The following is a 57,671-nucleotide window of genomic DNA, read 5'->3' on the forward strand; positions in this document are numbered from 1 at the left end:
GTACCATTCTAATAAATGGACAGCTGACAGCCTTGATTATGACTTTATCTCAGTAAATAAAAACCCATACCGCGCAGCTATGGAATTATTTTTATTAATGAAGGATGCGGAAAACAACAATGAAACAAGTTCAAGCAATAACGACGCTGGTATTAATTGATGGTATTACGTATCAAATAGCATTACCAAAACAATATGTACATCTTCAGGCAAAGCAAGCGCTGATGTTCGCTCAAGAGTTCGGTGGTTTAATTATTCCATGTAAGTTTACTGACATAAAGCCAATGGAAGCCGATGGATTGCCTTTTAATATTAGTGATAGCAAGGATGAAGGCTGACTACGGAGGTAGCCATACACCAAAGGAATTGCGTGATAGATGGCAAACTCCCCTACCTTTATTTACAGCATTGGACGCTGAATTCGGTTTCTATTTAGATGCCGCAGCCGATAAAAATAACCATCTTTGTGCTCATTACCTAACCGAAAAAGACGACTCGCTAAATTGTGATTGGGAAAGTTATGGGGCTATATTCTGCAATCCCCCTTATAGTGAAATTCAGCCTTGGATTAATAAAGCCGCTGAGCAATGTAAAAAGCAATTACAGCCTGTCGTGATGTTAATTCCTTCAGATACATCTGTAGGTTGGTTTAATTCTGCACTAGAAACAGTTGATGAGGTGAGGTTAATTACAGGAGGACGAATATCATTTATCAATGCCGGTACAAACAAACCAGTTAACGGAAATAATAAAGGGTCAATGCTTTTAATATGGCGACCGTATATTAAACCACGAAAGATAATTAGCACTGTCGATAGATATGAATTAATAAATATCGGCAATAAAATATTAAATGAATGGAAAATAGCGTAAGTGAATTATGCTAGAACTAGTTAGAAATATTCTTATTGACTCAAAATAGTACATTACCAAAAGAGAATAACATAATGCATTGGTTAGTTTAATTTATCAAGTTAATTATGTATCTAATATCCATCAGCATTTAATTGAGCCACTTAGCGACGATATCTAATTTTTAAATCTATATGCGATAGATAATGAGAGTATATATGAATACAGTATTTTTATTAATGGCTGAATTTGAAACTTCACAAATTCCATTGGCGACAATAGCAGAGAAATATTTAAAAATGAGCTCAACAACTGCGGAAAGAAAAGCTAATGCTGGAGAGTTGCCTATTCCTACATATAGATTAAATGACAGCCAAAAGTCACCAAGAATAATCCATGTTAACGATTTAGCGGAGTACATCGACCGCCAAAGAAATGATGCAGTAGCAGAATTTAAGCGAACTAAATAGTAAGGGGCTGGATATTCCAGCACCCCTATAGCACCCCTAAGAACGCTAACCTACTGTTTTAATGAATCACTCCATCCACTCAGTGTGGAAAACGCCTTCTTTATCAGTACGTTTATAAGTATGAGCACCAAAGTAGTCACGCTGCGCTTGAATCAAGTTCGCAGGCAGTACCGCTGAACGGTAGCTATCGTAGTAAGAAATAGCCGCTGAGAATGTTGGTGTTGGGATACCGTTTTGTACGCCGTAGCAGACAACATCACGCAGAGCTTGTTGGTACTCATCTGCGATTTGTTTGAAGTAAGGTGCTAACAGTAAGTTTGCAATCTGCGCGTTGTCATTGTAAGCATCAGTGATTTTTTGCAGGAACTGCGCACGGATGATACAGCCAGCACGGAAGATTTTCGCGATTTCGCCGTAGTTCAGATCCCAGTTGTATTCATCTGACGCCGCTTTTAATTGCTGGAAACCTTGAGCGTAAGAAACGATTTTACCTAAGTAAAGCGCACGACGGACTTTCTCGATAAAGGCTTTTTTATCACCTTCAACGGTTTTCAGTGCAGGACCCGTTAATACTTTAGATGCAGCAACACGTTGATCTTTCAGGAAAGAAAGATAACGAGCAAAGACAGACTCAGTGATCAAGGTCAGTGGGATGCCAAGATCTAAAGCACTTTGGCTAGTCCATTTACCTGTCCCTTTGTTAGCTGCTTCATCTAAAATCACATCAACCAGATACTTACCATCTTCATCTTTTTTCTTGAAGATATCTGCCGTAATTTCAATCAGGTAGCTGCTTAGTTCGCCTTGGTTCCACTCAGAGAAAATGTCCGCTAATTCTTCATTGCTCAGGTTCAGTGAACCTTTTAATAAAGAGTAAGCTTCAGCGATGAGCTGCATATCACCGTATTCGATACCGTTGTGAACCATTTTCACGTAGTGACCAGCACCATCTGGACCAATGTAAGTCACACATGGTTCGCCTTCCGCTTTTGCTGCGATCTCTTTTAAGATTGGTGCAACTAATTCGTAAGCTTCTTTTTGTCCGCCAGGCATAATTGAAGGACCTTTCAATGCTCCTTCTTCACCACCGGAAACTCCCGTACCGATGAAGTTAAATCCTTGTTCAGACAGTTCACGATTACGACGGATCGTGTCTTTATACAGAGTGTTACCACCATCGATTAAAATGTCACCCTTGTCTAAGTGTGGCGTTAATGCAGCAATGGTTTTATCCGTTGCTTCACCCGCTTTAACCATCAACAGGATGCGGCGTGGTTTTTCCAGAGAGTCGACAAACTCTTCAATCGTGTAGTTGGGAACTAATTTTTTCCCTGGATTTTCGGCAATGACTTCATCTGTTTTATCTTTTGAACGGTTAAAAATCGATACTGAATAACCGCGGCTTTCGATATTTAGGGCTAAGTTGCGACCCATGACAGCCATTCCGACAACACCAATCTGCTGCTTTGACATGAAAAACTCCTGTCTGATTAGGACCAAGTCAGCCTCGATTGTGCTGACATTCTGTTAACGGGATCACATGTTAACTCAGGATGATGCTCCATGGTAGTTATTGATGCAATCGATAAACTAATCGAATCATTTTTTGTCAAATATCACGCTACTTGGATGAATTTTTATTGATATTTCTGTCAACAAACCTCATTATTCATCCGTCGGTATAAGCCGTCATATCAGAAGGTAAAACAAACTGTATGGAATGGATCGCAGATCCTTCGATTTGGGCGGGTTTAGCTACCCTAATCGTTCTTGAAATCGTTCTTGGTATTGATAACCTCGTTTTTATCGCCATCTTGGCCGATAAACTCCCAGCTAAACTGCGTGATAGAGCTCGTATCACAGGGTTAACGTGTGCCCTGGTTATGCGTATTATTCTATTATTCAGCCTCTCGTGGCTGATCACGCTAACTCAACCGATTCTAACGCTATTTAACCATCCATTTAGTGCCAGAGATCTGATAATGCTTATCGGGGGGATATTCCTCTTGTTTAAAGCCACGATGGAGCTAAACGAGCGGTTAGAAGGAAAAGACGAGCATACCAATAACCAACGTAAAACCTCCAATTTCTGGGCTGTTGTCGCGCAAATTATCGTATTAGATGCGGTATTTTCATTAGACTCGGTGATTACCGCTGTCGGTATGGTTGACCATATCGGTGTCATGGTTGCCGCAGTGACTATCGCCATGATGTTAATGATCTGGGCAAGTAAACCACTGACCAACTTCGTTAACGCACACCCTACCATCGTCATTCTATGCTTAAGCTTCTTACTGATGATTGGTTTCAGCTTAGTGGCTGAAGGTTTTGGTTACGCCATTCCAAAAGGTTACCTGTATGCGGCAATTGGTTTCTCTATCATGATAGAGGTGCTTAACCAGTTTGCGCAGTTTAACCGCCGTAAATTCTTAAAAGGCAGCCGCCCTCTGCGTGAACGTACCGCAGAAGCCGTATTGCGCATTTTAAGCGGTAAAGCTGAACGTGGTGAATTAGACGCGAGAACCTCTGACTTAATTTCAGATAACCAATCCGTTTTCGACCCTCAAGAGCGTTTAATGATCGCTCGTGTGCTGGGTATGGCGCAACGTAACGTAGAAAGTATTATGACGTCCCGCCATGACGTAGATTATTTGGATATTAATAAATCCTCCGCTGAACTCATTGACCTAATGGAGAAAAATCCACACTCTCGTTTTGTTGTTGTCGATGAAAGTATCAGTGACGACCCAATTGGTGTGGTATATGTGCTGGATTTAGTGAAGCAGCAGCTTAGCGGTGAACAACTGAACTTGCGAGCATTGGTCACTCAACCGCTTATTTTCCCTGAAGGTTTATCACTGTTAAAAGCGTTAGAACAATTCCGTAAAGCGCATACACACTTTGCGTTTGTTGTGGATGAATTTGGTTCTGTTGAAGGTATCGTTACCTTGACTGACGTGATGGAAACTATCGCAGGTAACTTACCTGTTGGTGATGAAGAAAATGACTCCCGCCATGACATTCAAAAATTGGACGATGGTACATGGATTGCCAATGGCTTTATGCCACTGGAAGATTTAATTATGTATATCCCAATGGAGCTGGATGATAAGCGTGAGTATGAAACTATTGCCGGTCTTTTAATGGAACATTTACAACGCGTTCCTGAAGTGGGTGAGCAAGTCGAAATCAATGGCTGTATTTTCCAACCTCTTGAGGTGAATAGCCATCGCGTTAATAAAGTCTTGATTACACCACCTGCACCTGTGGGTGATGGCTACGACTATGTCGATGACTAGTTACGATTAATATAAGATTGAATACCGGTTCTATTGTCATATAGAGCCGGTATTTTTTTATCTATTCCCATCGCAATCGTTATACCTCAAATGTAGTCGCGTTTTTTTAAAGAAATGATCATTGACTCATTGAATAATTAAATATGTTTAATAATCAATCTTTAATCTTTAATGGAGCCGCTATAATGGATAATATTAATAATATCGCATACATTCATCTTCGCCGAGTCAGCATCACTGACCAGCAAAGTAAAACTACTGAGTTTGCTCGTGCCGCAAATAATGTAAAAAATGATTCACAAGCATATCCTAAAGTCATTACGGATAAAAAAGCCACTCATAAGGAAGATCTTCATAATAAAGCCAATGCACTCATATCCTCTATAAGTGATACTGTTCTGACTAAAAAAAATCTTTCAACGCAACATTTAAACACAAATGATTTACCCATTGGTCAAAATATAAAGACAGAAATAACCATGCTAAGAAAAACAATCAAAGACCTTCAGAATCTGAGCTAAATAACGAAAGCTACTCGTACCATAAATTAAAAAATAAAAATCTAGCTCTAACTCTCAAGAACTGGTAGCAGAACAAAAGAAAGGCAAAAATATCCGGTCAAAAGGATTTTTTAAAGAAATCGTGGCTAGAAAACAAAGAGAACATGATTTTACTGAAAATGAATCTAAGTAATTACTGAGATTAATGACTAAACCGCTTTTAGTTAGTATGGTTAAAAGCGGTTTATAAATAAATGCTGTAAATTACCGTCTCTACAACGCATTCAATAAATCATTCAACCCTTTATTTTCTTCTTTTTTCAAAAAGTTACCAATTGCTTCTTTCGCTTGAGTTCGTAGCTCATTACGCAGTAATTTTTCCACATCCAATTGATACTGTAAGTTATTCCAACCACCGTAAATACGCAGTGGAATATTCATACTACGCAACTGCTGAACTAAACGAGAGTCACCAGCCCATCCGCCGAGAATGTTTACGCCTAAATTAACATCGATGGTTTCTTTTGGTATATTCACGCGCCCCTGCCCTGTAATATTCAACAGTGAAGACGTTGCTTTAAGAGAGGAAATATTCATATTCCCTTTATTGAGATATCCCGACACCGTGAATAAATCCACTTCTGTGAAACTATTGGTATCTGTTGGCATATTGATTTTATTAGTAAAACGGGACACCGATTGTTGGATCAACTGTGGAATGTTTAAATCCGCCAATTTAGCGTTGCGTAGCTCAAAATTAACCGGTCCTTGCCACTGATTTTTAACCGCATAATCATCGTAGCCAATACCGGATAATGCGGCATTTAATGAGATAATCCCGCTCAGTTTTTCAGGCATACTAAATGCCTTTAATACCGGAGTAAGATTAATATTACTAAATACAGGTTTTGCCGAAACCTGCGCAGGAATAGCGCTGTAGTTAATGGTTACGGGCAGTGAGAATTGCCCACCGAACGCATTGCCCTCTAACTGAGAAATGGTTAAACGTGGTGTTTGGTTATCACCCTTAATTTTTACCCCGGTCATCGACATACCGCGGTAAATCAGTGTATCCATTGAAACATTAAATTGAGCAGTAAACCCGTTCAGCCCCGTTAAATCATACTTCTGCATGTTGGAACCAGAAATCACCGGTTTGACTCCTACACGCTCATTATTAATAACGGTATTTTCAGATGCGGCACTGGCTGTATTAGATTTACCTGCCGCAGGAGCTTGCCCAATTAATCTATCGAGATTCAAAGAAGGCGAGGATAAATTAACATTCACATCTGGAATATCAGTTAAATTTGCGCTTATTGTTCCTGTTAATTCACTTTCATTCGCTTGAATGAAGATGTTATCAAGGCTAATTGCACCTGAATTAGATTTTGTATACAGAAAATCTGAGATTATTTTGCCACTAATCCCATTTTCAGGTAAATCAACACCACTGAGTTGGTAATCAAACTGAGTAATTTTCCCACTCACTTGCTGAGATAATTTAGATAAATCGATATCTGATTTAATATCAAAATTAAATTCTTGCTGGTTTTTATTTAAATTACCGCTGAATTTCAGCGCAACTTGTTTATCGTCACTTTTCTTCAGTGACAAATTAATATTGCGTAAATTGTATTCGTCTTTCGGAGTTTGCCAAATAACTAAGCTGTTGGTGATATCAATCTTACTGATATCTAATAACCATTTGCTCTTATCGGATGTGTCTGCTGGTACTTGGCTGCCACCTGGAGCAACTGGGGTATTGACTGTGGCAACAGGCTCACTTTCTGGTGTTTTTCGGATCACCGCACCATCAATGACAATTTGCTCAACAGATAAGCGATGGGAGATTAATGGCCATAAATCAACATCTAAGCGCATATTATCTGCACTTAAAACAGGCTGACTGGCGTTAGGTGCTGTCACCGAGATAGGACCGGTAATAATGCTTAATGTTGGCCATACATGCCAACGCATATCACCTTTGAAATCAAGTTGGTAACCACTTTTCTTCTCAACTTGTTGAACGAGGTAGCTTCTAAAGTCATTCGGATTCACTAACATCACTAAGGCTGTTAGCCCAGCGACTACCACCACAAGTAAAATAATCAGCGTCGTTAAAAACCGTTTCATTCATCCCTCTCTTTTACTTTATTTGTTACGCCCTTCGCCTGTCATTCCTTGACGCTAGCGACTGCTTACCTCTTCAAACTCCATAGAAGAGGCGAGCTCACTTGTTATCGTATCAGCTAGTCTTCACTGATACGGCTGCCAACGGCACCTTGCTGGTTTTTATATTTTGCATCTTGTCGGCTATTATAAGGGCGATCAGCACTGCCTGATAATGGCTCAAAGCTCAGAGCACCAATTACCATGCCAGGGCGTAATGCCAAAGGTAATTTACCTGAATTATAAAACTCTAACACAATTTGTCCACGCCAACCGGGATCAATCCGGTGAGCCGTGACGTGGACCATTAGCCCTAGTCTCGCCAAAGAAGAGCGACCATCCAACCACCCCACTAAATTGTCGGGTAGCGTAACCGATTCTAGCGTAACAGCTAACGCCAACTCGCCAGGATGAAGGAAGAAAGGTTCGTCCTCTTTAAGAACAATTTCATCGCTCATTACACGGTCTAGCGCCGCGTTCACTTCATCTTTTGGTCCACTAAGGTCAATAAATGCCGCTGTATGTCCGCGAAAAACACGAAATTGGTTCCCAAGACGAACATCCGCAGTCGCTCCGTTGATCCTTTCAACGGGCGGACGTGGGCTAATAACAAGTCGACCTTCATCCATCCACTGAATTATATCGCGGTCACAAAGACGCATGATCACTTTCCCCCTTCATTATTTTATATATTCATGGCAGCTTATCGCTGGTGATATTCGAGGCGATTAGTCCTGACAGAATTCACCAATTTTCGCTTTCAAAATATCAATTGCCACACGATTTTTACCACCACGAGGTACGATAATATCGGCATATTGCTTCGATGGTTCAATAAATTGTAAGAACATTGGACGCACTGTTTTATTGTACTGTTCAATGACGGAATCTAATGTTCTTCCTCTTTCATTAACATCACGTTTAATACGACGCATTAAACAGATATCCAACGGAGTATCCACAAAAATAGAGAAATCCATCTCTTCGCGTAAACGCTTATCTGTTAATAATAGGATACCTTCAATAATAATAACCTTTTTCGGTTTAAAACTGACGGTTTGCTGCTTGCGAGTATGAGCGACATAGTCATACTGAGGAATTTCGACGGCTTGACCACTTTTCAGTGATTTGAGGTGTTCATAAAGTAAACTATGATCCATGGAGTTTGGATGGTCGTAATTCACCTTGAGTCGTTCTTCCATAGGAATATCTGTTTGATCTTTATAGTAACAGTCTTCTGGAATAACACCGATATTATGATCACCAACCTTTTCTCTTAATTCCCGATATAAGGTGCTTGCAATAAGGCTTTTGCCAGATGCAGAAGCGCCAGATATACCTACAATGGTACAGTGATGCGATGTGTCAGTCATAAAATGGTAACCTGGTTAAAAATTTTAGAAATGAAATGCATAACATCGAAGTGTTATGGTTGGCGGGAATTATAGGGTGTAATGGTGCGCTGTACCAGCCTATCTCGTCAAAGACTGATAAAAAACGCACCGATTATTTATTATCTTCGATTTAAAACTGCTTACGCCCTTCTAAGGCTGCAATTCGATTCTCAATGGAAGGATGGGTAGAAAAAACAGAGTCACCTTTATTAAAGATATATGCCGCCTGACGATACGCTTGTCCAGTACTTTCATCATCATAATCATGCTTTTGATGATCCCCCGAAATTTTCTTCAATGCGCTGATCATCGCTTGGTTATCTGACGTTAAATCCACGGCGGCAGCATCTGCCATATATTCTCGAGTACGCGATAAATAAAAATAGAGCACTTTCGTAATAATCGGTAATAGGATATTTAGCAACAATAAGATTGTCTGTGCCTTGTTTGCTGAATTATTGCGACTACGCCCTGCTGAACGAATAAATACTTGAGCAAAAACGTTCGTTACCGTCAAAATAACATTCGCTAAAATTCCCACATACAATGTTAATTTAGAATCGCCATGGATAATATGCCCTACTTCATGGGCCATTACGGCCTGAACTTCTTGACGATTTAGCGTTTGCAATAATCCTCGAGTCACCCCAACTAACGCATTACGCTGGTTCCACCCTGCGGCAAATGCATTGGGTTCATCTGTATCTAAAATATACAGACGCGGCACATAGCGTAATGACGCACTTAAGCTGAGCTCTTCTAAAATATTGAATAGCTGTCTTTCTTCCGGGGTTGAAGCCCCTTCTTGGGTGATTTCCTTCGCATTCATTCCTGCAAGCATCAATTTATGCCCAAAGAAATGAATATAAAGTAAACCTAGAAATGTCAGCCCAAGAATAATAAATGTTGCCACAGGCAGTTGTTGTAATGTCGCAAATGCGATCAGATTAGCTGCGAAGTCCATTCGCTCATCTGGGTGTGTTGCCGTATCTGCCAGCAAACCAATGACTAGCATCAAAACAATGTAACTCATCACAACTAACCGAGTACGGATATTGTTTTTACGTATAACGTTTCTAAAATCCATAATTAAACCCTGCCAATGGCAACATCCATTTAATCGAAGTTAATACGACGAGATTCTTCCGTTTTGATATCAGCTTCGTCTAAACGCCAATACTCTTTGTTGATTTTTAGGCTAGGAATAATGCCAACAATTAATGCAGCAGGCATAGAAGCAATATAAGCATTATATGTTTCTAAAGAGCGGTTATAACCACGTTTTGCGAAAGAAAGTTTATTTTCAGAAGAGACGATCTCTTCTTGCAAGTTTGCCATAATTGCATCAGATTTCAGTTCTGGATACGCTTCAACCGCTACGTTAATAGCACCACTGCTCACCATTTTAGATAATGCATCCTCTGCTTCTCGAGCTTTATCCCCTGTCGCATTCTGAGCTTGGCTTCTGAGTTCAGTGATTTTGGTAAAGACTTCCGTTTCATGGCTTAAATATTTTTTGACTGTTGCCAATAAGCTATCAAACACCTTACCGCGGCGATCTAATTGCACAGAAATCTCTGTTTCACTAGAAACCACCGCTTCACGTAGTGCAACGATACGGTTATAAAAATAAATAACGATCAGCACCAGTACGACAATAAAAATTAAAAATTTCATAATCACCTTTTAGGCATTTGCCATCAGAATAAAGACTGAATGTTCAATCTCGCTAATTTTCAGGCTTGGAACTTTATTTATCGGTCATTCTACTCAGCCCGTAATAATAAAGGAACTGTTTGAGAAGAAATCAGAACAATCAAGGAATCAGATTTTATGGCAATAAAAAAGGCTACTTAGTCATTATTACTAAATAGCCCTTTATCAAGACAGCTTAATTACACAGCGCGGAAAGAGATTTCCGTCGGGATCTTATCCCCTTCCCAATACATCAATGCAGAGATGTTAGACGCAATTTCGCGATAGATATCAGCGAACTCGCCTTCAGGGTCGCGCATTACGGTTGGCTGACCACGGTCTAAGTCTTCACGTAATGAAATATGCAGCGGAACCTGACCTAGCAGTTTAGTGTTGTATTTCTCAGCCAATTTTTCTGCACCACCGGTACCGAAAATAGGCTCTACATGACCACAGTTACTACAAATATGTGCGCTCATATTTTCAACAACACCCAGCACTGGCACGTTCACTTTTTTGAACATGACAATCCCTTTCATCGCATCTACTAAGGCAATATCTTGCGGCGTGGTCACAACCACTGCACCTGTCACTGGAATATTTTGTGACAGAGTGAGTTGGATATCACCGGTTCCCGGTGGCATATCGATGACCAGATAATCCAGATCCGGCCATAAGGTATCTTGCAGCATCTGCATTAAGGCTTTACTCGCCATTGGACCACGCCATACCATCGCGTTGTCATCAGTCACTAAGTAACCAATAGAGTTAGTCGCTAAGCCATACGCCATAATTGGCGCCATGTGTTGTCCATCTGGAGACGTTGGACGCTCCAGAGTCGTTCCTAACATGTTAGGAATTGAAGGTCCGTAGATATCCGCATCAAGGATACCCACTTTAGCCCCTTCTTGTGCCAACGCTAACGCTAAGTTCACAGAGGTACTGGATTTACCCACACCACCTTTGCCTGAACTGACCGCAAGAATATTACGCACCCCGTTAATGCCTGGTAAGTCATTAGCACGTTTGAGAGTGGTAATATCGTGGCGTAATTTCCATTCTACGGCATGGGCACCTGTCAATTGCTTTAATTCAGCGGTTTTTTCGCTGATCAGCGTTTGAAATGGACCTTTCCAGACGAATGGCATAACGAGTTCGACATGCAACACATTGTCCAACAGCGCACAACGATGCAATGCTTTGATTGAAATCAGATTGCGCTTGAGAGTTGGGTGTGTAAATGAAGCCAAAACAGTGGAGACTTGTTCAGTCAGCAGTTCTGGTTTGTTCTGCTCGGGGGATTTATCGTTCATCCCGGCTCCTTTATTTTCTTTTTTGTAACTACACATTTTTGACTACGTTGCATGATAGCAGAGAACGCAAAAAATAGTGACCGCCTAGCGAATGAAAAACCACAAACAGTAAAAATTTGTTTCCACCTAGCATTTTTTCCCAATAATTGCCGATTAATATTTTATTGCCCTAGCGACATTTTTATTGATCGGTTAACATCAAAGACCCTTTATTAATAATGGAAGTAAGAAAGTTACTATGTCTCAAGTCGCGAATAAATTACTGGTAACCTGTGCGTTACCATATGCTAACGGTTCAATCCATCTCGGTCATATTCTGGAGCACATTCAGGCTGATATTTGGGTCCGTTATCAGCGAATGCGCGGCAAAGAGGTTCATTTCATCTGTGCTGATGACGCGCACGGAACACCGATCATGCTAAAAGCTCAGCAACTATGTATTACGCCTGAAGAAATGATCGCTGCAATGAACCAAGAGCATCAGAACGATTTTGCTGGTTTCCAGATTAGCTACGATAACTACCACTCAACCCATAGCGAAGAGAACAAAGAGTTATCAGAACTGATTTATGGCAAGTTAAAGAACAATGGTTTCATTAAGAATAAGACCATTTCACAACTTTACGACCCAGAAAAAGGCATGTTCCTGCCTGACCGTTTCGTAAAAGGTACTTGCCCGAAATGTAAAGCGGAAGATCAATACGGTGATAACTGCGAAGTCTGTAGCGCAACCTATAGCCCAACAGATCTGATTAACCCACGCTCAGTGGTTTCAGGTGCAACCCCAGTTATCCGTGAAACTGAACACTTTTTCTTTGACCTCCCTGCATTTAGCGACATGCTGCAAGCATGGACTCGCTCTGGCGCACTGCAAGAACAAGTCGCGAATAAAATGCAAGAGTGGTTTGAATCTGGTTTACAACAGTGGGATATCACCCGTGACTCCCCGTATTTTGGTTTCGAAATTCCCGATGCACCGGGTAAATATTTCTACGTTTGGCTGGATGCGCCAATCGGCTACATGGGCTCGTTTAAAAACCTGTGTGACAAACGCAGCGATTTAAACTTTGATGAGTTTTGGAATAAAGATTCAAAAACCGATCTTTACCATTTCATCGGAAAAGATATCGTTTATTTCCATAGCCTGTTCTGGCCAGCAATGTTAGAAGGCAGTAACTTCCGTAAACCAACTAACTTGTTTGTTCACGGTTATGTCACCGTTAATGGTGCAAAAATGTCTAAGTCTCGCGGTACATTTATTACCGCTCGCTCTTACTTAGACCATTTCGATGCTGACTGCCTACGTTATTACTATGCAGCAAAACTCTCTTCACGCATCGACGATATCGACTTGAATTTGGAAGATTTCGTACAGCGTGTGAACAGCGATATCGTTAACAAAGTGGTGAACTTAGCCTCGCGTAACGCGGGCTTTATTGCTAAACGTTTTGCTGGCAAATTATCTGCAAACCTTGCAGAACCCGAGCTATATCAACAATTTGTCGATGCTGCAAAAGTCATCGGTGACGATTTCACCAACCGCGAATACGGTAAAGCAGTCCGTGAAATCATGGCATTAGCTGATATTGCTAACCGCTATGTGGATGAAAAAGCACCTTGGGTCGTCGCGAAGCAAGAAGGCAAAGACCAAGAGCTGCAAGATATCTGCTCGATGGGAATTAACCTGTTCCGCGTATTAATGACTTACTTGAAACCAATTCTGCCAAGCTTAACCAAGCGTGTGGAAGAGTTCCTGAAAGTTGAATTAACGTGGGATGCCATCAACACACCACTACTGAACCACGATGTAGCGCCATTTAAAGCGTTATTTAACCGTATTGAATTAGCAAAAGCAGAAGCGATGGTAGAAGCGTCCAAGCAAAGTGCTCAGCCAGCTAAACAGCTGACCGGCCCTCTGGCGGATGATCCTATTCAAGAGACCATCACATTCGATGATTTCGCTAAAATTGATTTACGTATTGCGTTAATCAAGCAAGCAGAATTCGTTGAAGGTTCAGATAAATTGCTAAAATTACAGTTAGATATCGGCGGAGAGACTCGCCAAGTGTTCTCTGGTATCCGCAGTGCTTATCCTGATCCAAAAGTCTTGGAAGGTCGTTTAACGGTGATGGTGGCTAACCTTGCACCACGTAAAATGCGCTTTGGTATCTCCGAAGGTATGGTGATGGCGGCAGGTCCTGGTGGTAAAGATATTTACTTACTGAGCCCAGATAATGGTGCGCAACCAGGTATGCAAGTTAAATAAGTCATGGATTGTCGTTCGAGAAATTGAACGACAAACTTAGACCATATCAATATAAAACGGAGCCACTTCAGTGAGCTCCGTTTTTTTATGGGTTTTTATTTGTGATCTCTGGCACAATTTTAAAGTTAATTGTATGATGAATGCCTGTCGAGTAATAGGACAAGTCCCATGTCATTAAAACAAGTATTGAACACCGGATGGCAATATTTGCGAGCCTTCGCAATACTTTACCTCTGCCTGATTATCGGAAATGTGATTTCCACGCTGCTTCCTTTTTCCATTCCCGGCAGTATTGTCGGAATGTTGCTGCTGTTTGTACTACTGGCTTTGCAAATTGTACCCGCTCATTGGGCTCAACCCGGCTGTAGCATCTTGCTGAAAAACATGACTATTTTATTCGTTCCCATTGGAGTGGGAATTATGAATTATTATGATTTACTCAGCCAACAAATGATCCCCATTGTGGTTTCCTGCGTTGCCAGCACCTTGATTGTCATGATCGTTGTCGCGGTTAGCTCCAACTATGTCCATAAAGAACGCCCTATCGTAGGTGTTAAACCTGATGAAGTCCCACTTCCCCCTGAAGAGCCGATTTCTTCAACAATGAATAGCGATAAAACAAAGGGGAAAGAGTGATGTTAGAACATATTTGGTGGTCACTACCATTAACTATCGTTGTTTTCTACTTGGCAAGAGCGCTGTCTATCAAGTGCAAATTGCCCATTCTGAATCCATTATTGCTAACAATCGCCATTATTATTCCGCTGCTGGTTTTGACCAATACCTCTTATGAGCATTATTTTGCGGGAAGCCGATTGTTGAATGATTTATTACAACCCGCTGTTGTTGCTCTTGCTTTTCCACTCTACGAACAAATGCATCAAATCCGTGCACAATGGAAATCCCTGTTTAGTATCTGCTTTGCGGGAAGTATCGTTGCTATGTTTAGTGGAGCCGCGATTGCACTGTGGCTTGGCGCAACACCCGATATTGCAGGATCTGTATTACCTAAATCGGTCACAACACCGATAGCCATGGCAGTTGCCGATTCAGTTGGAGGAATCCCAGCAATCAGCGCCGCTTGCGTACTTTTTGTGGGTATTTTAGGTGCAATGTTTGGCCATAGCCTATTTGATGTTTTGCGTATTCGCACCCACGCATCACGAGGCTTGGCGATGGGCACCGCTTCTCACGCCTTGGGAACTGCGCGTTGTGCGGAAATTAACTACATTGAAGGGGCATACAGTTCATTAGCGTTAATGACCTGCGGGGTGATTACCTCTCTGCTCGCACCGTTTATCTTCCCTGTTATTCTTCACTTATTTAGCTAAACTGAATCAATAAGAGAGGTTACTTACCTCTCTTATGCAAATTTTAATGCAAAAACTTGAGATACATCTCTCATTTAATGAATTTGTTTCATCTATTACAATAACAGAGTGATCACGGTCACATTCAATCCCCCTATGAATTGAATAGAATGAAAACAATTAAATAGGGAGGGTTACTCATGCATTCAAGATTTAAGGCCGCTTGGGCCGAACTTCCAGAAAAGTTACAGTCTGTCCTAAAACCGATTATGGACAAACCCGATTTCTCAGCCATGTTAACCGCTGAGCAAGTAAAGCAAATTAAAGCTGAGAGTGGATGCACGGACAGTGAACTCGCTTTTTCATTATTACCTTTCGCTGCGGCTTACGCTGTCACACCTATTTCTCGCTTTAATGTAGGCGCAATCGCTTGCGGGATCAGTGGTAATCTCTATTTCGGCGCAAATATGGAATTTAACCATGTTTCTATTGGGCAAACGATTCATGCCGAACAATGTGCCATTACTCATGCATGGTTAAAAGGCGAAAAGCAATTAACCTCCATTACCGTGAACTACACGCCTTGCGGTCACTGCCGACAATTTATGAATGAACTGCGTGAAGGCGGTAAGATTATGGTGCATTTACCAAAACGCCAAGCTGCGACGCTTCATGATTATTTGCCAGATTCTTTTGGTCCATCAGACCTGAATATCACTACATTGCTACTCGATAATGTGGATCATGGGTATAAAAACCAAAGTCGCGATAGATTACTCTCCGCAGCGACTGAAGCCGCTAATCAATCCCATGCACCGTACAGTGAATCTCATTCCGGTATTGCTGTGCAGTTAAAAGATGGCTCTCTATTTACAGGTCGTTACGCCGAAAATGCTGCGTTTAACCCGAGCTTACCGCCATTACAAGCAGCGCTAATTATGGTGAATTTAGCGGGTAAAGATATTCATGCTATTGAGCAAGCGGTGTTGGTGGAAAAACAAGATGCAACGGTGCAGCAGTGGTGCACTACGGAAAATACCTTGCACGCGTTGGGTTGCCAAAAAGTGGAACGCATTTATTTGGATGAGTCCATTTAAACGTTATTTTATTTAAGCCAGATTCAAAATTTTAAGATTACAACGGCGGTTATTGTGAGTTTATCAACTTCAATAACCGCCGTTTTTTATTGAAACGTTATTGAGTGTTAATAATAATTAAAATGAAAATCTGGATGACGAGCTACTATAGCCGCCACTGTAGTTAAATTCAGGTATGCTCGGTGCTTGTGGGATTCTAAAATCTCTATCAAAAGAGCTTGTTGAGTGGTTTATGGAAGACATATGGTCACTAAGGTGCCCAATCATATTTTCAAAGTGATGACTATGTTGAATTCTATCTTCAGGAAAATCTTTAAATCCATCAGTCCCAGGTAAGACAACACTTGGTCGTTCTAGATAATGATTTATTGGCGCTTGCGCATTATCAGGTTTTATTATATCAAGCAGGTTTGTTGTCATCGGTGCTAATTCTCTATCAGGTTCAACTTTTGGATAGATATTTTCCATTATCGATTTATCGATTTATCGATTTATCGACCATATTATGGGGGTAGTTAGTTGATGGAGGGGATATATCTTCCCTATTTATAGGCTGAATTTTAGTTGTTAATGCTGGATTAGATACCCCATAAATATCTAAATCACTTTGAGGTATAACTGCTTTCAATTCATTATATTTAACCGCTATATATTCCTTGAGTGTAGTTCCTCTTTCCGAAAGGTATTCACCAAAGACAGATCCCGTTTCTATCATATTATCTACTGTCGATATAGTATTAGCCCATTCTACAAACATATTAAACTTTTCTTTAGAAGGATTATTTTTAATGCTTATTATCATTTTATCCATTAAGTAAAGACCATACTCAACCTCACTTTGATTACTCCCTGAATTTAATAACATTTCAGAGTATATTTCATCATATTCCTTTAGGGGGATAATTTTTAATGGGATTGATAATGTCCATGCCTCTTTAGGTAGTTTTTCACTCATGAGTGCTTTATCATGTATATCTTCAATATCACGAATAGTAAATTTTTTACGCAAAACTGTCGTTTTTTCATCCCTAAACTTATTAAGTAATTTTTTCCCTGTTTCTAATGCCACACTAAGTTGTATTCTTTTTAAATCATTATGATCTAAAATAATATTATGCTGCTTTGCTTTTTCAATTAAGTAATTTGTTGCCATTTTCCCTGAATAAGAGTCACCTCTAATAAGGCCATTAGGGATTTCTCCATATCGCTCACCATTGGCTTCAAGATAGTTATATAAAACCTGCGGATTCTCTGTTATTTTCATTTCTTCAATAACGTCTTTAGCTTCTTGTAAGTTTAATTCAAATTTAATTTTTCCATTATTATCAAACAATACAGATCGTTTCTTTCTACGATTATGTCTATTTGTATGAACTTCATTTATTAAAAATTTTAATTTTTCTTCTTTCGTTTCCCAAAATAATATATTTTCATTTATCCTACTCCCCATTGATAAGAGAGCATCCTCAGTCAGAATTTCATCAGCATCAACTTCATTAAATACCCAAGGAACGACATCACCTAATACCCTTTCATTTGTTTTTATACTGCCCATGACATCTTTCATTAGTATGGATAATTCTGATTCAGAATTTCTTATCTTATCAAGTTCATCGAATTGTGAATCACTTAATGTTCTATACATTGAAATATAGAACTTCCTAGTCAGCCATGACTTTAGCATCTCTTTGTTAGTATCATCACTTACCATATATTTTTTAATCATCATCTCAAATGTTTTATAATGATGATTAACTTGTTCTTTGAACTCAGTACTAGAGTTTAGTCTATGAGTCCAGAATCCCTTTCTTTCATTTGGTGAAAGCGATTCAAACACTGCATATAAATACCAATCCTCAATATTAAATCGACTTTCAGAGCAAGATTTAATATTAATTAAAATTAGTTCCTCATAATTTACATCCAATATTTCAATAATTTCACCATCAGATTTAATAAGTTTACTTTCAAGTAAATTTAAATATTCATTCGCTAGTTTAAAATCTATTTCTTTAAAATCCTTGTTTCTGGCGTCTTCATCATTCCATGATGAGTCTTCACTAGGAAAATACAGGGAATCCATACCCCAAAAAACCGACTCACTTCCATCTACTCCTGCAAATAAAGCATATCTATCACCTTTATTCGCTAGATACTGATACATTTTTTTCGGACTTTTATCTTCTCTTAATAGTTTTTTAATCGTAATGAGATCATTTTTTGTAAACACCCTACTAGCACTGTATCTTGTATTATTTGACATTTAAAATCCTTTTCTATTTAAGATGAATTATTACAAATCCTTTTGACTTCAATAAAATTTTCCTCCACTGATGCATTTGATTCCACTTTATATTTACTTGAATAGAAGCATCAATTTCCGGAATGCGTGCATTAATATCACAAAAGTAATATTCGTTTTTTATTTGAACCCAATCACAACGAATAATACTCATTACTTCATTTTTATTTTCAGACCAATAAATCCTCCTTTTCATTATATAAGATTCAACTTCATTCTTTATTAAAATATTTTCTTCCTGCTCAACGAAATATAAATCAAGTTCATCATCATAATAAACATCACTTCTTTTACTAAAAAAACCCTCATTAATTGAATTATCTTTAAACATGTTCATTGACGCTGTACTATTCGTCATTGGTATCACCGATATGCGTATCTCCTCTTCATTTAGATCTGGCTTCATTCTATCGACAGGATGCATTTCCGGCCATGTCACCCGTAAAGGTAATATTGTAAAATTAGCATCACACCCTTCTTTATTTTTTACTGCTCTACGATCAAAATAACTATACCCCTCATATTCAGCGATAAAATAAACATAATTTCTAGGTACCTCAACAATATTCCCATTAAACCGCCCACACACAAAACCGGGACGATTATCTGCCATTGATAGAGTTGAAATTAACAAGATAAATATAGAAAAAATGAATTTCACTTTCATATTCATATTCATATTCATATTCAAACCCCAATTTATATTGGATATCTATTTTTTATAATAAAAACCTTCATCTACCTTTTTTAGAGTTTTTTCTATTTCAATAACTAAGGGGATTTTTCTCATTCTATTTAACCATCGTTGGCTTTTTTCACGATTTTTCGCATTTTCACTTTTTGCTTCTGATTTCATTTTCAACCATAGGTTAATAAACACTTTTGCTTCTTGCTTTCCTTGGTTTCCAGACATTAAATCTAAAACTTCATTCCAAAGTTTATTTCTATCAACCTCATTTAAAACATCATAGATATCAGCAAAAAACCAAGCATCATAGGGTATTCCTGATGCTTTATGCCCATTTTCATGAATAACAACAGCTTCATGGAATTTAATATCTTTCGTTCTAGTATTATTATTTCCGTTTAATTCAAACCAATTTTTCAAGAAATTTGCATATGCTAAAGACAATTCGTAATTATATTTTTCTCGTTTTCCTTTTGATAATGGATGGTTATATTCCTCCATACTCACTCTCATATATTCATGAACAATTAATTTAAATATGCTTTGATTATTATCTTTAGGCTCTATACTTTGGGCTTGCAAGGAGAAAATTAAAAATATAAATGCAAGATATTTTTTCATAAAAACCACCAATAATTAATTATTTAAATTAGAAACAAAACCTAAATGAATTAAAAACATGCGGCAATATATGATATATAAAAATATATTTAGCAGGATCAGCATCTACCGACTTACCGCACCATAAGCACTGATTTCCACTGAACAGTTAAATTAATTTAACCTATAACAAAATGATATACTGCATTGAAAAGATTGATATCGTGATAAAAGCATCGGCGAACTTAAGTAAGCGTGATCCACTCGTTGTAATAGTAAAACAAATCCCGTCTAAAATTCCCTTCTGTAGATAATTTCCTTATCATATAAACCATAATATTCAGTAAAAAATTTAACTGTTTTGTAGCATTATTTACTGTACATATTTTTTGTTTAGCTTAGGATCTAACCTGACTGTTGCTTACTAATCGTCCGAAGAGTGATATTTCATGGAACATGAACACGAAACAAAACGTCCCCTATACATTCCTTACGCTGGTCCAATCTTACTCGAATTTCCTTTACTGAATAAAGGAAGCGCCTTTACAGAAGAAGAACGCGCTAATTTTAACTTGTATGGTTTACTGCCTGAACAAGTTGAAACTATTGAAGAACAAGTTGAACGTGCTTATCGCCAATTAATTGATTTTAAAACAGATATTGATAAGCATATCTATCTGCGTAATATTCAGGATACCAACGAAACCCTATTTTATCGCCTGATTGATGCTCACTTAACGGAAGTTATGCCGCTCATTTACACCCCAACCGTGGGTGAGGCTTGTGAACATTTCTCCGATATCTATCGCCGTGCTCGTGGTTTATTTATCTCTTATCCAAACCGTGAATACATCGATGACATGCTGCAAAACGCAACTAAACAGAACGTAAAAGTTATCGTTGTGACAGATGGCGAACGTATTCTTGGTTTAGGTGACCAAGGTATCGGTGGTATGGGTATTCCAATCGGTAAATTATCTTTGTACACCGCCTGTGGTGGGATTAGCCCTGCGTATACCTTGCCAGTCGTTATTGATGTAGGTACCAACAACCCACAACGCCTGAATGACCCTCTGTATATGGGATGGCGTCACCCGCGTATTACTGGCGAGGAATATGATGAGTTTCTTGAAGAATTTATCCAAGCCGTAAAACGCCGCTGGCCAAATGTGCTGCTGCAATTCGAAGACTTTGCACAGAAAAATGCGATGCCATTATTAAACCGCTATCGCGATGAACTTTGCTGCTTTAACGATGATATTCAAGGCACTGCCGCCGTCACTCTGGGTAGCTTAATTGCCGCCAGCCACGCGGCGGGAAGCAAACTGAGTGACCAGCGAGTCACATTCTTGGGTGCGGGTTCTGCGGGCTGTGGTATCGCAGAACAAATTATTGCTCAGATGAAATCAGAAGGTTTGAGCGATGAAGAAGCGCGTGCACGCATCTACATGGTTGACCGCTTCGGATTACTGACAGACAAACTGCCAAACTTACTGGATTTTCAAAGCAAATTGACGCAAAACAGCGCTAATTTGCAAGATTGGGATGTCAACAGTGACTCTATTTCACTGCTAGATGTTGTACGCAACGCGAAGCCAACAGTACTCATTGGTGTTTCTGGTCAAGCAGGCCTCTTCACCGAAGAGATCATCAAAGAGATGCACAAACACTGCCCTCGCCCAATCGTGATGCCATTATCTAACCCAACATCTCGTGTTGAAGCGCGCCCAGAAGATATTATCAACTGGACTGAAGGACAGGCGCTAGTGGCAACGGGTAGCCCGTTCCCGCCAGTATCTTATAAAGAACAAATTTTCCCTATTGCTCAGTGCAACAACTCCTACATCTTCCCTGGTATTGGTTTAGGTGTAATTGCATCCGGAGCAAAACGTGTAACCGATGGCATGTTGATGGTCGCAAGCCGCGCATTGGCCAGTTGCTCTCCACTGGCACAAAAGGGTGAAGGTCCGCTGCTGCCACTGTTATCTGAAATCCAAGATGTTTCTCGGGTGATTGCGAAGCAAGTGGCGAAAGAAGCACAAGTTCAAGGTGTGGCAACCATGACATCAGATGAAGCTTTAAATGAAGCGATTGAGCACAATTTCTGGAAACCAGAATACCGGACTTATAAGCGCACTTCATTCTAATTACCTGTTTTTACTTCATAAAAGAGCACTTTGGTGCTCTTTTTTATTTTCTCTTATTTTCTTTATTTCAACATTGTCTGAAATGTGTCGAGTTTCTATAACTTGCGATTGAGATAGCCATCAGAGTTATTTAAGATAAAACCATATCTTATTTGCATAGGACTTGCTCATGTCAGAGCCAACTCATCCAGTCTCCACGGAATCATCACCAATAACACCCGAATCCGAGCCCCCACCGCCTAAGTTTTCCCTTTGGGCAATTGCACTCACGCTGTTTATTGCACTCCTCAATATTGGAGTCTATTTTTACCAACTTAATTTTGCCGCGCCTCTTGAATCACAGGAATATAATTTGCTGCTTTTCGGGGCAAACGTTTATCAGCTATCCCTTACTGGAGACTGGTGGCGTTACCCTATCAGCATGGTGCTACATTCTGGCTGGCTCCACCTCGGGCTAAATACCCTTGCGTTGCTCGTTATTGGTATTGAGTGTGAACGCGCTTTTGGTAAATTACGTTACCTTGCTATCTATCTGTTTGCTGGGATTGTCGGTGCGTTTGTGAGTGCAGCTTGGCAATATCAAGAAGCTTTAAACAGCGCAATGCGCCGCTTTGATATGATGTCATGGAGCAGCCTGCTACAGAATGATAATACCGTCTATATTACTGTCAGTTTGGGCGCTTCTGGGGCAATCATGGGACTCGCCGCCGCCTCGGTGATTGCACTTTTGAAACAGCTCAATAACCCTGATCTGACTAAAAATGCTCGCGATACCCTCAAACGCCCGCTTTATAATATTATCGCCATGATCGCATTAACCTTAATTAACGGGATTCAATCTGGCGTCGACAATGCAGCACATATTGGTGGGGCGGTTACGGGTGCAATCATTGGTTTTACTTTTGTCTTAATTCCTAAGAAAAAACGCCTATTAGATTTATTCGTCGTATTAATCATGGGTGGCATTTTAGCGCTCATCATCCATCAATACTCTTTTTCAACCGATGAAGATCTGTTGGCTGAACGAGTGTTTATCTACCAAGAATTAGATAAAGAGATAAACTCAGCCAAAGTAGCTCACGCAAAAATTGAGATAGAAAAAGCGGCGGAACAAGAGTTAAGCACCCTTCCAACGCCATTATCAGAAAATCAAATCACAGGTCTCATGGTTCAAGCTCCAGACTTAATTGAGCCCAGTTTTATTCTCAGTGACGATGCCCACCAGCGAATCTATATCACTGATGAGGAAGCCAACCTAGTTAGTGCTTACTCTACTGCAAACGACGATTGGGAGTTGCTGTTTACTCTCAAGCTTCCTCTCCCACAAAATGATACTGGGTGCAGCTCCAATCGCTGTCGTGGTATGGGCGCTTACGGCGCAGCACTGAGTGCCGACGGGAAAAAACTGTATGTTGCCTCGCTGCAACCAAACAGCGTGAGTGTTATTGATATCGCTACGCAAAAAGTAGAAGCCAATATCGAAACCAATTTCTTTCCACGCCAAATTTATGTGATGAAAAACAGCCCTAGAGCCTTTGTAACCAGCGGCGTAGAAAACAGTATCGCAGTGCTTAACCTTTCGAATAATACCGTTGAGAAAAAATTATCGTTTCCTGATAGCCAAGAATATCAAGGTGCGTTTGGTGTCCAAATGCCAGCAGCACTTTCACCCGATGAAAAACATTTAGCGTTATATGATAATGTGACTCAAGCCGCTTATCTCTTAAACACACAAACGCTCACCTTTAGTGAAAAACCTTGGTTTACGGTCGAAAACTATAACGATGCCGTCAGAAGTTTCTATTTTACCCCTGATAGCCAATTCGTTTGGATGGTCATGGATAATCGCTTTGTTTTCGCTAATATTAATACACCAACGTCGGCTATCACAGAATATCATTGGTGTGGGAATAATAACGATATTCAGTATGGTCAATATGGTATCAATACGGCATTAACCCAAGCTTATTACTTGCCACAATATCCGAGTAAAGCTCAAGTTCCGTTAGTCACTACGAGTTTAAAAACGTTAAATATCCAAAATGTGCTACCGATTCCAACAAAAGGTGAATATATTCAGGGGATAGCGGAAACCAAAAATGTGTGGGTGGTTACCTATCCAAAATCATTTTACGTGATTAATAAGCAACAATCCGTCGATAGGAACATCATCAGCCCATTGTTATGCTTTGGAGCCATACCCAACGAATAAATGAACCCGCGGTATCTGATTGTTTTTCCAATCTAATACCGCCAATCTAATCTGTGGTATCAACGGAAATATTACGGTCATATTGACATGATTTTACGTTACGCGACTTGCGTCACGAAATTAAGTCAAGTAGCCTATTAATTGATACTACTAATTATTATAGGCATTAATTATTCAAGGCGAGGACATGAGGAAACGTCTGCTTTATGGTCTATTAATACTGGCAGGGATAGCTTTCGCCACTGTTATTTTACTCGACCGTTGGATCAGTTGGGAATCCGCGCCCTATATCTATGAAGATGTAGAGCAACTCCCTGCCCGCGATGTAGGGATGGTTCTCGGTACATCTAGATATTATGCCTCTGGAGCCACGAATCTTTATTACACTTATCGTATTAAAGGTGCTGCAGATGCTTACCATAGCGGAAAAGTAAAGTATTTGCTCCTCAGCGGTGACAATGGCGCTCATAATTACAATGAGCCTATTGCTATGCGTAAAGATCTCATCAAAGCAGGTGTACCAGCGTCAAAAATTGTGCTCGATTTTGCAGGGTTTCGAACGTTAGATTCTGTTGTCCGTACGAAAAAAGTATTCGACACAGATAATTTCACGATTATTACCCAACGTTTCCATTGTGAAAGAGCATTATTTATCGCTAAACACAAAGGGATTGATGCCCAATGTTTAGCAGTACCCACGCCTGAAGGTATGTTTAAAGTTCGAGTTCGTGAAGTTTTTGCACGTTTAGGGGCGCTGGCTGATCTCTATATTCTCCAGCGTGAACCGAAATTTTTAGGGGAACAAGAATCCATTCCTGCTCCAATAAAAATGCCTGATGGCACTAAAGGCTACCCTGCGGTAACCCCTGAAGAAATCAACAAACTCAATTAATCCCTTGATGGCGGCTAAAAAGATAAAACAGTTTGTCTGTTAATTGTCGCCAACACCACTCAACGGGACCTTGCTTGAAAAAACGTAACCAGCAATAAGAAAACAGCACGTTTATCCCCCAAATTGGTGGGATAAATAGCAATAATTCTAGGCGAGTAAACTGATAGAAATACCCTAAATGGTAAAAAATAGTAGTACAAATCAAAGTTTGAAGTAAATAATTACTCAGCGCCATCCGCCCTATATTCTGTAAAGCTTTTGCGAAAATGCTCTGACTAAAGCGCCCCCAAAATCCATACACCAAGGCAATGTAACCCAGCGATTGTAGAGGAACCATAAGCTCATTAATGATATAGCCGACAATCGACGTATCGAAATAACGCCACCCAAAAAGGCTTTGGAAATAAAGCGCTACCGACTGAATCAAAACGGTGGGGACAATAAAGTAAATGGACATTTTCCGATAATGCTGCTCCGTAAACTGCCCTTTTAGCCAGCCATTTCTCAGCAACAACGCCCCTAAAATCATCATAGCCAGCAATTGCCAACCATATTGGATAACAAGCAACTCAATCATCGTCGCCACTTCGCCAGCACGATAACTTATCCCAGCCATCCCTCCAGCACGGTGTTGCCAAGCATCAAGAAATGCTTGATCAGACGTAATTTGCCAGAAAGAGGTATCCACTACACTGCTACCAATTACAAACAAAATTATCAATCCAATCAAATAGATTGCAGTGGCAATTTTTAATAGTGTGTTGGCTGAGTAAAGAGGCAGCAGCATTATTGCGATTAACCCGGTTAGGGCATAAGCAAGAAGAATATCGCCATCCCAGAATCCAATACCATGAATTAGCCCAATCATGGCTAAAATGATTAATCGACTACGCTGCCATAAGACTGGACGATAAAGCAGAAGCCCTAGCGTTGCACCAAACAGTAAGGAAAAAATACCCAGAAATTTCCCTTGGAAGAAAAGATTAAAAAACACCCAAACCATCGCATCAGATGATGAGACTTCAGACGTGTAATAGGGATTAAGATAGGCCGCTTGTGGCAACGCAAATCCAAAGATATTCAGTAATAAAATACCTAAAATAGCGATGCCACGTACTGTATCAAGTTGCCCAATACGGCTTTTAGGGGCAACCGAAACGGTGGTTGTCATAAATTAGAGATGGCGAACCGCGCGTAGAAATTCTTGGCGTGTATTTTGGCTTGATTTAAACAATCCACCTAACGATGTGGTCGTTGTTGCGCTCGTGGCATCACGAATACCGCGGGCTTTCACACAGTAATGAACCGCATCAATAGAAACCGCAACGTTCATCGTGCCCAGCAGAGTTTGTAGTGCGACTAAAATTTGTTGGGTTAAACGTTCTTGGACTTGTGGGCGTTGTGAAAAAAACTGCACAATACGGTTAATCTTTGATAAGCCAATCACTTTATCTTTTGGAATGTAAGCCACAATGGCCTTACCATCAATAGTGACAAAATGGTGTTCACACGTGCTAGTCAGTGTAATATCACGCACTGTCACCATTTCATCCACACTCATTTTATTTTCAATTAATGTGATTTTAGGGAAATTGGCGTAATCAAGCCCCGAAAAAATTTCATCCACATACATTTTCGCGATACGGCGCGGAGTATCCGCTAAGCTATCGTCAGTTAAATCTAAGTTCAGTAACTTCATGACTTCGGTCATATGCCCTTCAATCAGTTGCTTACGCTCTTCACCTGATTTTGGCTGGATGCGCAGCGGGGTTTCAAGCCCTCTTGCTTCCAAAGCAGCATGAACTAATTCGGCCTCTTTACTCAGAGATGACATGGGATCCTCCACAGATGGTATAACGCTATTTTTATAAAAATGCAGGTGTGCGCGGTACTCTAAAACAGCAAGTGCAGATAATCCAGCATTACATCCACCAATAGCATGAAATATTTGCAGGAAACCGCACGAATAGATCCAGAATACTCCTTACAATTTAAATAACTATTTCATTATTTAAATCCACTTAATAACATTATTTATTATAGTATTTTTGATTGCGATATTTTGGCAAAAACCGCGTTGTAATATAGCCATTGATTAGCATGACTCAATCAACTCCCCCAAATAGGCTAAACTATCCACCTAAAAGCTATCAGCAATCAATTTCTATTCATTCACCCAATGCGCTATATCTGCCATAATACCGCTAGCAAATTTATTTGAGCGTTCTAAGCCAATAACAAGATTAAGAGGTAACAATTTATGGATCAGTGTCATACTAATGGTTTGATTTCTCTAGAACTTGCATTAGAAAAATTACTGTCTAACACCCCAACCGTGACTAGTACAGAAATCATTCCACTCACTGAGTCTGCTCAACGTATTATTGCCGAAGATCTCATTTCACCGATCAACGTTCCACCTTTTGATAATTCAGCGATGGATGGTTATGGTTTCCGCTTCGCAGATTGGGATGGAAAAACCCCCATGCCTGTCGCCGGCAAATCATTTGCAGGCAATCCAATGGAAGGCAAACTTCCGGCGGGTAGCTGTGTACGTATTATGACCGGTGCACCAATCCCTAATGGTGTTGATACCGTTGTCATGCAAGAAGCGACCGAACAAACTGACCAAGGCATTGTTTTTACAGAAGCCTTTAAACTCGGTAACAATATCCGCAAAGCGGGTGAAGACATTGAACAGGGTCAAGCCGTATTTCCAGCGGGAACGTTACTGTCCACAGCACAGTTACCCTTGATTGCTTCACTGGGTATTGCCGACGTGACCGTTTATCGCCGCTTAAAAGTCGCTGTATTCTCAACGGGTGATGAACTTCAAGCAGTAGGCAACCCACTGGCGGACGGTCAAATTTATGATACCAACCGTTTTGCTGTGCGCTTGATGTTAGAAAAGCTCAATTGTGAAGTATTAGACCTCGGCGTCATTCCCGATTCGCCAGAAAAATTAAAACAGACATTTATTGAAGCGAACCAGAAAGCCGATTTAGTCATCAGCAGCGGCGGTGTCTCAGTTGGCGAAGCTGACTACACCAAACAAATTCTTGATGAACTGGGCGAAATTGGCTTTTGGAAGTTAGCCATCAAGCCAGGTAAACCTTTTGCTTTTGGTAAACTCAGTTCAGCATGGTTCTGTGGCTTACCTGGAAATCCTGTCTCCGCCGCGCTCACTTTTTATCAACTCGTTCAGCCGCTCATTGCTCGCTTATCGGGTCACAGTCAATGGAAGGCGCCTGTACGTTTTAAAGTTCCTGTCACCACTCCATTGAAAAAATCACCTGGACGCCTTGATTTTCAACGTGGAATTTTAAGTGTTAATGAACAAGGTCAGCTGCAAGTTGCGACCACAGGGCACCAAGGCTCACATATTTTCAGTTCCTTCAGCCAAGCAAACTGCTTTATCGTATTAGAACGTGAGCGAGGAAAAGTGGCTGTGGGTGAAACTGTTGATGTGGAAATGTTCAATTACTTATTAAAAAGTGAGTAACGACTGTGCAAGAACTGACTGACCAAGAAATGCTGCGTTATAACCGCCAAATTATCCTACGCGGTTTTGATTTTGACGGGCAAGAAAAACTGAAAGCCAGTAACGTTTTGGTGATTGGACTCGGTGGTCTTGGCTGCGCCGCAACCCAATACCTTGCAGCCGCGGGTATTGGGCACTTAACACTTGTGGATTTTGATACAGTTTCCCTGTCAAATTTACAACGGCAGACCCTACATCGTGATGCAACGATTGGTCAACCTAAAGTCGACTCTGCCAAAGCACAACTGGTGGCAATCAATCCTCACATACAAATTGATACCATTGATGCACAATTGGACGATCCTGAGTTAAATGAACTCGTACAGCGGCATGATGTGGTCTTGGACTGTACTGACAATGTCGCTATTCGCGAGCAACTTAACTGCATCTGCTTAAAGCATAAAACCCCTTTCGTTTCCGGCGCAGCAATCCGTATGGAAGGTCAGCTTTCTGTATTTACCTATGAAGATGGAATGCCTTGCTATCACTGCCTTAGCCGGTTATTCGGTGACAATAGCCTAACTTGTGTGGAAGCGGGAGTTATGGCGCCACTTGTTGGCACAATTGGTACATTAGAGGCAATGGAAACCATCAAATTGCTCACTCAATATGGCACCGTAACAACTGGAAAAGTGCTGCTATTTGATGCAATGACGCTCGATTTTCGCCAATTTAAATTGAATAAAGACCCGAACTGCGAGGTTTGTTCCTAAACATAATCCATGGCGAGAACTCTCTCGCCATTACCCTCGGCTTAAAATTAGGAATATTCCTAAAAATAAGTTTATCTTGTCTTTGGTCTTATACTATCCCCCTTTCGGGGAACACGAGTATCCCACTGGTTTGAACTATGACCGCATGAGTCATTACTGAGAATATAAATATGTCATTACCTCCTTGCCCAAAATGTCAGTCCGAATACACCTATACTGACAACGATATGTACATCTGCCCTGAGTGTGCGCACGAATGGAACGATGCAGAGCCAGTTGCTGACATTGATGAACTCATCGTAAAAGATGCTAATGGTAACTTATTAGCTGATGGCGATACTGTTACAGTGATTAAAGATCTCAAGGTGAAAGGAAGTTCTTCAATGCTGAAAATCGGTACCCGAGTGAAAGGGATCCGTTTAGTGGAAGGTGACCATAATATCGATTGTAAAATCGATGGTTTCGGTCAGATGAAACTGAAATCTGAGTTCGTGAAGAAAAACTAATTTCTCAGCAGCATCTCACTGCCAAAATAAAAATAGCCCCGCTGAACGCAACTTCGCGGGGCTATTTTTTTGCCTAAAACGTCATTAGATTACAACGCCTTGGCTCTTCAGGTATTCGTCATACGTTCCTTTAAAATCAACCACTTTATCTTCTTTAATTTCTAAGATTCTGGTCGCTAATGAACTGACAAATTCACGGTCATGGGAAACAAAGATCAGTGTGCCTTGATACATTTCTAACGCTAAGTTCAGCGATTCAATGGATTCCATATCTAAGTGGTTAGTTGGCTCATCCATAACCAAAATATTTGGCTGTTGCATCATCAGCTTACCAAATAACATACGTCCTTGTTCACCACCGGATAATACAGATACTTTTTTCTTAATGTCATCTTGAGAGAACAACAAACGACCTAAAATACTGCGGACAGCTTGCTCATCATCCCCTTCATTTTTCCACTGACTCATCCAGTCAAAAACATTCAGGTCAGTATCGAAATCTTCAGCATGGTCCTGCGCATAGTAACCAATATTGTGGTTTTCAGACCATTTTACCGTTCCGCTTGTCGCCGGTTGTTCACCTACCAGCGTTTTTAAGAATGTTGTTTTACCGATACCGTTAGCACCGATAACCGCCATCTTTTCACCCACTTCCAATAACAAGTTCACATTTTTAAATAATGGACCTTGGTCATAACCATTGGTTACCGCTTCTAATTCCAACGCGTTACGGAACAGCTTTTTCTCTTGCTCAAAGCGAATGAATGGGTTTTGGCGGCTAGAAGCTTTAACTTCATCTAATTGAATTTTATCAATTTGACGAGCGCGAGAAGTCGCTTGTTTGGATTTTGATGCGTTAGCACTGAAGCGGCTAACGAAAGATTGTAACTCCGCAATTTGCGCTTTTTTCTTCGCATTATCGGATAAAAGGCGCTCTCTCGCTTGAGTTGCCGCAATCATATACTCATCATAGTTACCCGGGAATAAACGCAGCTCACCGTAATCTAAGTCCGCCATATGCGTACAAACGGTGTTTAAAAAGTGTCTATCATGGGAAATGATGACCATGGTGCAGTTACGATCATTCAAGACTTGTTCTAACCAACGGATTGTGTCGATATCCAAGTTGTTGGTTGGTTCATCGAGTAACAAAATATCAGGATCCGCAAACAGCGCCTGAGCCAGCAGCACACGTAACTTCCAACCCGGAGCAACTTCGCTCATCGGACCATAATGTTGCTCAACCGGAATACCAACACCTAGTAACAGCTCACCAGCACGGGCTTCCGCGCTATAGCCATCCATTTCACCATAAGCCACTTCCAGATCAGCAACGCGATAGCCATCTTCTTCGCTCATTTCTGGCATTGCATAAATTCTGTCGCGCTCTTGTTTGACATCCCAAAGCTCAGCATGTCCCATGATAACGGTGTCTAGCACAGTAAATTCTTCAAACGCAAACTGATCTTGGCGTAATTTACCCAGACGTTCGTTTGGATCTGTTGTACTGACATTCCCTGCGGTTGGTGTTAAGTCACCGCCGAGGATCTTCATAAATGTAGATTTGCCCGCGCCATTTGCGCCGATCAGACCGTAACGATTGCCTGTACCGAATTTTACTGAAATGTTTTCAAACAGCGGCTTACTGCCAAACTGCATAGTGATATTATTGGTTGTTAACACTGCGATGCCTTAAATTGATCTTTGTAGAGTCGTCCCCGAGACTGGCTTATTTGCCCTGTTCCCGCCGACTTGAAGTCTGATTAGAATAAATAGCCGCGCATTATGCCATAATCCAGCGTTTAGATCTTGTGCTGATTTTCGCGCTACGTTTTCTGACATGAATAAGGTCAACCACGATACCGATTTAGATATCGTATCCGTTAATCACAATCTAAAAATGAAAATAGCGAAAAAGCTCCCCATAAAAGCAGAGCCTAAAAAATTACAACGAGATCCCCATTGTGCGAGATACCTCAGTTAATCCTTCACGTTCATAAAACTTAATAGCTTGATGGTTGTGCGCTAATACAGAAAGCTCTAAATGACTAAATTTTTGCTTTTTTGCCCACTCTTTCATTCCATCCAAGAGCTGTTTCCCTGCCCTTTCGCCACGAAAATCTGGGGAGACAATTAAATCAAAAATATAGCCAAAATCCCTCGGTACAATACAGCTATAAGGATCTGAGGTCTGTTTTTGAGCAATACAAAAGCCTTTAATTTCACCTTCATGATCAACCACTAAAAGATGAAACTTAGTGTCATTAATTGCATTCTCAACAAACTCGTTCGATTGTTCCGAGTCTTGTAAGCGCTCACTATCAAGCTTAGCCATCTCCGCAAATAAAATTTGATAGAGAGAAAGAATGGCTGATAAATCCTCTTTTTTTGCGGTTCTGATCATTGCATCACCCTTTTCAATCGTAGGTTTTTACTGGCGGTGCAATGTATGTCTCAAATTGATCTAATAAATCTGCTGGGGAAGATTCCACAATCGCCATATGACGATATTTCTCATGCAGAAAACCTTCATCCGCCATTTTGTTGGTCATATCAATCAATGGCTGCCAGTAATGATTAATATTGAACAATCCACAAGGCTTAGTGTGTAAACCAATTTGGCTCCATGTGAATACTTCACTGTATTCTTCTAATGTACCGTATCCACCAGGCATGGCGACAAATCCATCCGCAAGCTCAATCATTTTACTTTTACGTTGATGCATAGTGTCTACTTTGTACAATTCAGTCAGATTTTTATGGGATATTTCACGTTCTTCAAGGAGAGATGGAATTACACCTATCGCTTTCCCACCTAAAGATAATACTGTATCTGCAATGGTACCCATCAGCCCAACACTCGCCCCGCCATAAACTAAAGCGATATCACGTTTAACCAGCTCTTTGGCAAATTCAATGGCCTGTTTTTGATAAATGTCGTTATTGCCCATGCTAGAGCCACAATAAACCGCCACACTTTTAATTTTTTTCATGTTCTACCTTTCATACCTATTATCATTCTTGTCAGCGCGAAATTATACGGCACCCACAACGAAGCTCAACTCACAATATTTGATTATTTATAACTTAGTGACTCTCTAATATTAAATAATATGGTCAATACTCCATATTTAACAAAGCAATATAATCTGCATGAATTCTGTGAGATAATTCACGTCAATTTGCTGGCTAAGTGTAAATATCCTAACAGGCCACCATTATTATTTAGATTTACCCATTTTACCTGTCACGTTGCTATCGTTTTTTTGAGGTTTTTTATTCATGTCAGCCGATACTAAAAAGAGTGCGTTTCCACTATTACCAATAGGCTTGCTATTACTGGCAATGACCTCAATTCAAAGTGGTGCCTCTTTAGCTAAAACATTATTCCCACTTATCGGCGCTCCCGGTGTTACGGGTCTACGCTTACTATTAGCGACTATTATTTTATGTGTCATTTTTAAACCTTGGCGTTTAAATTTTAGAAAAAGCTCATTAGTTCCGCTACTTGCTTATGGCTTGTCTCTCGGTACGATGAACTATTTATTTTACTTAGCTCTCGAGCGTATCCCTCTTGGTATTGCAGTGGCACTTGAATTCACAGGTCCACTCGCTGTGGCAATGTTTTCATCTCGCCGCCCTATTGATTTTTTATGGATAGGGTTAGTGATCACCGGCTTACTCTTCTTATTACCTATTGGGGATAACATTAACTCCCTAGACCTTCTTGGTGTTGCTTATGCTTTAGGCGCGGGTGTTTGCTGGGCTATTTATATTATCTTTGGACAACGTGCTGGTGCAGGTTATGGTGCTGCAACAGTTGCTGTAGGCTCACTGATTTCAGCGCTAATTTTCTTTCCGATTGGGTTAATGCAAACGGGGGTTGAAGCCATGTTTGACCCAGCGATATTGCCTTTAGCCTTAGCAGTTGCCATACTATCCACGGCATTCCCATACACGTTAGAAATGATAGCGTTAACCAAATTACCCGCAAAAACATTTGGTACCTTAATGAGCCTCGAGCCTTGCATGGGCGCATTTTTAGGAATTGTTTTCCTGCAAGAACATTTGACTATGACTCAATGGTTAGCGCTGCTGTGTATTGTTTGTGCCTCTATCGGATCAACCTCAACGTCAGTGCCTAAATCCAAGATTGAAAAAGTCTCATAAATATTGACGATTTTTACCATCCATCACCAAGGCTAATAATTTTATTTATTAGCCTTTTTATTATGTTATTTTTTAGCAGAGCCTTTATTTCATTAGCTTGTAAAGTAATATTCATCTATTTGAAAAATACCAACGATAGATTTGATTGGCAAAATCTAAAATAAATACAATTCACTCATTTACCTATTAAAGTAATAGATAATGACTTTATGACATTCTTAGCTTTACGCTCTATATTTATAAACAGACAAGATAATTGAATCAATTTATATTTAAGAGAGGAAATTCTATGAATACTGCAAAATTATTTAAAACCTCTTCAACTGACCTTTTATATACCCGTAATGATATTGAAGATAGCGTTAAACTAGAAACTATCGGTATATTAAACATGATGGTGATTCATTTCACTGATCTTTCTTTAATCACCAAACAAGCACATTGGAATATGCGTGGACGCAATTTTATTGCAATACACGAAATGTTGGATGGCTTTAGAGATAGCATCATTGGGCACTTGGATGAGTTTGCTGAACGAGCTGTTCAACTCGGTGGTGTGGCAACCGGAACATCACAGCAAGTAAATAAGTTCACATCCTTAGAAGCTTATCCTTTAGATATTCATTCAGTCCAAGATCATTTAAAAGCACTCGCTGAGCGTTATGCTGTTGTGGCAAATGATATTCGCAAAGCGATTGATGAAGTTGAAGATGAAAATACCGCAGATATGTTTACTGCCGCTTCCCGCGACCTAGATAAATTCCTGTGGTTATTAGAAGCCAATATTGAGTAGTGTCGTAAAACAGAGTCAATATATTGACCATGAGACCACTTCGGTGGTCTCAATTTATTTATCGTGCTGCCTTATCTGATGTGGGCATATCGGGTTGCTCAATAGGGAAAACAGGTAACGAATTTAATAAACGTTTCCCGTAGTTTTTTGTTAATAAACGTTTATCGTAAATGATGATTTCACCATAACATTCATGGCTTCGAATCAACCGCCCCGCCTGCTGAATCAAATTGAATGAAGCACTTGGTAAACTTTGCACTTCAAATGGATAGCGCTTTAACGATTTTAACCAATCCCCTTCAGTGATAATCACAGGATTCGTTACGGGTGGAAATGCGATTTTGTGAATATGCACTTGAGTTAAATATTCACCTTTTAGATCTAACCCTTCTGCAAATGACTGTAAGCCTATCAAGGCACTTTTTTGTCCTTGCTTAATACGCTCACAATGGGTTTCAACTAAGCGATAACGTGGTTGATCACCTTGAACTAATAACTGTAATCGCAGATCTTTCACATGCTCAAGAAACCCATCCATCGCACGTTGGCTACTAAATAAAATCAGCACCCCATGGTGATTTCCTTCCGTAAATTGGTGACGAAAATAAGTCGCCATTTCTTTTAAATGTTCCGCTTCATGAGCCATCGTTGGCTCATACTCCATTTTAGGAATAACTAATTTACCCTGTTCTACATGATTAAAAGGTGAAGTCAGCGTGACAAACCGGTCATCACTCTTTTCAGATAGCCCTGTTAACTCCATAAAACGTGAATAACTGTTCAAAGAGCGTAATGTTGCTGAAGTAATGACAATATGAGGAACATTTCGCCAGAGTAAATGTTGTAACTGCTCGCTCACTCGAATACCTGCGCAATGCATAAAAATACGTGACTGATTTTTTTCATATCGACGGCTAAGCCATTTGGATACAGGTGCGCCAGAACTTTGTTCAAGCGAGGCTAAGCGCCATAATTTAGCCATATTCTCAAAATAACCCATCGCTCGACTAGTGACTAAAATTGAACGATGCAGACGCACAATATCTTGTTTCGCAGTCTGCTCTGTCAGATCGCTTAAAATTGCTTCAGATAACCCACGCAGCGCGTCCGTGAGCTTAAATAGCTCTTGGCAGCATAACTGCATTGCTTCGGGTAATACTCCCATTGGGAAAAGGTATTCTGACTCTTTGGATGTCTCAGGAAGTAGTCCATTCGCCAACAATGAGAAATCTCGGAAACAATCCCGTAATTTTTCTGCATGCTGCTGTAGCTTATCCGGATTTGCCAACTTAGGCGGTTTCGCAGGACGAAACTGAGCCACGTATTGCCCGACATGGTGAATAAAATTATCCACTTGAGCGGTAAGCTGAACGAGTGTAATTTCCCCTTCGACTTCTAAAGCATCTCTAGCGACATCGGGAATATGGTGCCCTTCATCGAGAACTAGCAATAATTTTTTCGGATCGGGCAATACCGATTCGCTTTCCATCGCCGCCATAACTAAGGCATGGTTAGCCACAACAACATCGGCATCTTCAATTTCACGGCGAGCAATAAAAAATGGACAGCGTTGATAAAACTGACAATTTCGTCCAAGGCAATTCATTTTATCAGTACTGACTTTACGCCATAAACTATCGCTAAACGCCTTTTTATGATGATCTCGCAACCCATCCCAAGCAAAACTATGAAAATCATTACGTAATTGCTGGCACTGAGCTCTTTCCTCACTATTCGCAATTTCTGTTTTGTCTTCCACTAACAGCATTAGGTCAATTTGCTCCCCTTCCGCGGCACAAATCGCTTCTAAATTTCGCGGACAAACATAGCGAGCTCGCCCGAACGCACCCGTGAATTTTAAATCAGGAATAATTTTACTCAGCAACGGTAAATCTTTACTGAAGATCTGGTCTTGTAGGGCTACGTTGGCAGTGCTAACCACCAAGGTTTTCCCCTCTTCACGCCCAACAGCAATCCCCGGAATCAGGTACGATAATGTTTTACCAACGCCCGTTGGGGCTTCAATAATTAAATGGCGTCCTTCAGCATCTGACAAATTTTTCGCCACTTCAGCAATCATTTGGCGCTGAGGTGCCCGAGAGACAAAGCCCTCGATTTGGTTAGATAACCCTTTATACCATTGAGTTATTTGTTCTTTGATTTTATTTGACAGAGACATAGATACGCTGAAGACCAAGTAAAGAGGATAAGATAACCAATCACAGAAAAAGCAGAAAAGCTGCTAATTAATCTTTTGCGAAACGCTTCGCAAAACTACTGTATTAATTTCCATTATACACAAATTCTGGAAAGCCTTTCGCAAAACACCTATTCGAAGCAAGAAAATCTCCCTGAAAACTTGTTTGCTATTGCCATCCAGTTATACTTTGGCTTCTTCATATCTAATCAGGCTAATAAAAATGAAAAAAGTCGTCATCGCACTGTGCGCTTTATGCGCGTTGAGTTCTATCGGAGGAATTGTGTTAGCAGGGATGAATATTTATACCCGCTCAACGACACCTTTAGAACAAAATCAGGCTCAATCGCCATCAGTATTACCTGCACCTAATCAAATTCAGTAATCAGCCATTAATAATCTAACGGGACGGTGAGTTATGATGTACAACGATTATTTTGTCACGCCAGAGTGGTTAAATTCACATCTTTCAGATAGCAATCTGATTGTACTTGATGCATCAACCCCCCCGCCAACCGCCCCCTATGATTGTTATCAGAGTTATCTTGATGAGCACATTCCACATGCACAATTTTTTAATCAAGATGAAATTGCAGATAAAAGTAGCGACTTACCGCATATGCTGCCTAGTGCAGCCACATTTAGCCAAGCCGTTGGGGCGATGGGTATTAATAACCAGACCCAAGTCATTATTTATGCGCAAAATAACTTATTTTCATCGCCTCGTGCATGGTGGACTTTCCGCACATTAGGCTGTAAACACGTAAAAATCCTAGCGGGTGGAATTAACGCGTGGAAAGCCGCAGGCTTTGCAACACAGTCAGGTAAAATTACACCACCAGCAACACAAACCTTTATTGCAGATAGGCAAAATGCCAATGCCCTGAACCAACAACAAATGTTGGAGATTGCAACTGATGGTAAGATTCAAATCGTTGATGCTCGCGCCGCTGCGCGTTTTCTTGCTCAAGCCCCTGAGCCGCGCCCAGGTTTAAGAATGGGCCATATCCCCGGCAGTAAAAACGTGCCTTGGGATTTATTAGTGGAGAATGGGGAATACAAATCACCAGAACAATTAAAAGCGATTTTTGCCGAGCATGATGTCGATATTCACGCGCCAACAGTGACAACGTGTGGCTCGGGCATGACCGCCGCGGTTGTCTTAATGGCTTTAATGCTACTCGGTAACTCTTATGTTCGCCTCTATGATGGTTCTTGGGCGCAATGGGGTCAAGACAACGGTTTACCCATCGAACCTTAATCTTACTCATTCCCCCCATAGCTACTTTTTAAGTATGGGGGAATGTAATTATTCTCTTTGCGCTTATAGTGTAAATATAAAAAGCATTAAATAAATAACGTCATTTTTCTATTACGTCATTTTAATGAAGATAATAATTAATAAGTGACTGATGGGAACGCTGAGTAATAAACCTAGAAACGCATTCTACTGTTTAAGGCACTGTAGCAGTATGAAAATTGAAAAATTAAAGCCACACATTATTTAGCGATACGTCATAATATGTGGCTTTAATAAATAATTTATAGTGCGGTAGCAGGTTTTTTTACTTTCTCAGAAAACTACTTGATAAACATCCCTGCAAGGAATAGTACGACGATGGCACCAATAACGGCGACAATAAAGCTGCCAAAATTAAATCCATCTACCTTACCTTTACCAAAGAATGTGCTGATATATCCCCCAACAACGGCCCCTACGATCCCCAGAACCGTGGTCATAATGAAACCCATTTGATAGGTTCCAGGCATCAGCCATTTAGCTAAAACACCCGCGATTAAACCAAAGATAATCCAAGCAATAACGCCCATTTGAGGCCTCCAATATCCAGTTGCACTCTATCTCTGCAGCATTCTATCTTTGTTGCATGTCATAAATGTTTTATTTCATACGGTGATAGCACTATGTGAAATAAATCATCACCATACCTGTTAATTAAAGACCTAATCTTAAATTTTAGCAAATCACATAATTCTAATATGGCATGACAGGTAGCGATTCCACATGATGTGCAATGATATCTGCGATTTGCTCTGCTGTTTTCAAAGCTCTAACCTGAGAGAACAAAACATCGGCTTGTTGATACTCTTTACGCAAATAGCTAAGCCACTGTTTAATACGGGCTGCGTGGTAATGTCCCGTATCACCCTGTTTTTCTAACTCTGTATATTTAAAGAGTATTTTGCCAACCTGCTCCCAAGGCATCTTCGGGACATTGTGTTTGATAACTCGGCTCAAATTCGGTGTATTTAAGGCGCCTCGACCAATCATAATTGAATCGCACCCCGTCATTTCCATACACCGTTTAGCACTTTCATAATCCCAGATTTCACCATTCGCAATCACTGGAATTGACAATTTTTGGCGAATCTCACCAATGGCCTGCCAGTTAATGCATTCGGCTTTGTAGCCATCTTCTTTTGTACGCCCATGCACTGTTAACTCAGTTGCCCCAGCTTGTTGCACAGCATCCGCAATTTCATGAGCAAATTGACTACTGTCCCAACCTAATCGAACTTTTACAGAGACCGGTAATTCTTTAGGCACTGCGGCACGTATCGCTTTAGCGGCATGATAGATAAGGTCGGGTTGCTTCAATAATGTCGCGCCACCGCCACTACCATTCACTGTTTTTGAAGGGCACCCACAATTGAGATCTACCCCCCAAGAACCGAGCTCTACCGCGCGGTTGGCATTTTCAGCCAACCACTCGGGATACTGACCTAACAACTGCACTCTCACTAATGTTCCCGAGGGTGTTCGGCTGCCATACTGGAGTTCCGGACATAGCCGATAAAACGTTTTTGCAGGCAGCAATGTATCTACAACTCGTACAAATTCTGTGATGCACAAGTCGTAGTCATTCACCTCACTCAATAAACGGCGAACCAGAGAATCAAGTACCCCTTCCATCGGAGCGAGCAGTACACGCATTAGCTTTCACTACGCCCTTGTCTAACACGCTTCTGAGCACTTCTCCATGGAGAACCAGCTGATTCAGATTGGCCTTTACCCGCGCTTGTATTTTGACGACGAGGACGACTATGACCTTTATTGCTATTACTTCGCTCACCACCACGGTTATCTGGAGAACGACGGTCATTGCGCTGAGAAGGCTTTTGAATCGGCTCAGCTTTGATTGATGGGTTTGGTTCATACCCTTCAATCGCCATTAATGGAATAGATTTTTTCAGTAACTTTTCAATATCTTTCAGCAACTTAGCCTCATCGATACACACTAAAGAAACCGCCATACCCGTTGCTTCCGCGCGCCCAGTACGACCAATACGGTGAACATAATCTTCAGCCACATTAGGCAACTCAAAGTTAACTACATAAGGCAGTTGTTCAATATCCAAACCACGGGCAGCGATATCTGTCGCCACGAGTACACGGATATCTCCCGATTTAAAATCAGCTAAAGCGCGAGTACGAGCTCCTTGGCTCTTATTTCCATGAATTGCCGCTGCTTTTACGCCATCTTTATTTAAATGTTCCGCTAAACGGTTAGCGCCATGCTTAGTACGCGTGAACACCAAGACTTGTTGCCAATTCTCGCGCCCAATCATAAATGACAGTAATTCTGCTTTACGATTTTTATCCACTAAATGGACATATTGGGTCACTTGTTCAGACGCAGAGTTACGCGGTGCCACTTCAATCGATACAGGGTTATTCAGCAATTTACTCGCCAACTGTTTAATCTCATCAGAGAACGTTGCAGAAAACAGAAGGTTTTGGCGCTTTTTCGGTAATTTAGTGATCACGCGACGAATGTCGTGAATAAAGCCCATATCCAGCATACGGTCAGCTTCATCCAAAACGAAAACTTCGACTTGAGAAAGATCCACTGCATTTTGGTGCTCCAGATCCAACAAACGACCCGGTGTTGCGATCAGGACATCCACTCCACCACGCAACTTCATCATTTGAGGATTAATGCTCACACCACCAAACACAACAAATGAGCGAATTTTCAAATGGCGGCTATATTCTTTTACGTTTTCAGCCACTTGAGCTGCAAGCTCACGAGTTGGAGTTAAAATCAATGCACGGATAGGACGGCGGTTATTGCCCCGAGGATTGTCTACCAATTTTTGCAAAATAGGTAAGGTAAAACCGGCTGTTTTACCGGTACCAGTTTGAGCACTGGCTAATAAGTCTTTACCCGCTAGAACAGCAGGAATAGCTTGTTGTTGAATAGGCGTAGGACTTTCATAGCCTAATTCATTAATGGCACGCAAGATTTCCTCGTTTAACGCGAGGTCTGAAAAACTAGTCAAATTAATTACTCCGGGCTCCACCGCTTCAATATATTGGGCAGCTCTAGGGGGGAAGGTTTGATATTCAATAGAAGAAAAGCGCAAACTGCCATGCGATACCCAAAAATTCTACCATCATTTGACCGCGATAAATATATTAATTTAGATTGATGAATAAACTAATACAAAATCTGCTTTATATAGTATATATACGTACACAAAACTAAAGATACATCTGTTTTCATCCTGAATAATGAACAAATGCCAACTAAGAGCATGTTAAAAATTTATTTAATTCTGAATCAAAAGGAATGTTTATGAACACAAATTCATCGCCAACATTGCGTGGAGAGAGCGCTAAGCTCCAACTTCTTCTCGCTGCCGCAGACGTTTATGGAGAACAAGGCATTGATGGGGCTACCACTCGCCAAATTGCCCAAGCATCAGGGCAAAACATCGCTGCAATTTCATATTATTTCGGTTCAAAAGAAGGGCTTTATCTGGCGGTTGCTCAGCAAATTGCAAACAATATCAAGGAGAGCTTTGAGGAAAGTATTAATAAAATCGATTACTTTATTAGCCAGCCAGCAGAGTTACAAATTCCTGAAGAAGCACTCGAACTCTTAAAAAACACCATTATTTCTTATAATTTTTTCCAACTTAAAAAAGAAAATCTCAGTTTTTCACGTATCCTTGCTCGCGAACAACTCAACCCAACTGAAGCCTATGGTTTAATTCATGAGCAGGCTTTGGGTCCTATCCATTCACGGCTTAACCGCTTAGTTTCTATCTATATCGGCGCTGATCCAAACGACTTAGCAACATTAATTCACACTCATGCCATTTTAGGTGAAACACTTTCTTTCCGTATTGCGAGAGAAACACTACTGAGGCAAACGGGCTGGAAACACATCAATGAGAATGAATTTAAAATTATTAATCAGGTTCTTATTGAACACATCGATATCTTATTATTGGGGTTACGGCATCGCCAACAATCAGAAAAGTGATATGATATATAGATAAAACTAAATCATAATCTTGAGTAATGAGTTTACCCGTCACTAAGGTTAGTTATGAACACAAAACGCCGCACACAAGTTCTTTTACTGATTATTCTGCTGATTGCCGCCATTTCAGGGGGCTATTACTATCAATCGCTTCAGGACAAAACATTCGCTCTATATGGTAATGTGGATGTGCGTACCGTTAACCTCAGCTTCCGTGTCGGTGGTAAACTCGCCTCTTTAGAGGTTGATGAAGGGGCGCAAGTCAAAGCTGGACAGTTACTTGGAAAATTAGATGACGCTCCTTACATCAATGCCTTAAATAAAGCCAAAGGGCTCCGTGACAGTGCCAAAGCACAGTTAGCACTTAAAGAAAAAGGCTATCGCACCCAAGAAATCGCCCAAGTTGAAGCTGAAGTTGCCCAGCGCCAAGCTGCTTGGCAATATGCGGACAATTTTTATAAGCGCCAACAGGGCTTAGCTGCCCAAAAACTGATATCTGCCAATGATCTGGATAATGCTAAAAATAACCGTAATCAAACGCTTGCCGCACTGAAAGCATCCCAAGATAAACTTAATCAATATCAAAGTGGATTTCGCCAAGAAGAGATAGCCGCAGCACGAGGAGAATGGCTACAGGCAGAAGCGGCTGTTGCTCAAGCGGAACTCGACCTTGCCGATACTCAGTTACTGGCTCCTTCTGATGGTACTGTATTAACCCGAGCCATCGAGCCAGGTACCATTATAGGCTCCGGTAATACCGTTTTTAGCGTAACCTTAACCCACCCTGTTTGGGTTCGCGCCTATGTTAGCGAAGCACATTTAGGCGATGCCGTACCCGGTAGTAAAGTTTTGTTATTTACCGATAGCCAACCCAATACGCCCTATCATGGCACTATTGGCTTTGTTTCCCCCACTGCCGAATTCACGCCAAAAAGCGTACAAACTCCGGATTTACGCACTGATTTAGTGTATCGCTTACGCATTATTGTCGATGATCCAAATGATAAACTTCGTCAAGGGATGCCCGTTACCGTTCAATTTGCGGCTCCTCAACAGTAGGGCGCATTATGGCTCAGCAACATATCATTTCGTTAAATTGTGTTGAGAAACATTTTGCCGGACTGGATACCCCTGCCGTTGAAAGCTTAACGACTGAAATTCATGGTGGTTCAGTCACCGGATTAGTCGGGCCTGATGGCGCAGGCAAAACCACACTGATGCGTATGCTTGCTGGGTTACTTAAGCCAGATTCAGGGCAAATTAGTTTAATGGGGTTAGATCCTATCCGAGACAGCATTGAGGTACGAGCTAACCTCGGCTACATGCCGCAAAAATTTGGGTTATATGAAGATTTAACTGTTCAAGAGAACCTTGATTTATATGCAGATCTTCGAGGTGTCGTTGGTGAAGAGCGCCAACAAACCTATCAACAATTACTGACATTCACTAGCCTCGAACCTTTTACTCAGCGTCTTGCTGGTAAGCTGTCAGGGGGAATGAAACAAAAATTGGGGCTTGCCTGTACTCTATTAGGTAAACCCAAAGTGTTACTTTTGGATGAACCCGGCGTTGGTGTTGACCCTATTGCCAGACGAGAACTTTGGCAAATGGTGCACACCTTAGCAGATGAAGGTATGTTGATCCTTTGGAGTACCTCGTATCTGGACGAAGCAGAGCAATGCAAAGAAGTCCTTCTGCTCAACGAAGGCAAGCTACTCTATAGCGGAAAACCGGAGCAGCTGACGCAGAAGATGGTGGGTCGTTCATTTTTACTCGAAGTGCCCGCCACCCAAAAACGTACCATTCTACAAAATGCATTAGTCTTGCCAGAAACCACAGATGGCGTAATTCAAGGGCGTTATATTCGATTAATTTTAAAACCCCAAGCCTCTCAACATAGCTTACTTCAAGCGTTGAAAATGGATCATCAAACGCTTATTGAAGCCGAGCCTCGCTTTGAAGATGCCTTTATTGATCTCTTAGGGGGCGGTCCATCCCATCGTTCCGAACTCGCGGCTATCGTGCCACAAATTCCGCCAGCACCTAATGAAACGGTGATAGAAGCTCGCAATCTAACCAAAAAATTTGGGGATTTCGCAGCCACTGATACTGTCAATTTCCAAGTCAAACGGGGAGAGATTTTTGGGCTATTGGGACCGAATGGTGCAGGTAAATCTACTACGTTTAAAATGATGTGTGGGCTCATGAAACCCACCGATGGGCAAGCATTAGTGCTTGGGATGGATTTAAAAACCAGCTCAAATAAAGCTCGCCAACATCTCGGGTATATGGCGCAAAAATTTTCCCTCTATGGCAACCTCAAGGTCGGGCAAAACTTAAAATTCTTCTCCGGTGTATACGGTCTACATCATAAACAGCAAACCACCAAAATGCAGGAAATGATCAACGCCTTTAATTTTACGCCAATTATTAGCCAAATTACCGACTCCTTACCCCTCGGTTATAAACAGCGACTCGCCCTCGCCTGCTCCTTGATGCATGAGCCAGATATTCTCTTTTTAGATGAACCCACTTCTGGTGTGGACCCGCTAACTCGCCGAGAATTTTGGTTACATATCAATGGGATGGTGGATAAAGGTGTGACCGTGATGGTCACAACCCACTTTATGGATGAGGCGGAATACTGTGACCGTATAGGACTCGTTTATCATGGTAAAATCATTGCAGCGGGCACACCCGATGAATTGAAGCAGCAAGTTGCTAGCACTAAAAACCCCAATCCTTCCATGGAAGATGCTTTTATTGAATTGATTTTTAACTACGATAAACAGCAGGAGGCGCAATGAGTACTACCGCTTCAGATTTTTCATGGCGTCGGCTAAAAGCACTCTGCTGGAAAGAGAGCAAACAGATTGTTCGTGATCCCAGCAGCGCATTGATAGCCATTGTTATCCCGCTGATGCTGCTGTTTATTTTTGGTTATGGAATTAATCTCGACTCCAGTAAATTACGCGTTGGTATCTTGATGGATCAACAAAGCCAACCCGCTCGTGAATTAGTGGATGCCTTTACAGGGTCGCCTTTTATTGATGCCACCATCAGTGATAACCGCAACTTATTGATTAATAAAATGCAGGCCGGAGAAATTCGCGGCATCGTGGTGATCCCCGTTAATTTTGCAGAGCAACTTTTGCGTCCCGATGGACATGCGGCAATTCAAGTGATTACCGATGGGAGCGAACCCAATACTGCCAATTTTGTTCAAGCCTATACCAAAGGGGTATGGCATACATGGCTTATCCAACAAGGTGAAAATCAAGGATACCCAACTGACCCACTGATCGAACTTAATATGCGCTATTGGTTTAATGAAGCGGCATTAAGCCAGCATTTTATTATTCCAGGCGCAATTAGTATTATCATGACTGTTGTCGGTGCGATATTAACGTCATTGGTTATTGCTCGAGAATGGGAGCGCGGTACGATGGAAGCGCTGCTTTCCACCCAAATTACCCGCACTGAGTTACTACTTTCTAAATTATTGCCTTACCAGCTTCTCGGCTCCTTTGTCATGGTGCTGTGTATGCTGGTGACAACCTTGATATTGGATATTCCGTATCGTGGCTCTTTATTAATTTTATTTGTGATCACCAGCTTATATTTAGCAACCGCGTTAGGCATGGGATTACTCATTTCTACTATTACTCGCAATCAATTTAATGCGGCAATGGTGGCACTAAATGCCGCGTTCTTACCTGCGATTATGCTTTCTGGATTTATTTTCGAAATCGATAGTATGCCGGTATTTATTCAAGTCGTGACCTATTTCATTCCGGCTCGCTACTTTGTGAGTAGCCTGCAAACCTTGTTTTTAGCGGGGGATATCTACTTGGTATTATTGACTGATTTCTTACTGCTGATTGCCTCAGCCATATTATTCATCGGCTTAACGGCGTTGAAAACGCGTCGTCGTTTGGATTGAGGTTCCTATGTTTTATCGCCTTTACACCTTAATTATGAAAGAGTTGCAATCGTTATTGCAGGAAAAACAGACACGTATTATTTTGATCATGCCTGTCATTTTCCAGATGATTCTCTTTCCGCTGGCAGCAACCTTAGAAGTCACGAATACCACCATTGCCATTTTTGACCAAGATAGCGGTGAGCACTCTATTGAACTCACCCAACGGCTAGCCAAAGCGAGTGCATTTTCTCATGTTCTTTTGCTAAAAAATGAAGCGGAGATCCGCGATACGATCAATAACCGTAAAGCCCTATTGGTCGTCCGTTTTAATCAAAATTTCAGTGCAGATATTGCCAGTCATCACACCGCCAATATGATGCTACTACTCGATGGTCGAAACTCAAATAGCGCGCAAATTGCCGCGAACTATATTGAGCAAATCGTCACGCAATACCAGCAGGAGCTCACGCAAACACAGCTGAAGCCCAATAATAGTGAGCTGATAGTCCGCAATTGGTATAACCCAAATCTAGATTATAAATGGTTTATCGTGCCATCGTTGGTCGCGCTGATTACGACGATTGGGGTTCTTATCGTAACCTCGCTGTCAATTGCGAGAGAGCGTGAACAAGGTACTCTAGATCAATTATTGGTTTCCCCTCTCACGACATGGCAAATCTTTATTGGTAAGGCAATCCCGGCTTTAGTCGTTGCCACCGCACAAGCTACCTTAGTGTTAGTGATTGGGATCTTTTGCTATAAAATCCCGTTTGCTGGTTCACTATTACTGTTCTACGGTACGATGATCTTTTATGGCTTATCGCTGGTGGGGTTTGGTTTGTTGATCTCTGCATTATGTTCGACACAGCAGCAAGCGTTCATCGGGGTATTTGTGTTTATGATGCCAGCAGTGCTGCTATCTGGTTATATCTCACCTGTCGAGAATATGCCTGTTTGGCTGCAAGACATTACATGGATTAACCCGATTCGCCATTTCACGGATATTACCAAGCAGATCTACCTCAAAGATGCCGACTTCTCGGTGATATTTCATAGCCTATGGCCACTTCTGATTATTTTCCTAGTCACCAGTACCCTAGCCTATTATCTATTTCGCAAAAAAATCGCGTAATAACCAGATAGAAGCCATAAAAAACCCCGCAACAACTGAGTTATTGCGGGGTTTCGTGTTTCAATCTGTTCAACTAACGATTAACGGCGATCACCAAAAATACGCAGTAACATTAAGAACAGGTTGATGAAGTCTAAGTACAGAGATAACGCACCCATAATTGAGTATTTACGCATATTTTCTCTGTCATCTTGGTTGATCTGCTCACCCATTTCTTTCAGTTTTTGAGTGTCATATGCTGTTAATGCAGCAAACAGTAACACCCCACCGTAAGTGATGACCCAGTACATCATTGAGCTTTGCAGCCAGATGTTAACCAGTGAAGCTACAACTAAACCAATCAGTGCCATAAACAGGAAGTTACCCATTCCTGTTAAGCTACGCTTCGTGGTGTAACCAAAGAAGCTCAGTGCACCAAACATAACGGCGGTAATGATAAAGGTACCTACAACAGATTCACCAGTATAAACCGCTAAAATCACAGAGATAGTGAGACCCGTTAGCAATGCGTACAGCATAAACATACCTGTCGCAATCGCACCGCTCATTTTAGGCAGTAAAAAAGACAACCCCATCACTAAACCAAGTTCAGCGATGATCATGCCGAAAAATAGCACTTTATTTGTAGCGATAGTAAAAAACAGGCCGCTGCTTAAGGAATACCAAGCAACAAAAGCCGTGAGCAATAATCCAACTGTCATCCAACCGTAGACTTGGGACATAAATGCCTGAACGCCAGTGCTGGCATTCTGGACAAGAGAATCATTACGTTGATCAAATTGACCCATGATGGTTACCCTTCCATTTTAAGTAAAATCGACCCAGCAAAACCACCAACAGAGTAATCCTTACTGTGATCGGACAAATTTGTTCCAAAGTTTATCACAATATTTTGACATTACCATTCGGCTTATTCGCATTTTCCGCATAACTATTTTGGATTACCAGCGGTTTGCTGATGCTTCATCACTCTCTTTAGCTTCAACCCAACGCTCGTTATCGGGAAGAGACTCTTTCTTCCAAAATGGTGCTTTCGTTTTTAGGTAGTCCATGATGAATTCAGCCGCTTGGAATGCGGCATTACGGTGTGCACTTGTCACCCCGACAAACACGATTTCTTCGCCCGGTTGTAAAATGCCGATACGATGAATAACACTGACTCGCTGTAATGGCCAACGCTCTCTAGATTGCATCACTATGTCAGATAATGCTTTTTCTGTCATACCGGGGTAGTGCTCAAGCGTAAGAGCGGCAACGCTATCCCCTAAATTATGATTACGTACTTTTCCGGTAAACGTGACAACCGCGCCATCACTATCACATTGAGCTAGCCATGAATATTGCTCGCCCACACTGAAATTTTCGGTTTGTACTGCAATATGGGTGTTATTCATGCTTAGCCTCCAGTGACAGGCGGGAAAAAGGCGACTTCATCACCAGCCGTGAGCGGGTGGTCAGCTGAAACAAACGATTGATTAACAGCGGCTAACAATTTGCCATCTTCCAGTGCCAGAGCCCAACGTTCGCCCTTTTGTGATAATGCTTGGCGCAGTGCTTCAACGGTTGGGTAATCTGCGGATAACACTAAACGGTCAGTACCAACTAACTCGCGAACTTGAGCAAAAAAGAGGACAGTAATCATACTTCCACCTTAAAATGACCTGATTTTCCACCGGTTTTTTCTAATAAACGTACCGGACCAATCACCATATCTTTTTGCACCGCTTTGCACATGTCATAGATGGTTAACGCAGCAACTGATGCCGCCGTCAAAGCCTCCATTTCTACCCCTGTTTTCCCTGTTAGACGACAACAGGTTTCGATGCGTACACGATTATGCTCTGGTTCCGCTTCAAGAGTGACTTCAACTTTTGTCAGTAACAAAGGGTGACACAGTGGGATTAACTGCCATGTGTTTTTTGCTGCTTGGATCCCTGCAATACGTGCTGTTGCGAACACATCACCTTTATGGTGACTACCCTCCACAATCATCGCTAATGTTTCTGGGTTCATGGTCACAAACGCTTCTGCGCGCGCTTCTCGGACAGTTTCAGCTTTTGCTGATACATCAACCATATGCGCCTCGCCCGACGCATTAAGGTGGGTCAGTTGGGACATAATTACTCCTGAAAATCAAAAAATTATTAACCGCCAATAACGGAAAGATTTGGGGTGATCCCGCTGTCGCCTTGGTGAAGAAAATGGGTTTCGCGCTTAGACATTAAACCACTTTGGATGCGCGCTTTCAGGGCTTCATTCTGGTTTTCATCACCCAGTAAATCACGCAATGGAATCCCATTTTCACCAAATAAGCACAGATGCAGATTGCCCAAAGAAGAAACTCTTAAACGGTTACAACTTTGGCAGAAATCCTTCTCATACGGCATGATCAGCCCGATTTCCCCTTGATAGTCAGGGTGGCTAAAGACTTGGGCGGGACCATCACTACGAGAACGAGGCTGCATATACCAACCTTCTGCAATAAGACGATCACGAACGGTTTCACCAGACACATGGTAACGTTGGAATAGACTGCTCCCTTCCCCGGTCTCCATGAGTTCAATAAAACGTAATTGAATTGGACGATGTTTGATCCAATTTAAGAATGACTTGAGGGCGATATCATTGACATTTTTCATCAAGACCGCGTTGACTTTGACTTTGTCAAAACCGGCATCAAATGCAGCATCGATACCTTTCATCACTTGGAAGAATTTGTCTTGTCCAGTGATCGCTGCAAATTGGCGAGGATCAAGGCTATCAACACTCACATTCACCGCATTTAAACCCGCATCACGCCATGCTTGCACATCTCTCGCCATGCGATAGCCATTGGTTGTTACCGCGATTTTTTTGATCGAATCATTTTCTTTAATCGCCGCAATAATGTCAGTGAAATCTTTACGCATTGTGGGCTCGCCACCAGTAATACGCACTTTTTCTGTGCCAAGTTCGGCAAAAGCGCGGCTCACTCGACGAATTTCATCCAGTGTTAAGAATTCGTGGCGACCACTTGGTTTGTAACCATCAGGCAGGCAATATGTGCAACGGAAGTTGCAAACATCGGTTATAGATAAACGAAGATAGTAAAATTTTCGGTCAAATTGATCGACAAGTTGCTGCATATTCACACCTTTCCAAATACGGGAGATGCAGACATTTCTATCTCGCACCCTGGTGACTCAAGGCCACGGCCAGAACATCATATTCATCAGGAACTTAGACGCAAAGGCTAGGAGTTTTATCGGGAACCCAGTCTGTAGATAAAGTCCAAATCGTTAAGACGATTATCGTCACTTGGTTCACTTATTTTCTGTAAGGATTTTAGCCCATTGCAAACCAAAAAGCGAACCAAAATACGATATATAACTTAATATACAACGACTTATGGAAGCAGTAACTAATTTCAGAAGTCCTTATTATTATAGATAATTTTCTCTTCTTCCTATGCTAAAACCTAAATTCATCTGTCAAATCTTCGTCAAAATGAGGTTAATTCTATGCACATTGTTTGTTGTAGATCAGTTTTATACCGCGCTTTTTGATAGATAAAACCAAGAACCCAGAAATATGATGCTGCGAGTTATTACATCACGGCATTTCCATCTGGTAATATAAAGAATAATTTTAAATGACATGCTAGAGGATAAAACATGTATTTAAATTCAGCGAATTCAAAAAATAATAATCCATATTATTTTACAACAAATAATACCCAGCTAATTTCTATTTATGAAAAACAACATCTCAATTATCTTGATAAAATGATGACCAATGAAAATATTTCATCTCATATTCCTTATTATACTGATGGGCTTAATGAATTAAGCCAACATTACACTAAGGAATATTTAGATAATGAAACAGCACTTGATATTCATGACCAAATTCGACTATTTAATAATACGCATTCCTTTAACAATATGCATTTTGTAGATTGGTTTGCTCTACAGGACTATAAACATGCTGGGTATGTCAAAATTAATCAAACATTGCGGGATAATCTACACAACGCCACTCACTATCCAGCAGAAATAAAACAGCTTTATTTAACCTTAATGCATCAAATATTATTGCAATCTATTCCACTTAAACATGAAGAAATCCTCTACCGAGGAGAAGTTCGTGATATTAACTTCACTCATAGGCTCAATAAAGGCGATGTAATAAAATCTCATGCATTTTGGAGTACATCAAAAAATAAAGAGACCGCCAATAGTTTTTGTGATGATGCGAATAGTTTAACAAATGATGAATTTAATATTTTCTACGTTATTGAGAATAATAGCCCTTATTCAGGCGCCAGTATTAGTCAAATTCTGCGCGATAGTGAAAATGAGTTTTTATTTTTACCACAAACTGAATTTAACGTTATCGATACCTACCGTGATGAGAAAAATAACATTTTCAATGTACGATTAGAAACTGTCCCAACCACTGAATATGCGCTTACCGAAAAAATTCATCAGATTATTTTTTCTTAATTATCTTAATTAGAAGGCATCTCAATTTCTCTTGTATGATTCTGTTTCCACGCCTTATTCGTCCATTTCACTTAGCTCTTTACACAATAAATTTGTGATACCGATCGAGAATATTCTCTTTTATTGTTTTTTATCACGGTAAGTAAACTTCAGATGATGTTTTATGATAAATTAGCGCCAATTTTGTTTTAGCGCTGATTCTAGAAACATAGATTGATAGTTTAAATAGGAACACTATGCCAAACCGTAGTTTGACAAATCTTAATCACGTCGTCGCTCTCGGGGGTGGACATGGACTTGGTCGAGTGATGTCTTCTCTTTCATCTTTAGGCTCTCGTTTGACTGGCATCGTCACCACTACCGATAATGGTGGTTCTACTGGTCGTATTCGCCGTTCAGAGGGCGGAATCGCTTGGGGCGATATGCGTAACTGCTTGAACCAGCTGATTACCGAACCCTCTATTGCATCCAAGATGTTTGAATATCGATTTGCAGGAACAGGAGAATTATCAGGGCATAATCTTGGCAACCTGATGTTAAAATCACTGGATCATTTAAGTGTTCGTCCACTCGAAGCCATCAATCTAATTCGTAATATGTTAAAGGTGGATGCGCAGTTAATCCCGATGTCTGAATCTCCCGTCGACCTGATGGCAATTGATGATATGGGTAATGAAGTCTACGGTGAAGTTAACGTTGATGCTCTCGCCGAGTTACCGAAAGAATTACGCCTGTATCCGCCTGTAAAAGCCACTTCCGAAGCCCTTGATGCTATCCATCAAGCAGATTTGATTTTCATTGGTCCGGGCAGTTTTTTTACCAGCCTAATGCCTCTTTTGTTACTCGATGATATTGCTTGTGCACTGAAAGAAAGCCAAGCACCTATGGTGTACATCGGGAATTTAGGGAAGGAAATCAGTACGTCAGCAGCTAGCCTCACACTTCCCGAAAAACTCGTGATGATGGAACAGTATATTGGGCGCAAAAAAATCGATGCGGTCATTGTTGGACCCCGTACTGATGTGAGTACAATCATCCAAGAACGCAAGGTCACTCAACGTGTTTTAGAAGCAGACGATATTCCTTATCGCCATGACCGAAACCTGCTATTAAAGGCGATTGAAGAAACCATTCCTCTTTTGTAATACATTGAATATGAAGTTACAGGTTAATACCTGTAGCTTCATTAGCTCATCTTACGTTCGGTAATGATGCTTATCCAATCCATACTTTTTCATCCGTAAATACAATTTTTTACGCGGCATTTGCAAATATTCCGAAACATCATTAATTCGCCCTTGATGAATATTTAGTGCTTCCGTAATAATTTGGCGCTCATAGTTTTCAATTTGCTGATCTAATGCTGTCGGTGCTACCGATGTTAATAATGGGTTTGCCGTTTCCCCCATAGGCATAATACCTACCGCGTACAACTCTGCGGCATTCGCTAATTCAGTGACATTTCCAGGCCAATGACGACGACTGAGTTTTTTCATAAAGGATTCATCTAATTCAGGCAAATCTTGATTCAATCGTATGCAGGCAAGCTCTAAATAATGCTGGAACAAAACGGGAATATCCGCTTTACGCTGAGATAACGGTAAGCAATTCACTTGAGTTAACGAAAAATAATAGTAGAGCTCAGCAATAATTTGCTGCTGCTTAGCTAAAATAAGCAATGGCTGCTCAGAAATACCAATTAAACGAAATCCCCGCGGGTCTTGCTGCAAATGTTGAACAAGATAACGTTGCTGATTAACCGGAAGTAACTCAATATTTTTAATCACCAAGGTGCCTGATTGAGCCTCTTTCACCCACATTTCTACTGGAGCTTCTTGGTCGCTAAGAAGTGTTTTGATGACTAAAGGCGCTTGTTGATGCGTACTGATTTGATGCAAGTAACGCGCCAAATAAGTGCGACCACTGCCCAATTCCCCTTGCAAAAAAACGGCGGCAAGTGTTTCAGATAATCCTTGAAGCTGCCCACGAATCTGCTGTGACCACTCACTAATTCCCACAAAGTTAAGCTGCCATTGATTTTTTCCCCAGCGACGTTGCAGTACCCGCTGCTTACGCGCCGCCAATGCTTTTGAAACTTGCTCTAACAGATACTCTGGATTAACCGGCTTTTGTAAAAAATCCCATGCTCCCATTTTGACGGCTTCAACCGCCATCGGGACATCCCCATGACCCGTAATCAACACCATGGGAAGATGTTTATCTTTTGACAAAAACAACGACATGAGCTCGATCCCCGAACATTCGGGCATACACACATCACTGAGCACAATACCGCACCAGTCTCGGTGAACTAACTCTTTTGCCGTTAATGGATTATCGCAAGCATAAACTCGATACCCAGCTTGAGCGAGTAATAGACAGTACGCTTCCAATACATCCTTATCATCATCAATCAGCAATATGTCATGGTTATCATCAAGCATCTTCAAGTACCTTCTTAAATTCTAAAATTACACATCCATTTCCGCGCAATGTTGAAGCGATACGCAGCTCACCACCAATTTGTTGCATAATCGATTGGCTGATAGATAGCCCCACCCCAAGACCGATTTCCTTACTTGTGGTAAAAGGCTTCATTAACGTATCAGCTAAATGTAATGGCCACCCGCCCCCGTTATCACATAACGTCAGCGTCAGTTTGTCGGCAGCTTCACTGTAATCAATGGTGATTTCTGCGTTCTGCGGACTCGCATCAAGGGCGTTCGATAACAAATTCACCAGCACTTGCTGAATACCGATCTCATCTCCTAAGACTTGAGGTAAAACATCAGGGTAACTCAGCATAACCTTACGCGTTTTATGTTGTAAACGCAGGACGTCCCAAGCACTTTGAATAGATTGGCGTAAGCTGATAGGTTGTAGCTGTTCGTTATCATCACGTTTACGGGCAAATTGACGAAGAGAACGCACGATGCCATCCATGCGCGCAACCAGCTGCTCCGATTTATTTAGCGCCATTAATGTGGCTTCACACTCTTGTTCTGGCAACCCTTTCTTCGCCATAAATAAATGCATAGAGAGTGCATTCAAAGGTTGGTTAATTTCATGGGCTAATGTGGTCATTGTCTGCCCGACAACGGCGAGTTTTGCCGTTTGAATCAATTCATTTTGTGTTGTCCGTAAGTTTTTCTCAATTGCCTTACGCTCTGCAATCTCTTGCTCTAATTGATTTTTTTGTTGATTTATTTGCGCAATACTGCGCTGTAATAATGTGCCTATCCGCCCTAATTCGTCACGTCCTTCTACAGGGATCGTGGTCGTAAGATCCCCGATACTGATCCGAGCAACCGCTTGGTTTAATGCCGTAAAACGTTTCACTAATCGAGGGCGAATAAACAACATATTGAACAACAACACTAAGAGTAAGGCTAACCCTGCGGTGATAATGATAATCGTGCCACTCCACGACATAATATTCGCTAAACGCTGGTTTAATGTCTGCAACTGGAAGTGGCTACTGCCTAGCTGTACATCAAGTTGGTTGCGAAAACTTGCCAAGATACGCTCTTTCTCCTTCGTCACTTCACTGAGCGCTATCTTCGCCGTCTGGTAGTTTTGCAGCACCTCCAACATTTGATTGTCAGAAAGTCCGATATCCAATAGCTCATCAATCGTTTGGCGTAGCGTGACTGAACTTGGGTATAAACTCAACGCTTCTTCATTTGCCGATAAGTTGGTTTTTAAATAGCCTAAATAACGTGCGTATCCACCAACATCAACAGGGTCATCGAGGGAACTATCGCCTTGAATATCTTTTAAGCGCCCAGTCAAAATATTCGTGATCTGCTCTTCTAAACGCGCCAGCGTATAAATTAATTGCAGTTCACCTTGAACATTACGTAATCGACTTTGTAATCCCTTCGCTTGGCGAGGGTCTTGCTCAATTTTATCCAACAAAGAACCTTGCTGTAGGCTGATATCTTGGGATAACGAGTTTAATTCGGTATTAAAATCATCATGTAGCCAGTTGATCCGTGCAGAGAGTGTGTTGGTCTTTTCTCGTGCTAAAAACAGGGTATAAAGCGCTTTATCCAGCCGCTGTAATAGATCCTGACTTTGCGACAAAATCATGGCTATCTGCTGCTGGTCTTGCCCATTTAACTGTTGATTAAACGCTTCGATTTGCGATAGATGGGCGGTAATTTGATTGCGTAGTTGTAATCGCGTGGCGGTATTCGGCGCTTTTAAAAATTCATTTAACTCATTCACTAATGTATTCAGCTGCCCTTCAATCAAAAATGAAGCCTGCATTTTGGGAAAATAGTCCCCAAGCGCATAACGAATCTGTTTATTTTGCTCTTGCCATGCATACAGGCTGACGCAGCTCACAATCACCGTCATTAATGCGCCAGTGATAAATGCCCCGCGTAAAATGGCAGTGATACTAAAGCGTCCCATCAAACTACTTATCGATATTTTCATTTGATAGCTTCCAACTCGCTAATTGCTTGGCGCTGCTGTTCCTGAAAAAAGCGCTGCCAGCGCATATACTCTTCTTCCGCTTTACGGCTATCTTCAAAACGCGAGTAATAAGCCGGATCTTCACTCTCCTTAGCACTGACAGGCATTGCAGTCAGTAAAGCCCGCACGTCGGGTAACGGACGCTTTAATTTAGCTTCCGCCATATACACCGCACGCCATGCATCTTTGGATTCCGTTAAACGGAATGTAATCGCTGCATCAAATAATTGCTGAACTAACCGTTGACGCTGCAACACTAAGTGGACATCTAATGGTTTAGGAGAATCTAACAACTTGCTCTGTTGTGCTTTCCGAGGGTTATTATCCTCAAGCGGTGTGACTGGATATTTTCCTGTGCTGCTGTCTGCAAAAATTTTTTGCCCTTGTTCACTGAGTAAAAAATCAATCAGTTGACGTGACTTTTCAGGCGTCAAACTATGGCGAGTGATCGCAATAAATGTCGGGGATGTTGCAGAATCAGGAAGATAATGAAATTCAAGTTCAGGATCGGACAGCAACACATTCGCGTAATTATCAATAATCGGGGCCGCACCACCAAGCCCAACTTTTATTTTATCGGCAACACCAAAACTGCGGGAGGATACGGTAGCTAAGTTTCCCGACATGCCAAGCAAAATGTGCCATCCATCTTCCCATCCTCGCTGCTGTAATAGCGATTCAATCATTAAGTGGTAAGTATCCGAGCGCGATGGGCTACTGATCAACAATGAACCTTGATACTGACTATTGGTAAGGTCATCCCATGTCTTTGGAATAGGTAACTGATTTTGCTCCATCCATTTACGGTTAGTCAAAATGCCATATCCGGAGAATGCAACCGCAGCGACCGAGCCTCTTAATGATGATGGAATTAAACGCTGTGAGTATTCGGGGATCTCAGGTAGTGCACTCAATCGATTATGCTGCTGTAAATGATGCATTAGCATCGGTGATGACGTCAGTATTAAGTCGACATTCTCCAACGCTTCCGTGTCCAGTAAACGCTCTAATGAGGCACTTGTACGGTTAATGGTGCGAATGGGTATTGCATCTGCTCGCGCATTCCAATTTGTGACAATAGCCTGTGTCGCTTCAGGTGAAAATGTCGTTGCTATCACTAACTCATCACTTTTCGCATAACTATTTCCCATGCCATTGAGCATCACGATGAACAAACACAGCGAAGTTATCAGTGGACGAATTTGTATTATTGATCTCATTAGAGTAG

At 41.2% G+C, this 57,671-nt stretch carries 54 protein-coding genes, 1 pseudogene and 1 riboswitch; of the genes and pseudogenes, 27 read left to right on the forward strand and 28 right to left on the reverse strand.

Features of this window, described 5'->3' with window-relative positions:
* The first annotated feature begins 119 nt into the window (after window positions 1-119).
* The 3 genes from PROVALCAL_RS14805 (at window position 120) to PROVALCAL_RS14815 (ending at window position 1,322) form a co-directional block, all read left to right on the forward strand.
* Window positions 120-338, forward strand: coding sequence for a hypothetical protein (locus PROVALCAL_RS14805; RefSeq protein ID WP_036949663.1), 219 nt, complete (start codon window positions 120-122; stop codon window positions 336-338).
* Window positions 328-873: a phage N-6-adenine-methyltransferase gene (locus tag PROVALCAL_RS14810; RefSeq protein WP_006660128.1), complete on the forward strand. Its 546-nt coding sequence runs from the start codon at window positions 328-330 to the stop codon at window positions 871-873. Before PROVALCAL_RS14805 ends, PROVALCAL_RS14810 begins: the two co-directional genes overlap by 11 nt.
* 197 nt (window positions 874-1,070) lie before the next feature.
* Complete coding sequence (locus PROVALCAL_RS14815; RefSeq protein WP_036949668.1) at window positions 1,071-1,322, forward strand: pyocin activator PrtN family protein; 252 nt, start codon at window positions 1,071-1,073, stop codon at window positions 1,320-1,322.
* Between the two features lie 66 nt (window positions 1,323-1,388).
* Here PROVALCAL_RS14815 and gndA read toward each other — a convergent pair whose 3' ends face one another.
* On the reverse strand, window positions 1,389-2,795 hold the full coding sequence (gene gndA / locus PROVALCAL_RS14820; RefSeq protein WP_006660130.1) for an NADP-dependent phosphogluconate dehydrogenase: 1,407 nt from the start codon (window positions 2,793-2,795) through the stop codon (window positions 1,389-1,391).
* A gap of 242 nt (window positions 2,796-3,037) precedes the next feature.
* On the opposite strand from gndA, the gene PROVALCAL_RS14825 reads away from it, so the two are divergent.
* The gene (locus PROVALCAL_RS14825) at window positions 3,038-4,621 is read left to right on the forward strand and encodes a TerC family protein (protein ID WP_006660131.1); all 1,584 of its coding nucleotides are present in this window, start codon (window positions 3,038-3,040) and stop codon (window positions 4,619-4,621) included.
* 185 nt (window positions 4,622-4,806) lie between these two features.
* A complete protein-coding gene (locus PROVALCAL_RS14830; RefSeq protein WP_036974567.1) occupies window positions 4,807-5,142 on the forward strand; it encodes a hypothetical protein in 336 nt (111 codons plus the stop codon).
* A 252-nt stretch (window positions 5,143-5,394) separates the two neighbouring features.
* Here PROVALCAL_RS14830 and asmA read toward each other — a convergent pair whose 3' ends face one another.
* From asmA to apbC, 6 genes are all read right to left on the reverse strand, one after another.
* Complete coding sequence (asmA, locus tag PROVALCAL_RS14835; protein WP_006660133.1) at window positions 5,395-7,257, reverse strand: outer membrane assembly protein AsmA; 1,863 nt, start codon at window positions 7,255-7,257, stop codon at window positions 5,395-5,397.
* 116 nt (window positions 7,258-7,373) lie between these two features.
* Entirely contained in the window at window positions 7,374-7,955 is a 582-nt protein-coding gene (gene dcd / locus PROVALCAL_RS14840) for a dCTP deaminase (RefSeq protein WP_006660134.1), read from the reverse strand.
* Window positions 7,956-8,021: 66 nt separating this feature from the next.
* Window positions 8,022-8,666 carry a uridine kinase gene (gene udk, locus PROVALCAL_RS14845; RefSeq protein ID WP_006660135.1) on the reverse strand — a complete coding sequence of 215 codons (645 nt, stop codon included), beginning with the start codon at window positions 8,664-8,666 and terminating at the stop codon, window positions 8,022-8,024.
* A 151-nt stretch (window positions 8,667-8,817) separates the two neighbouring features.
* Complete coding sequence (gene htpX, locus PROVALCAL_RS14850) at window positions 8,818-9,774, reverse strand: zinc metalloprotease HtpX (protein WP_006660136.1); 957 nt, start codon at window positions 9,772-9,774, stop codon at window positions 8,818-8,820.
* 29 nt (window positions 9,775-9,803) lie between these two features.
* Entirely contained in the window at window positions 9,804-10,364 is a 561-nt protein-coding gene (locus PROVALCAL_RS14855) for a LemA family protein (RefSeq protein WP_006660137.1), read from the reverse strand.
* 218 nt (window positions 10,365-10,582) lie between these two features.
* A complete protein-coding gene (gene apbC, locus PROVALCAL_RS14860) occupies window positions 10,583-11,695 on the reverse strand; it encodes an iron-sulfur cluster carrier protein ApbC (protein WP_006662269.1) in 1,113 nt (370 codons plus the stop codon).
* 238 nt (window positions 11,696-11,933) lie between these two features.
* Between apbC and metG the strand changes: the two genes are divergently transcribed.
* From metG to cdd, 4 genes are all read left to right on the forward strand, one after another.
* Entirely contained in the window at window positions 11,934-13,961 is a 2,028-nt protein-coding gene (gene metG / locus PROVALCAL_RS14865) for a methionine--tRNA ligase (protein ID WP_006660139.1), read from the forward strand.
* A gap of 168 nt (window positions 13,962-14,129) precedes the next feature.
* Window positions 14,130-14,597: a CidA/LrgA family protein gene (locus PROVALCAL_RS14870; RefSeq protein WP_006660140.1), complete on the forward strand. Its 468-nt coding sequence runs from the start codon at window positions 14,130-14,132 to the stop codon at window positions 14,595-14,597.
* Window positions 14,597-15,292 (forward strand): CidB/LrgB family autolysis modulator, encoded by a 696-nt coding sequence (locus PROVALCAL_RS14875; RefSeq protein WP_006660141.1) that lies wholly within the window; start codon window positions 14,597-14,599, stop codon window positions 15,290-15,292. Before PROVALCAL_RS14870 ends, PROVALCAL_RS14875 begins: the two co-directional genes overlap by 1 nt.
* 179 nt (window positions 15,293-15,471) lie before the next feature.
* Window positions 15,472-16,368, forward strand: coding sequence for a cytidine deaminase (gene cdd / locus PROVALCAL_RS14880; protein ID WP_006660142.1), 897 nt, complete (start codon window positions 15,472-15,474; stop codon window positions 16,366-16,368).
* A 117-nt stretch (window positions 16,369-16,485) separates the two neighbouring features.
* Here cdd and PROVALCAL_RS20095 read toward each other — a convergent pair whose 3' ends face one another.
* The 4 genes from PROVALCAL_RS20095 to PROVALCAL_RS14895 are packed head-to-tail and all read right to left on the reverse strand — an operon-like array spanning window position 16,486 to window position 19,979.
* Complete coding sequence (locus PROVALCAL_RS20095) at window positions 16,486-16,836, reverse strand: hypothetical protein (RefSeq protein WP_006660143.1); 351 nt, start codon at window positions 16,834-16,836, stop codon at window positions 16,486-16,488.
* 7 nt (window positions 16,837-16,843) lie between these two features.
* Window positions 16,844-18,631 carry a hypothetical protein gene (locus PROVALCAL_RS14885; protein WP_006660144.1) on the reverse strand — a complete coding sequence of 596 codons (1,788 nt, stop codon included), beginning with the start codon at window positions 18,629-18,631 and terminating at the stop codon, window positions 16,844-16,846.
* A 13-nt stretch (window positions 18,632-18,644) separates the two neighbouring features.
* On the reverse strand, window positions 18,645-19,355 hold the full coding sequence (locus PROVALCAL_RS14890; RefSeq protein ID WP_006660145.1) for a hypothetical protein: 711 nt from the start codon (window positions 19,353-19,355) through the stop codon (window positions 18,645-18,647).
* Between the two features lie 27 nt (window positions 19,356-19,382).
* Window positions 19,383-19,979 carry a hypothetical protein gene (locus PROVALCAL_RS14895; RefSeq protein WP_006660146.1) on the reverse strand — a complete coding sequence of 199 codons (597 nt, stop codon included), beginning with the start codon at window positions 19,977-19,979 and terminating at the stop codon, window positions 19,383-19,385.
* 428 nt (window positions 19,980-20,407) lie between these two features.
* Here PROVALCAL_RS14895 and PROVALCAL_RS14900 point away from each other — a divergent pair, with 428 nt between their 5' ends.
* The 4 genes and pseudogenes from PROVALCAL_RS14900 (at window position 20,408) to sanA (ending at window position 25,209) form a co-directional block, all read left to right on the forward strand.
* Entirely contained in the window at window positions 20,408-22,105 is a 1,698-nt protein-coding gene (locus PROVALCAL_RS14900; RefSeq protein WP_006660147.1) for an NAD-dependent malic enzyme, read from the forward strand.
* 169 nt (window positions 22,106-22,274) lie between these two features.
* Window positions 22,275-23,174: pseudogene (locus PROVALCAL_RS20100) on the forward strand (rhomboid family intramembrane serine protease); the annotation flags it as partial.
* Between the two features lie 294 nt (window positions 23,175-23,468).
* The gene (locus PROVALCAL_RS20105; RefSeq protein WP_226890359.1) at window positions 23,469-24,317 is read left to right on the forward strand and encodes a YncE family protein; all 849 of its coding nucleotides are present in this window, start codon (window positions 23,469-23,471) and stop codon (window positions 24,315-24,317) included.
* 187 nt (window positions 24,318-24,504) lie between these two features.
* Window positions 24,505-25,209 carry an outer membrane permeability protein SanA gene (gene sanA / locus PROVALCAL_RS14910; protein ID WP_006660149.1) on the forward strand — a complete coding sequence of 235 codons (705 nt, stop codon included), beginning with the start codon at window positions 24,505-24,507 and terminating at the stop codon, window positions 25,207-25,209.
* Here the strand turns inward: sanA and yeiB are convergent.
* Both yeiB and folE read right to left on the reverse strand, forming a co-directional pair.
* Window positions 25,202-26,380 carry a DUF418 domain-containing protein YeiB gene (gene yeiB, locus PROVALCAL_RS14915; RefSeq protein WP_006660150.1) on the reverse strand — a complete coding sequence of 393 codons (1,179 nt, stop codon included), beginning with the start codon at window positions 26,378-26,380 and terminating at the stop codon, window positions 25,202-25,204. The genes sanA and yeiB overlap by 8 nt on opposite strands.
* A gap of 3 nt (window positions 26,381-26,383) precedes the next feature.
* The gene (gene folE / locus PROVALCAL_RS14920) at window positions 26,384-27,043 is read right to left on the reverse strand and encodes a GTP cyclohydrolase I FolE (protein ID WP_006660151.1); all 660 of its coding nucleotides are present in this window, start codon (window positions 27,041-27,043) and stop codon (window positions 26,384-26,386) included.
* Window positions 27,044-27,469: 426 nt separating this feature from the next.
* Between folE and moeA the strand changes: the two genes are divergently transcribed.
* The 3 genes from moeA to PROVALCAL_RS14935 all read left to right on the forward strand — a co-directional run bounded on the left by moeA (window position 27,470) and on the right by PROVALCAL_RS14935 (window position 29,969).
* A complete protein-coding gene (moeA, locus tag PROVALCAL_RS14925) occupies window positions 27,470-28,711 on the forward strand; it encodes a molybdopterin molybdotransferase MoeA (RefSeq protein WP_006660152.1) in 1,242 nt (413 codons plus the stop codon).
* Window positions 28,712-28,716: 5 nt separating this feature from the next.
* Window positions 28,717-29,463 (forward strand): molybdopterin-synthase adenylyltransferase MoeB, encoded by a 747-nt coding sequence (moeB, locus tag PROVALCAL_RS14930; RefSeq protein WP_006660153.1) that lies wholly within the window; start codon window positions 28,717-28,719, stop codon window positions 29,461-29,463.
* 170 nt (window positions 29,464-29,633) lie between these two features.
* The gene (locus tag PROVALCAL_RS14935) at window positions 29,634-29,969 is read left to right on the forward strand and encodes a zinc ribbon domain-containing protein YjdM (RefSeq protein WP_006662278.1); all 336 of its coding nucleotides are present in this window, start codon (window positions 29,634-29,636) and stop codon (window positions 29,967-29,969) included.
* A gap of 84 nt (window positions 29,970-30,053) precedes the next feature.
* Here the strand turns inward: PROVALCAL_RS14935 and PROVALCAL_RS14940 are convergent, their stop codons facing one another.
* The 3 genes from PROVALCAL_RS14940 to PROVALCAL_RS14950 form a co-directional block, all read right to left on the reverse strand.
* Window positions 30,054-31,652, reverse strand: a complete 1,599-nt coding sequence (locus PROVALCAL_RS14940; RefSeq protein ID WP_006662279.1) for an ABC-F family ATPase — start codon at window positions 31,650-31,652, stop codon at window positions 30,054-30,056.
* A 262-nt stretch (window positions 31,653-31,914) separates the two neighbouring features.
* The gene (locus tag PROVALCAL_RS14945; protein ID WP_006660156.1) at window positions 31,915-32,373 is read right to left on the reverse strand and encodes a GNAT family N-acetyltransferase; all 459 of its coding nucleotides are present in this window, start codon (window positions 32,371-32,373) and stop codon (window positions 31,915-31,917) included.
* 13 nt (window positions 32,374-32,386) lie between these two features.
* Window positions 32,387-32,962 (reverse strand): LOG family protein, encoded by a 576-nt coding sequence (locus PROVALCAL_RS14950; RefSeq protein ID WP_006660157.1) that lies wholly within the window; start codon window positions 32,960-32,962, stop codon window positions 32,387-32,389.
* A 289-nt stretch (window positions 32,963-33,251) separates the two neighbouring features.
* Here PROVALCAL_RS14950 and rhtA point away from each other — a divergent pair, with 289 nt between their 5' ends.
* Complete coding sequence (gene rhtA / locus PROVALCAL_RS14955; protein ID WP_006660158.1) at window positions 33,252-34,139, forward strand: threonine/homoserine exporter RhtA; 888 nt, start codon at window positions 33,252-33,254, stop codon at window positions 34,137-34,139.
* Window positions 34,140-34,428: 289 nt separating this feature from the next.
* Window positions 34,429-34,932 (forward strand): DNA starvation/stationary phase protection protein Dps, encoded by a 504-nt coding sequence (dps, locus tag PROVALCAL_RS14960; protein ID WP_006660159.1) that lies wholly within the window; start codon window positions 34,429-34,431, stop codon window positions 34,930-34,932.
* 58 nt (window positions 34,933-34,990) lie between these two features.
* On the opposite strand, the gene dinG is transcribed toward dps, so the two are convergent.
* A complete protein-coding gene (dinG, locus tag PROVALCAL_RS14965) occupies window positions 34,991-37,111 on the reverse strand; it encodes an ATP-dependent DNA helicase DinG (RefSeq protein WP_006660160.1) in 2,121 nt (706 codons plus the stop codon).
* 241 nt (window positions 37,112-37,352) lie between these two features.
* Between dinG and PROVALCAL_RS19790 the strand changes: the two genes are divergently transcribed.
* Both PROVALCAL_RS19790 and sseA read left to right on the forward strand, forming a co-directional pair.
* Window positions 37,353-37,514, forward strand: coding sequence for a hypothetical protein (locus PROVALCAL_RS19790; RefSeq protein WP_006660161.1), 162 nt, complete (start codon window positions 37,353-37,355; stop codon window positions 37,512-37,514).
* A 36-nt stretch (window positions 37,515-37,550) separates the two neighbouring features.
* Complete coding sequence (gene sseA / locus PROVALCAL_RS14970) at window positions 37,551-38,390, forward strand: 3-mercaptopyruvate sulfurtransferase (protein WP_039862174.1); 840 nt, start codon at window positions 37,551-37,553, stop codon at window positions 38,388-38,390.
* A gap of 320 nt (window positions 38,391-38,710) precedes the next feature.
* Here the strand turns inward: sseA and PROVALCAL_RS14975 are convergent, their stop codons facing one another.
* From PROVALCAL_RS14975 to rhlE, 3 genes are all read right to left on the reverse strand, one after another.
* Window positions 38,711-38,959, reverse strand: a complete 249-nt coding sequence (locus PROVALCAL_RS14975; RefSeq protein ID WP_006660163.1) for a GlsB/YeaQ/YmgE family stress response membrane protein — start codon at window positions 38,957-38,959, stop codon at window positions 38,711-38,713.
* Window positions 38,960-39,122: 163 nt separating this feature from the next.
* On the reverse strand, window positions 39,123-40,082 hold the full coding sequence (gene dusC, locus PROVALCAL_RS14980) for a tRNA dihydrouridine(16) synthase DusC (RefSeq protein WP_006660164.1): 960 nt from the start codon (window positions 40,080-40,082) through the stop codon (window positions 39,123-39,125).
* Window positions 40,082-41,431, reverse strand: a complete 1,350-nt coding sequence (gene rhlE / locus PROVALCAL_RS14985) for an ATP-dependent RNA helicase RhlE (protein ID WP_036965513.1) — start codon at window positions 41,429-41,431, stop codon at window positions 40,082-40,084. Before rhlE ends, dusC begins: the two co-directional genes overlap by 1 nt.
* A gap of 290 nt (window positions 41,432-41,721) precedes the next feature.
* Here rhlE and PROVALCAL_RS14990 point away from each other — a divergent pair, with 290 nt between their 5' ends.
* The 5 genes from PROVALCAL_RS14990 (at window position 41,722) to PROVALCAL_RS15010 (ending at window position 47,477) form a co-directional block, all read left to right on the forward strand.
* The gene (locus tag PROVALCAL_RS14990) at window positions 41,722-42,420 is read left to right on the forward strand and encodes a CerR family C-terminal domain-containing protein (protein ID WP_006660166.1); all 699 of its coding nucleotides are present in this window, start codon (window positions 41,722-41,724) and stop codon (window positions 42,418-42,420) included.
* Between the two features lie 66 nt (window positions 42,421-42,486).
* Window positions 42,487-43,479 (forward strand): secretion protein HlyD, encoded by a 993-nt coding sequence (hlyD, locus tag PROVALCAL_RS14995; RefSeq protein WP_006660167.1) that lies wholly within the window; start codon window positions 42,487-42,489, stop codon window positions 43,477-43,479.
* A gap of 8 nt (window positions 43,480-43,487) precedes the next feature.
* Window positions 43,488-45,227: an ATP-binding cassette domain-containing protein gene (locus tag PROVALCAL_RS15000; protein WP_006660168.1), complete on the forward strand. Its 1,740-nt coding sequence runs from the start codon at window positions 43,488-43,490 to the stop codon at window positions 45,225-45,227.
* Window positions 45,224-46,363, forward strand: coding sequence for an ABC transporter permease (locus PROVALCAL_RS15005; RefSeq protein WP_006660169.1), 1,140 nt, complete (start codon window positions 45,224-45,226; stop codon window positions 46,361-46,363). The genes PROVALCAL_RS15000 and PROVALCAL_RS15005 overlap by 4 nt, the downstream gene beginning before the upstream one ends.
* A 7-nt stretch (window positions 46,364-46,370) precedes the next feature.
* A complete protein-coding gene (locus PROVALCAL_RS15010) occupies window positions 46,371-47,477 on the forward strand; it encodes an ABC transporter permease (protein WP_006662285.1) in 1,107 nt (368 codons plus the stop codon).
* A gap of 80 nt (window positions 47,478-47,557) precedes the next feature.
* Here the strand turns inward: PROVALCAL_RS15010 and PROVALCAL_RS15015 are convergent, their stop codons facing one another.
* The 5 genes from PROVALCAL_RS15015 to moaA all read right to left on the reverse strand — a co-directional run bounded on the left by PROVALCAL_RS15015 (window position 47,558) and on the right by moaA (window position 50,602).
* Window positions 47,558-48,265, reverse strand: coding sequence for a Bax inhibitor-1/YccA family protein (locus tag PROVALCAL_RS15015; RefSeq protein ID WP_006660171.1), 708 nt, complete (start codon window positions 48,263-48,265; stop codon window positions 47,558-47,560).
* Between the two features lie 153 nt (window positions 48,266-48,418).
* On the reverse strand, window positions 48,419-48,871 hold the full coding sequence (gene moaE / locus PROVALCAL_RS15020) for a molybdopterin synthase catalytic subunit MoaE (RefSeq protein WP_006660172.1): 453 nt from the start codon (window positions 48,869-48,871) through the stop codon (window positions 48,419-48,421).
* A gap of 2 nt (window positions 48,872-48,873) precedes the next feature.
* Window positions 48,874-49,119 carry a molybdopterin synthase sulfur carrier subunit gene (moaD, locus tag PROVALCAL_RS15025; RefSeq protein WP_006660173.1) on the reverse strand — a complete coding sequence of 82 codons (246 nt, stop codon included), beginning with the start codon at window positions 49,117-49,119 and terminating at the stop codon, window positions 48,874-48,876.
* The gene (gene moaC, locus PROVALCAL_RS15030; protein ID WP_006660174.1) at window positions 49,116-49,595 is read right to left on the reverse strand and encodes a cyclic pyranopterin monophosphate synthase MoaC; all 480 of its coding nucleotides are present in this window, start codon (window positions 49,593-49,595) and stop codon (window positions 49,116-49,118) included. The genes moaD and moaC overlap by 4 nt, the downstream gene beginning before the upstream one ends.
* A 26-nt stretch (window positions 49,596-49,621) precedes the next feature.
* Complete coding sequence (gene moaA / locus PROVALCAL_RS15035) at window positions 49,622-50,602, reverse strand: GTP 3',8-cyclase MoaA (RefSeq protein WP_006660175.1); 981 nt, start codon at window positions 50,600-50,602, stop codon at window positions 49,622-49,624.
* Window positions 50,592-50,728, reverse strand: a riboswitch (molybdenum cofactor riboswitch). (Overlaps the previous gene by 11 nt.)
* A 402-nt stretch (window positions 50,729-51,130) precedes the next feature.
* Here moaA and PROVALCAL_RS15040 point away from each other — a divergent pair.
* Window positions 51,131-51,961, forward strand: coding sequence for an ADP-ribosyltransferase domain-containing protein (locus PROVALCAL_RS15040; protein ID WP_006660176.1), 831 nt, complete (start codon window positions 51,131-51,133; stop codon window positions 51,959-51,961).
* Between the two features lie 236 nt (window positions 51,962-52,197).
* Window positions 52,198-53,106: a gluconeogenesis factor YvcK family protein gene (locus tag PROVALCAL_RS15045; RefSeq protein WP_006660177.1), complete on the forward strand. Its 909-nt coding sequence runs from the start codon at window positions 52,198-52,200 to the stop codon at window positions 53,104-53,106.
* A gap of 51 nt (window positions 53,107-53,157) precedes the next feature.
* Here the strand turns inward: PROVALCAL_RS15045 and pgtA are convergent, their stop codons facing one another.
* From pgtA to PROVALCAL_RS15060, 3 genes are read right to left on the reverse strand one after another with little or no spacing between them, the layout of a single operon-like run.
* Window positions 53,158-54,405: a two-component system response regulator PgtA gene (gene pgtA, locus PROVALCAL_RS15050; protein WP_006660178.1), complete on the reverse strand. Its 1,248-nt coding sequence runs from the start codon at window positions 54,403-54,405 to the stop codon at window positions 53,158-53,160.
* Window positions 54,398-56,404 carry a two-component system sensor histidine kinase PgtB gene (gene pgtB, locus PROVALCAL_RS15055; RefSeq protein ID WP_006660179.1) on the reverse strand — a complete coding sequence of 669 codons (2,007 nt, stop codon included), beginning with the start codon at window positions 56,402-56,404 and terminating at the stop codon, window positions 54,398-54,400. Before pgtB ends, pgtA begins: the two co-directional genes overlap by 8 nt.
* A complete protein-coding gene (locus PROVALCAL_RS15060) occupies window positions 56,401-57,606 on the reverse strand; it encodes an ABC transporter substrate-binding protein (protein WP_006660180.1) in 1,206 nt (401 codons plus the stop codon). The genes pgtB and PROVALCAL_RS15060 overlap by 4 nt, the downstream gene beginning before the upstream one ends.
* Between the last annotated feature and the right edge of the window lie 65 nt (window positions 57,607-57,671).

It is taken from the genome of Providencia alcalifaciens DSM 30120 (genome assembly GCF_000173415.1).
Taxonomy (GTDB): Bacteria; Pseudomonadota; Gammaproteobacteria; order Enterobacterales; family Enterobacteriaceae; genus Providencia; species Providencia alcalifaciens.

Bases quoted from the DNA above. Each gene is read 5' to 3' on its own strand.
- PROVALCAL_RS14805 (WP_036949663.1), top strand. From the start codon at position 120: ATGAAACAAGTTCAAGCAATAACGACGCTGGTATTAATTGATGGTATT.
- PROVALCAL_RS14810 (WP_006660128.1), top strand. From the start codon at position 328: ATGAAGGCTGACTACGGAGGTAGCCATACACCAAAGGAATTGCGTGAT.
- PROVALCAL_RS14815 (WP_036949668.1), top strand. From the start codon at position 1,071: ATGAATACAGTATTTTTATTAATGGCTGAATTTGAAACTTCACAAATT.
- gndA (WP_006660130.1), bottom strand. From the start codon at position 2,795: ATGTCAAAGCAGCAGATTGGTGTTGTCGGAATGGCTGTCATGGGTCGC.
- PROVALCAL_RS14825 (WP_006660131.1), top strand. From the start codon at position 3,038: ATGGAATGGATCGCAGATCCTTCGATTTGGGCGGGTTTAGCTACCCTA.
- PROVALCAL_RS14830 (WP_036974567.1), top strand. From the start codon at position 4,807: ATGGATAATATTAATAATATCGCATACATTCATCTTCGCCGAGTCAGC.
- asmA (WP_006660133.1), bottom strand. From the start codon at position 7,257: ATGAAACGGTTTTTAACGACGCTGATTATTTTACTTGTGGTGGTAGTC.
- dcd (WP_006660134.1), bottom strand. From the start codon at position 7,955: ATGCGTCTTTGTGACCGCGATATAATTCAGTGGATGGATGAAGGTCGA.
- udk (WP_006660135.1), bottom strand. From the start codon at position 8,666: ATGACTGACACATCGCATCACTGTACCATTGTAGGTATATCTGGCGCT.
- htpX (WP_006660136.1), bottom strand. From the start codon at position 9,774: ATGGATTTTAGAAACGTTATACGTAAAAACAATATCCGTACTCGGTTA.
- PROVALCAL_RS14855 (WP_006660137.1), bottom strand. From the start codon at position 10,364: ATGAAATTTTTAATTTTTATTGTCGTACTGGTGCTGATCGTTATTTAT.
- apbC (WP_006662269.1), bottom strand. From the start codon at position 11,695: ATGAACGATAAATCCCCCGAGCAGAACAAACCAGAACTGCTGACTGAA.
- metG (WP_006660139.1), top strand. From the start codon at position 11,934: ATGTCTCAAGTCGCGAATAAATTACTGGTAACCTGTGCGTTACCATAT.
- PROVALCAL_RS14870 (WP_006660140.1), top strand. From the start codon at position 14,130: ATGTCATTAAAACAAGTATTGAACACCGGATGGCAATATTTGCGAGCC.
- PROVALCAL_RS14875 (WP_006660141.1), top strand. From the start codon at position 14,597: ATGTTAGAACATATTTGGTGGTCACTACCATTAACTATCGTTGTTTTC.
- cdd (WP_006660142.1), top strand. From the start codon at position 15,472: ATGCATTCAAGATTTAAGGCCGCTTGGGCCGAACTTCCAGAAAAGTTA.
- PROVALCAL_RS20095 (WP_006660143.1), bottom strand. From the start codon at position 16,836: ATGGAAAATATCTATCCAAAAGTTGAACCTGATAGAGAATTAGCACCG.
- PROVALCAL_RS14885 (WP_006660144.1), bottom strand. From the start codon at position 18,631: ATGTCAAATAATACAAGATACAGTGCTAGTAGGGTGTTTACAAAAAAT.
- PROVALCAL_RS14890 (WP_006660145.1), bottom strand. From the start codon at position 19,355: ATGAATATGAATATGAATATGAAAGTGAAATTCATTTTTTCTATATTT.
- PROVALCAL_RS14895 (WP_006660146.1), bottom strand. From the start codon at position 19,979: ATGAAAAAATATCTTGCATTTATATTTTTAATTTTCTCCTTGCAAGCC.
- PROVALCAL_RS14900 (WP_006660147.1), top strand. From the start codon at position 20,408: ATGGAACATGAACACGAAACAAAACGTCCCCTATACATTCCTTACGCT.
- PROVALCAL_RS20105 (WP_226890359.1), top strand. From the start codon at position 23,469: ATGGGCGCTTACGGCGCAGCACTGAGTGCCGACGGGAAAAAACTGTAT.
- sanA (WP_006660149.1), top strand. From the start codon at position 24,505: ATGAGGAAACGTCTGCTTTATGGTCTATTAATACTGGCAGGGATAGCT.
- yeiB (WP_006660150.1), bottom strand. From the start codon at position 26,380: ATGACAACCACCGTTTCGGTTGCCCCTAAAAGCCGTATTGGGCAACTT.
- folE (WP_006660151.1), bottom strand. From the start codon at position 27,043: ATGTCATCTCTGAGTAAAGAGGCCGAATTAGTTCATGCTGCTTTGGAA.
- moeA (WP_006660152.1), top strand. From the start codon at position 27,470: ATGGATCAGTGTCATACTAATGGTTTGATTTCTCTAGAACTTGCATTA.
- PROVALCAL_RS14935 (WP_006662278.1), top strand. From the start codon at position 29,634: ATGTCATTACCTCCTTGCCCAAAATGTCAGTCCGAATACACCTATACT.
- PROVALCAL_RS14945 (WP_006660156.1), bottom strand. From the start codon at position 32,373: ATGATCAGAACCGCAAAAAAAGAGGATTTATCAGCCATTCTTTCTCTC.
- PROVALCAL_RS14950 (WP_006660157.1), bottom strand. From the start codon at position 32,962: ATGAAAAAAATTAAAAGTGTGGCGGTTTATTGTGGCTCTAGCATGGGC.
- rhtA (WP_006660158.1), top strand. From the start codon at position 33,252: ATGTCAGCCGATACTAAAAAGAGTGCGTTTCCACTATTACCAATAGGC.
- dps (WP_006660159.1), top strand. From the start codon at position 34,429: ATGAATACTGCAAAATTATTTAAAACCTCTTCAACTGACCTTTTATAT.
- dinG (WP_006660160.1), bottom strand. From the start codon at position 37,111: ATGTCTCTGTCAAATAAAATCAAAGAACAAATAACTCAATGGTATAAA.
- PROVALCAL_RS19790 (WP_006660161.1), top strand. From the start codon at position 37,353: ATGAAAAAAGTCGTCATCGCACTGTGCGCTTTATGCGCGTTGAGTTCT.
- sseA (WP_039862174.1), top strand. From the start codon at position 37,551: ATGTACAACGATTATTTTGTCACGCCAGAGTGGTTAAATTCACATCTT.
- PROVALCAL_RS14975 (WP_006660163.1), bottom strand. From the start codon at position 38,959: ATGGGCGTTATTGCTTGGATTATCTTTGGTTTAATCGCGGGTGTTTTA.
- dusC (WP_006660164.1), bottom strand. From the start codon at position 40,082: ATGCGTGTACTGCTCGCTCCGATGGAAGGGGTACTTGATTCTCTGGTT.
- PROVALCAL_RS14990 (WP_006660166.1), top strand. From the start codon at position 41,722: ATGTTTATGAACACAAATTCATCGCCAACATTGCGTGGAGAGAGCGCT.
- hlyD (WP_006660167.1), top strand. From the start codon at position 42,487: ATGAACACAAAACGCCGCACACAAGTTCTTTTACTGATTATTCTGCTG.
- PROVALCAL_RS15000 (WP_006660168.1), top strand. From the start codon at position 43,488: ATGGCTCAGCAACATATCATTTCGTTAAATTGTGTTGAGAAACATTTT.
- PROVALCAL_RS15005 (WP_006660169.1), top strand. From the start codon at position 45,224: ATGAGTACTACCGCTTCAGATTTTTCATGGCGTCGGCTAAAAGCACTC.
- PROVALCAL_RS15010 (WP_006662285.1), top strand. From the start codon at position 46,371: ATGTTTTATCGCCTTTACACCTTAATTATGAAAGAGTTGCAATCGTTA.
- PROVALCAL_RS15015 (WP_006660171.1), bottom strand. From the start codon at position 48,265: ATGGGTCAATTTGATCAACGTAATGATTCTCTTGTCCAGAATGCCAGC.
- moaE (WP_006660172.1), bottom strand. From the start codon at position 48,871: ATGAATAACACCCATATTGCAGTACAAACCGAAAATTTCAGTGTGGGC.
- moaD (WP_006660173.1), bottom strand. From the start codon at position 49,119: ATGATTACTGTCCTCTTTTTTGCTCAAGTTCGCGAGTTAGTTGGTACT.
- moaC (WP_006660174.1), bottom strand. From the start codon at position 49,595: ATGTCCCAACTGACCCACCTTAATGCGTCGGGCGAGGCGCATATGGTT.
- moaA (WP_006660175.1), bottom strand. From the start codon at position 50,602: ATGCAGCAACTTGTCGATCAATTTGACCGAAAATTTTACTATCTTCGT.
- PROVALCAL_RS15040 (WP_006660176.1), top strand. From the start codon at position 51,131: ATGTATTTAAATTCAGCGAATTCAAAAAATAATAATCCATATTATTTT.
- PROVALCAL_RS15045 (WP_006660177.1), top strand. From the start codon at position 52,198: ATGCCAAACCGTAGTTTGACAAATCTTAATCACGTCGTCGCTCTCGGG.
- pgtA (WP_006660178.1), bottom strand. From the start codon at position 54,405: ATGCTTGATGATAACCATGACATATTGCTGATTGATGATGATAAGGAT.
- pgtB (WP_006660179.1), bottom strand. From the start codon at position 56,404: ATGAAAATATCGATAAGTAGTTTGATGGGACGCTTTAGTATCACTGCC.
- PROVALCAL_RS15060 (WP_006660180.1), bottom strand. From the start codon at position 57,606: ATGCTCAATGGCATGGGAAATAGTTATGCGAAAAGTGATGAGTTAGTG.